Annotated in this window: 55 protein-coding genes, 4 pseudogenes and 1 riboswitch (2 of these 60 only partly in view); of the genes and pseudogenes, 21 read left to right on the top strand and 38 right to left on the bottom strand. The window is 70.3% G+C overall.

The window, feature by feature from the left end; genetic code table 11:
• The 11 genes from ACIA1L_RS04410 to ACIA1L_RS04360 form a co-directional block, all read right to left on the bottom strand.
• A protein-coding gene (locus ACIA1L_RS04410; RefSeq protein ID WP_396071096.1) for an ATP-binding cassette domain-containing protein crosses the window boundary here: on the bottom strand, positions 1–726 show its 5' end (the start). It extends 1,008 nt beyond the left edge of the window; only the first 726 of its 1,734 coding nucleotides appear in the window; the start codon lies at positions 724–726; the stop codon falls past the left edge of the window.
• Positions 723–1,901, bottom strand: a complete 1,179-nt coding sequence (locus ACIA1L_RS04405; RefSeq protein WP_396071095.1) for an ROK family protein — start codon at positions 1,899–1,901, stop codon at positions 723–725. Before ACIA1L_RS04405 ends, ACIA1L_RS04410 begins: the two co-directional genes overlap by 4 nt.
• A gap of 181 nt (positions 1,902–2,082) precedes the next feature.
• On the bottom strand, positions 2,083–3,228 hold the full coding sequence (locus tag ACIA1L_RS04400; protein ID WP_396071094.1) for a YihY/virulence factor BrkB family protein: 1,146 nt from the start codon (positions 3,226–3,228) through the stop codon (positions 2,083–2,085).
• Positions 3,229–3,316: 88 nt separating this feature from the next.
• On the bottom strand, positions 3,317–4,933 hold the full coding sequence (locus ACIA1L_RS04395) for a diguanylate cyclase (protein ID WP_396071093.1): 1,617 nt from the start codon (positions 4,931–4,933) through the stop codon (positions 3,317–3,319).
• 105 nt (positions 4,934–5,038) lie between these two features.
• Positions 5,039–5,848: an ABC transporter permease gene (locus ACIA1L_RS04390; protein WP_396071759.1), complete on the bottom strand. Its 810-nt coding sequence runs from the start codon at positions 5,846–5,848 to the stop codon at positions 5,039–5,041.
• Between the two features lie 7 nt (positions 5,849–5,855).
• Positions 5,856–6,608: an ABC transporter permease gene (locus tag ACIA1L_RS04385; protein WP_396071092.1), complete on the bottom strand. Its 753-nt coding sequence runs from the start codon at positions 6,606–6,608 to the stop codon at positions 5,856–5,858.
• Between the two features lie 3 nt (positions 6,609–6,611).
• Positions 6,612–7,532, bottom strand: coding sequence for an ABC transporter ATP-binding protein (locus ACIA1L_RS04380; protein ID WP_396071091.1), 921 nt, complete (start codon positions 7,530–7,532; stop codon positions 6,612–6,614).
• A 32-nt stretch (positions 7,533–7,564) separates the two neighbouring features.
• Positions 7,565–8,095: a hypothetical protein gene (locus tag ACIA1L_RS04375; protein WP_396071090.1), complete on the bottom strand. Its 531-nt coding sequence runs from the start codon at positions 8,093–8,095 to the stop codon at positions 7,565–7,567.
• On the bottom strand, positions 8,092–9,936 hold the full coding sequence (gene dnaG / locus ACIA1L_RS04370) for a DNA primase (RefSeq protein ID WP_396071089.1): 1,845 nt from the start codon (positions 9,934–9,936) through the stop codon (positions 8,092–8,094). Before dnaG ends, ACIA1L_RS04375 begins: the two co-directional genes overlap by 4 nt.
• Before the next feature lie 19 nt (positions 9,937–9,955).
• Entirely contained in the window at positions 9,956–11,173 is a 1,218-nt protein-coding gene (locus ACIA1L_RS04365; RefSeq protein ID WP_396071088.1) for a deoxyguanosinetriphosphate triphosphohydrolase, read from the bottom strand.
• Positions 11,174–11,198: 25 nt separating this feature from the next.
• The gene (locus ACIA1L_RS04360) at positions 11,199–11,555 is read right to left on the bottom strand and encodes a VOC family protein (protein WP_396071087.1); all 357 of its coding nucleotides are present in this window, start codon (positions 11,553–11,555) and stop codon (positions 11,199–11,201) included.
• A gap of 146 nt (positions 11,556–11,701) precedes the next feature.
• On the opposite strand from ACIA1L_RS04360, the gene ACIA1L_RS04355 reads away from it, so the two are divergent.
• The 5 genes from ACIA1L_RS04355 to ACIA1L_RS04335 all read left to right on the top strand — a co-directional run bounded on the left by ACIA1L_RS04355 (position 11,702) and on the right by ACIA1L_RS04335 (position 14,703).
• Positions 11,702–12,196: a DUF4388 domain-containing protein gene (locus ACIA1L_RS04355; RefSeq protein ID WP_396071086.1), complete on the top strand. Its 495-nt coding sequence runs from the start codon at positions 11,702–11,704 to the stop codon at positions 12,194–12,196.
• 154 nt (positions 12,197–12,350) lie between these two features.
• The gene (locus tag ACIA1L_RS04350; protein ID WP_396071085.1) at positions 12,351–12,731 is read left to right on the top strand and encodes a hypothetical protein; all 381 of its coding nucleotides are present in this window, start codon (positions 12,351–12,353) and stop codon (positions 12,729–12,731) included.
• A gap of 11 nt (positions 12,732–12,742) precedes the next feature.
• A complete protein-coding gene (locus ACIA1L_RS04345; RefSeq protein WP_396071084.1) occupies positions 12,743–13,744 on the top strand; it encodes a MarR family transcriptional regulator in 1,002 nt (333 codons plus the stop codon).
• Between the two features lie 63 nt (positions 13,745–13,807).
• Entirely contained in the window at positions 13,808–14,281 is a 474-nt protein-coding gene (locus ACIA1L_RS04340; protein ID WP_396071083.1) for a roadblock/LC7 domain-containing protein, read from the top strand.
• A gap of 50 nt (positions 14,282–14,331) precedes the next feature.
• Positions 14,332–14,703, top strand: coding sequence for a hypothetical protein (locus tag ACIA1L_RS04335; RefSeq protein WP_396071082.1), 372 nt, complete (start codon positions 14,332–14,334; stop codon positions 14,701–14,703).
• Between the two features lie 187 nt (positions 14,704–14,890).
• Here the strand turns inward: ACIA1L_RS04335 and ACIA1L_RS04330 are convergent, their stop codons facing one another.
• Together ACIA1L_RS04330 and dusB are read right to left on the bottom strand one after the other, a co-directional pair.
• Positions 14,891–15,370: an SRPBCC family protein gene (locus ACIA1L_RS04330; protein WP_396071081.1), complete on the bottom strand. Its 480-nt coding sequence runs from the start codon at positions 15,368–15,370 to the stop codon at positions 14,891–14,893.
• A gap of 1 nt (position 15,371) precedes the next feature.
• Positions 15,372–16,526: a tRNA dihydrouridine synthase DusB gene (gene dusB, locus ACIA1L_RS04325; protein ID WP_396071080.1), complete on the bottom strand. Its 1,155-nt coding sequence runs from the start codon at positions 16,524–16,526 to the stop codon at positions 15,372–15,374.
• A gap of 65 nt (positions 16,527–16,591) precedes the next feature.
• Between dusB and ACIA1L_RS04320 the strand changes: the two genes are divergently transcribed.
• Positions 16,592–18,169 carry a hypothetical protein gene (locus ACIA1L_RS04320; RefSeq protein WP_396071079.1) on the top strand — a complete coding sequence of 526 codons (1,578 nt, stop codon included), beginning with the start codon at positions 16,592–16,594 and terminating at the stop codon, positions 18,167–18,169.
• Between the two features lie 121 nt (positions 18,170–18,290).
• Here ACIA1L_RS04320 and ACIA1L_RS04315 read toward each other — a convergent pair whose 3' ends face one another.
• From ACIA1L_RS04315 to ACIA1L_RS04305, 3 genes are read right to left on the bottom strand one after another with little or no spacing between them, the layout of a single operon-like run.
• The gene (locus ACIA1L_RS04315) at positions 18,291–19,670 is read right to left on the bottom strand and encodes a glycine--tRNA ligase (RefSeq protein ID WP_396071078.1); all 1,380 of its coding nucleotides are present in this window, start codon (positions 19,668–19,670) and stop codon (positions 18,291–18,293) included.
• Positions 19,671–19,725: 55 nt separating this feature from the next.
• The gene (locus tag ACIA1L_RS04310; protein WP_396071077.1) at positions 19,726–20,223 is read right to left on the bottom strand and encodes a hypothetical protein; all 498 of its coding nucleotides are present in this window, start codon (positions 20,221–20,223) and stop codon (positions 19,726–19,728) included.
• Between the two features lie 17 nt (positions 20,224–20,240).
• Positions 20,241–20,582, bottom strand: a complete 342-nt coding sequence (locus ACIA1L_RS04305) for an antibiotic biosynthesis monooxygenase family protein (protein WP_396071076.1) — start codon at positions 20,580–20,582, stop codon at positions 20,241–20,243.
• Positions 20,583–20,615: 33 nt separating this feature from the next.
• Between ACIA1L_RS04305 and ACIA1L_RS04300 the strand changes: the two genes are divergently transcribed.
• Genes ACIA1L_RS04300 through ACIA1L_RS04270 form a run of 7 tightly spaced genes read left to right on the top strand, consistent with a single transcriptional unit; the run spans position 20,616 to position 24,862 of the window.
• The gene (locus ACIA1L_RS04300) at positions 20,616–20,873 is read left to right on the top strand and encodes a DUF6703 family protein (protein ID WP_396071075.1); all 258 of its coding nucleotides are present in this window, start codon (positions 20,616–20,618) and stop codon (positions 20,871–20,873) included.
• Positions 20,874–20,921: 48 nt separating this feature from the next.
• Positions 20,922–21,854 carry a metal ABC transporter substrate-binding protein gene (locus ACIA1L_RS04295; RefSeq protein WP_396071074.1) on the top strand — a complete coding sequence of 311 codons (933 nt, stop codon included), beginning with the start codon at positions 20,922–20,924 and terminating at the stop codon, positions 21,852–21,854.
• Positions 21,842–22,630, top strand: a complete 789-nt coding sequence (locus ACIA1L_RS04290; RefSeq protein WP_396071073.1) for a metal ABC transporter ATP-binding protein — start codon at positions 21,842–21,844, stop codon at positions 22,628–22,630. The genes ACIA1L_RS04295 and ACIA1L_RS04290 overlap by 13 nt, the downstream gene beginning before the upstream one ends.
• The gene (locus ACIA1L_RS04285; protein WP_396071758.1) at positions 22,630–23,505 is read left to right on the top strand and encodes a metal ABC transporter permease; all 876 of its coding nucleotides are present in this window, start codon (positions 22,630–22,632) and stop codon (positions 23,503–23,505) included. The genes ACIA1L_RS04290 and ACIA1L_RS04285 overlap by 1 nt, the downstream gene beginning before the upstream one ends.
• A complete protein-coding gene (locus ACIA1L_RS04280) occupies positions 23,502–23,819 on the top strand; it encodes an ArsR/SmtB family transcription factor (RefSeq protein WP_396071072.1) in 318 nt (105 codons plus the stop codon). Before ACIA1L_RS04285 ends, ACIA1L_RS04280 begins: the two co-directional genes overlap by 4 nt.
• Positions 23,816–24,223, top strand: a complete 408-nt coding sequence (locus ACIA1L_RS04275; protein WP_396071071.1) for a Fur family transcriptional regulator — start codon at positions 23,816–23,818, stop codon at positions 24,221–24,223. The genes ACIA1L_RS04280 and ACIA1L_RS04275 overlap by 4 nt, the downstream gene beginning before the upstream one ends.
• Positions 24,224–24,253: 30 nt before the next feature.
• Positions 24,254–24,862, top strand: a complete 609-nt coding sequence (locus tag ACIA1L_RS04270) for a hypothetical protein (RefSeq protein WP_396071757.1) — start codon at positions 24,254–24,256, stop codon at positions 24,860–24,862.
• On the opposite strand, the gene ACIA1L_RS04265 is transcribed toward ACIA1L_RS04270, so the two are convergent.
• Both ACIA1L_RS04265 and ACIA1L_RS04260 read right to left on the bottom strand, forming a co-directional pair.
• A complete protein-coding gene (locus ACIA1L_RS04265) occupies positions 24,837–25,364 on the bottom strand; it encodes a DUF6328 family protein (RefSeq protein ID WP_396071756.1) in 528 nt (175 codons plus the stop codon). The genes ACIA1L_RS04270 and ACIA1L_RS04265 overlap by 26 nt on opposite strands.
• A 73-nt stretch (positions 25,365–25,437) precedes the next feature.
• Positions 25,438–26,253, bottom strand: coding sequence for an alpha/beta fold hydrolase (locus ACIA1L_RS04260; protein WP_396071070.1), 816 nt, complete (start codon positions 26,251–26,253; stop codon positions 25,438–25,440).
• A gap of 94 nt (positions 26,254–26,347) precedes the next feature.
• Positions 26,348–26,454, top strand: a riboswitch (TPP riboswitch).
• A 75-nt stretch (positions 26,455–26,529) separates the two neighbouring features.
• Here ACIA1L_RS04260 and ACIA1L_RS04255 point away from each other — a divergent pair.
• The 3 genes from ACIA1L_RS04255 (at position 26,530) to ACIA1L_RS04245 (ending at position 29,467) form a co-directional block, all read left to right on the top strand.
• The gene (locus ACIA1L_RS04255) at positions 26,530–27,123 is read left to right on the top strand and encodes an ECF transporter S component (protein WP_396071069.1); all 594 of its coding nucleotides are present in this window, start codon (positions 26,530–26,532) and stop codon (positions 27,121–27,123) included.
• Between the two features lie 4 nt (positions 27,124–27,127).
• A complete protein-coding gene (locus tag ACIA1L_RS04250) occupies positions 27,128–28,567 on the top strand; it encodes an ABC transporter ATP-binding protein (RefSeq protein WP_396071068.1) in 1,440 nt (479 codons plus the stop codon).
• A 96-nt stretch (positions 28,568–28,663) separates the two neighbouring features.
• Positions 28,664–29,467: an energy-coupling factor transporter transmembrane component T family protein gene (locus ACIA1L_RS04245; RefSeq protein ID WP_396071067.1), complete on the top strand. Its 804-nt coding sequence runs from the start codon at positions 28,664–28,666 to the stop codon at positions 29,465–29,467.
• Positions 29,468–29,526: 59 nt separating this feature from the next.
• On the opposite strand, the gene ACIA1L_RS04240 is transcribed toward ACIA1L_RS04245, so the two are convergent.
• The 3 genes from ACIA1L_RS04240 to ACIA1L_RS04230 form a co-directional block, all read right to left on the bottom strand.
• Positions 29,527–31,110, bottom strand: coding sequence for an MDR family MFS transporter (locus ACIA1L_RS04240; RefSeq protein ID WP_396071066.1), 1,584 nt, complete (start codon positions 31,108–31,110; stop codon positions 29,527–29,529).
• Positions 31,107–33,227, bottom strand: a complete 2,121-nt coding sequence (gene helR, locus ACIA1L_RS04235) for an RNA polymerase recycling motor ATPase HelR (protein ID WP_396071065.1) — start codon at positions 33,225–33,227, stop codon at positions 31,107–31,109. Before helR ends, ACIA1L_RS04240 begins: the two co-directional genes overlap by 4 nt.
• 228 nt (positions 33,228–33,455) lie before the next feature.
• Complete coding sequence (locus tag ACIA1L_RS04230) at positions 33,456–34,880, bottom strand: MFS transporter (RefSeq protein ID WP_396071064.1); 1,425 nt, start codon at positions 34,878–34,880, stop codon at positions 33,456–33,458.
• Between the two features lie 125 nt (positions 34,881–35,005).
• Here ACIA1L_RS04230 and ACIA1L_RS04225 point away from each other — a divergent pair, with 125 nt between their 5' ends.
• From ACIA1L_RS04225 to ACIA1L_RS04215, 3 genes are read left to right on the top strand one after another with little or no spacing between them, the layout of a single operon-like run.
• Positions 35,006–35,605: a TetR/AcrR family transcriptional regulator gene (locus ACIA1L_RS04225; RefSeq protein ID WP_396071063.1), complete on the top strand. Its 600-nt coding sequence runs from the start codon at positions 35,006–35,008 to the stop codon at positions 35,603–35,605.
• A 4-nt stretch (positions 35,606–35,609) separates the two neighbouring features.
• The gene (locus ACIA1L_RS04220) at positions 35,610–35,906 is read left to right on the top strand and encodes an MTH1187 family thiamine-binding protein (RefSeq protein ID WP_396071062.1); all 297 of its coding nucleotides are present in this window, start codon (positions 35,610–35,612) and stop codon (positions 35,904–35,906) included.
• On the top strand, positions 35,903–36,619 hold the full coding sequence (locus tag ACIA1L_RS04215) for a haloacid dehalogenase-like hydrolase (protein ID WP_396071061.1): 717 nt from the start codon (positions 35,903–35,905) through the stop codon (positions 36,617–36,619). The genes ACIA1L_RS04220 and ACIA1L_RS04215 overlap by 4 nt, the downstream gene beginning before the upstream one ends.
• A 146-nt stretch (positions 36,620–36,765) precedes the next feature.
• On the opposite strand, the gene ACIA1L_RS04210 is transcribed toward ACIA1L_RS04215, so the two are convergent.
• Both ACIA1L_RS04210 and recO read right to left on the bottom strand, forming a co-directional pair.
• Positions 36,766–37,545, bottom strand: a complete 780-nt coding sequence (locus ACIA1L_RS04210) for an isoprenyl transferase (RefSeq protein WP_396071060.1) — start codon at positions 37,543–37,545, stop codon at positions 36,766–36,768.
• Between the two features lie 197 nt (positions 37,546–37,742).
• Positions 37,743–38,567 (bottom strand): annotated as a pseudogene (recO, locus tag ACIA1L_RS04205) (DNA repair protein RecO); the annotation flags it as partial.
• A 65-nt stretch (positions 38,568–38,632) separates the two neighbouring features.
• On the opposite strand from recO, the gene ACIA1L_RS04200 reads away from it, so the two are divergent.
• Positions 38,633–39,418 carry a DUF4097 family beta strand repeat-containing protein gene (locus tag ACIA1L_RS04200; protein ID WP_396071059.1) on the top strand — a complete coding sequence of 262 codons (786 nt, stop codon included), beginning with the start codon at positions 38,633–38,635 and terminating at the stop codon, positions 39,416–39,418.
• A gap of 2 nt (positions 39,419–39,420) precedes the next feature.
• Here ACIA1L_RS04200 and era read toward each other — a convergent pair whose 3' ends face one another.
• The 15 genes and pseudogenes from era to hrcA all read right to left on the bottom strand — a co-directional run bounded on the left by era (position 39,421) and on the right by hrcA (position 55,450).
• Positions 39,421–40,296: a GTPase Era gene (era, locus tag ACIA1L_RS04195; RefSeq protein WP_396071755.1), complete on the bottom strand. Its 876-nt coding sequence runs from the start codon at positions 40,294–40,296 to the stop codon at positions 39,421–39,423.
• A gap of 905 nt (positions 40,297–41,201) precedes the next feature.
• Positions 41,202–41,573, bottom strand: a complete 372-nt coding sequence (locus ACIA1L_RS04190) for a cytidine deaminase (RefSeq protein WP_396071058.1) — start codon at positions 41,571–41,573, stop codon at positions 41,202–41,204.
• Entirely contained in the window at positions 41,566–42,939 is a 1,374-nt protein-coding gene (locus tag ACIA1L_RS04185; RefSeq protein WP_396071057.1) for a hemolysin family protein, read from the bottom strand. Before ACIA1L_RS04185 ends, ACIA1L_RS04190 begins: the two co-directional genes overlap by 8 nt.
• A gap of 5 nt (positions 42,940–42,944) precedes the next feature.
• Positions 42,945–43,415, bottom strand: coding sequence for an rRNA maturation RNase YbeY (gene ybeY, locus ACIA1L_RS04180; protein WP_396071056.1), 471 nt, complete (start codon positions 43,413–43,415; stop codon positions 42,945–42,947).
• 50 nt (positions 43,416–43,465) lie between these two features.
• Positions 43,466–43,879: pseudogene (locus tag ACIA1L_RS04175) on the bottom strand (PhoH family protein); the annotation flags it as partial.
• 234 nt (positions 43,880–44,113) lie between these two features.
• Positions 44,114–44,548, bottom strand: a pseudogene (locus tag ACIA1L_RS04170) (LAGLIDADG family homing endonuclease); the annotation flags it as partial.
• A gap of 348 nt (positions 44,549–44,896) precedes the next feature.
• Positions 44,897–45,621, bottom strand: a pseudogene (locus ACIA1L_RS04165) (PhoH family protein); the annotation flags it as partial.
• An 89-nt stretch (positions 45,622–45,710) separates the two neighbouring features.
• On the bottom strand, positions 45,711–47,117 hold the full coding sequence (locus ACIA1L_RS04160; RefSeq protein WP_396071055.1) for a serine hydrolase domain-containing protein: 1,407 nt from the start codon (positions 47,115–47,117) through the stop codon (positions 45,711–45,713).
• 16 nt (positions 47,118–47,133) lie between these two features.
• Positions 47,134–47,601: a hypothetical protein gene (locus ACIA1L_RS04155; RefSeq protein ID WP_396071054.1), complete on the bottom strand. Its 468-nt coding sequence runs from the start codon at positions 47,599–47,601 to the stop codon at positions 47,134–47,136.
• 179 nt (positions 47,602–47,780) lie between these two features.
• A complete protein-coding gene (locus tag ACIA1L_RS04150) occupies positions 47,781–48,707 on the bottom strand; it encodes a hypothetical protein (RefSeq protein WP_396071053.1) in 927 nt (308 codons plus the stop codon).
• An 82-nt stretch (positions 48,708–48,789) separates the two neighbouring features.
• Positions 48,790–50,544, bottom strand: coding sequence for an ABC transporter ATP-binding protein (locus tag ACIA1L_RS04145; RefSeq protein ID WP_396071052.1), 1,755 nt, complete (start codon positions 50,542–50,544; stop codon positions 48,790–48,792).
• Complete coding sequence (locus tag ACIA1L_RS04140) at positions 50,541–52,223, bottom strand: ABC transporter ATP-binding protein (protein ID WP_396071051.1); 1,683 nt, start codon at positions 52,221–52,223, stop codon at positions 50,541–50,543. Before ACIA1L_RS04140 ends, ACIA1L_RS04145 begins: the two co-directional genes overlap by 4 nt.
• A 255-nt stretch (positions 52,224–52,478) precedes the next feature.
• Positions 52,479–53,213, bottom strand: a complete 735-nt coding sequence (locus tag ACIA1L_RS04135) for a 16S rRNA (uracil(1498)-N(3))-methyltransferase (RefSeq protein WP_396071050.1) — start codon at positions 53,211–53,213, stop codon at positions 52,479–52,481.
• Positions 53,214–53,215: 2 nt separating this feature from the next.
• Positions 53,216–54,367 carry a molecular chaperone DnaJ gene (gene dnaJ, locus ACIA1L_RS04130; protein ID WP_396071049.1) on the bottom strand — a complete coding sequence of 384 codons (1,152 nt, stop codon included), beginning with the start codon at positions 54,365–54,367 and terminating at the stop codon, positions 53,216–53,218.
• A 60-nt stretch (positions 54,368–54,427) separates the two neighbouring features.
• On the bottom strand, positions 54,428–55,450 hold the full coding sequence (hrcA, locus tag ACIA1L_RS04125) for a heat-inducible transcriptional repressor HrcA (RefSeq protein ID WP_396071048.1): 1,023 nt from the start codon (positions 55,448–55,450) through the stop codon (positions 54,428–54,430).
• A 187-nt stretch (positions 55,451–55,637) separates the two neighbouring features.
• On the opposite strand from hrcA, the gene ACIA1L_RS04120 reads away from it, so the two are divergent.
• A protein-coding gene (locus ACIA1L_RS04120; protein WP_396071047.1) for a DUF4870 domain-containing protein crosses the window boundary here: on the top strand, positions 55,638–56,038 show its 5' portion. 265 nt of this gene lie beyond the right edge of the window; only the first 401 of its 666 coding nucleotides appear in the window; the start codon lies at positions 55,638–55,640; its stop codon lies off the right edge, out of view.

The raw sequence follows: 56,038 nt of genomic DNA, 5'->3' as shown, positions 1-56,038 counted from the left end.
GGTCATGCGGCTGACCAGCTCGCGGGTGGGGGTGTCGCGGGCGGCGAGGTTCGCGGCGGTGGTGCGGCCGTCTTTGAGGACGGTGACCCGGTCGCCGATGTCGCGGATTTCCTCGAGCCGGTGCGAGATGTAGATGACGGCAATGCCGTGCGAGGTCAGCTCCCGGATGATCCGGAACAGGTTGGCGACTTCGTCGTGGGCGAGCACGGCGCTGGGCTCGTCCATGACGATCAGCTTGGCGTCGTGCGACAGGGCGCGGGCCATGCTGACGATCTGCTTGCCCGCTGCGGGCAGCGACCGGACCAGGCGGCGCGGCGGGATCTGCGCGTGACCGAGCCGGGCCAGAATTTCTCGGGTACGCGCCGCGGTGGAGCGCCGCCGCAGGAAGCCACCGCGGCTCTCTTCGTGGCCCAGGAAGGCGTTCTCGGCCACGGAAAGGTCGTCGACGAGGTCGAGCTCCTGATAGATCGTGGCAATCCCGGCGCGCATCGCGGCCTGGGGCGTTGCGGGGGCGAAGGGCTCGCCCAGCCAGTCGATGTCGCCCGCGTCGGCGTGGTGCACACCGGCGAGGATTTTGATGAGTGTGGACTTACCGGCGCCGTTCTGGCCCAGCAGGCAGTGCACCTCACCTGCCCGGACCTCCAGCTCCACGCCGTCCAGGGCGCGTACGCCGGGGAAGGTCTTGACGACGCCCCGGAGTGCGAGCAGGACCTCGGGGCTGGTCATGACGCCTGCTCGAAGGCGGTGTCACTGGCTAGGACGGCGGCACCGGTAACGCCTGCGCGGGCACCCAGTTCACTGAGGACGACGGGGAGGTTGCCGGTTGCCAAGGGCAGTGAGCGCCGATAGACCACGCTGCGGATTTCGGCGAGCAGAATGTGGCCGAGCTGCGCCAGGCCGCCGCCGATGACGATCATGGATGGGTTGGCGAAGCTGACCAGTGTCGCGAGGGTGGCGCCCAGTCGGCGGCCGCCGTCGCGGATGAGTCGGATGCAGGTCACGTCGCCTTCGGCGGCACCGTCGGCGACGTCGCGCGCGCCCAGCTCGCCCCGGCTGTCCAGCCGTTCGGCTAGCGCCGGGGATTCGCCGGTGCGGGCGGCGGTCAGGGCGTCGCGGGTCAATGCCGCGCCGCTGAACAGCGCTTCGAGGCAGCCGGTGTTGCCGCATGAGCACACCGGACCGTGCGAGTCGACCTGGATGTGGCCGATGTCGCCGGCACAGCCGTCGACGCCGCGGTAGACGCCGCCGCCGAGGTGGATGCCGCAGCCGATGCCCGTGCCGATCTTGACGAAGAGGAAGTCGTCGACCGAGTGGGCGACGCCGCCGTGCCGTTCGCCGATTGCCATGATATTGACGTCGTTGTCCACTACGGCCGGGCAGCCGTGTTCGCGGGTCAGCACTTCCCGCACCGGGTAGCGGTCCCAGCCCGGCATTATCGGCGGTGACACGGGCACGCCGTCGCGGAAGCTGACCGGCCCGGGAACGCCGATCCCCACCCCGTCCAGCCGCTCGAAGGCGCCGTCTGTCCGGGCCTTTGCCAGCAGCTCGTTGATCCGGTGCAGGATCGCCTTCGGCCCGCTGCGGATGTCCGCACTTTCCTGGTACGCGGCGACGGGTTCGAGCCGCCCGTTTGTCACCTCGACGTCGATGGAGCTGGCGCCCAGGTCGACGGCGGCGAACCGCAGCTTCGGATGCAGCTCCACCAGGGTGGACCGGCGGCCGCCGCGGGAGGCTGCCATCCCGGCCTCGGCGATGTAGCCGGCGGCAACCAGCCGTTCGACTTCGGCGAGGAGTCGGGGCCGGGTCAGGTCGAGCCGGTCACCGAGTTCGGCCCGGGAGACGGGTCCTTCGTCGCGTAACAGGCGAAGCAGGCGCAGATGGGGAGCGTCGACGACATGCACGGGCAACCTCCGGACCCTCGCGCCGCCGGACTACCGACGGTGTCACGCCCGTCACACTAGGACCCTTCCTGCGCGCACGTCCATACCTTCTCGTCGATTCCGGCAAACTTTTGTCGCGAGATGCAAAAGTGACGGCCGCGCCCCCGAGCGGAGGCACGGCCGTCGATAGTTCGCCGCGGCGTCAGGACGTACTCAAGCCCTTCTCGCTGCCCTTCTTCAGCTTGCGATCGTCGCGCAGCTGCAGGAACGGCTCGTCGTCCGGCGAGTGCCCGGCCGCGATGGCCCGACCCCGTTCCAGCTCGGCATCCAGCTCGGCCCCGAGCATGATCGCGATGTTCGAGATCCACAGCCAGACCAGGAAGGCGATGACACCACCCAGCGTTCCGTACGTCTTGTTATACGACGCGAAGTTCGCCAGATAGACCGCGAACCCGGCAGAGGCAGCCACCCACACCAGCACCGCGAAGATGCCGCCCGGGCTCACCCAGCGGAAGCCGCCGGTTTTCGCGTTCGGCGAGGCCCAGTACAGAATCGCGAACATCAGGCTGACGATCACGATCAGGACCGGCCACTTGGCGATGTTCCAGGTGGTCACCGCGGCGTCGCCGAGGCCGATCTTGTCGCCGACCACCTGGGCCAGCTCACCGGTGAACACCACGATGACCGCCGACAACACCAGCATCACGCCGATGACCGCGGTGACCCCGAGCCGGATCGGCAGGGTCTTCCAGATCGGCCGGCCCTCCGGCACGTCGTAGATCGAGTTCGAGGCGCGCATGAACGCCCCGATGTAGCCCGAGGCGGACCAGAAGGCGGCGACCAGACCGATGATCGCGGCCAGTCCGGCCGTACCCGGGTCCTGCACCTGGGTAAGCACCTGGTTGACCAGGTCCTGGATCTGCTGGTTCGGCGCGACCTGCTGCACGGTCTCCTGGACCGTCTGCTGACCGTCGTCGCTGAGCATGCCCAGGATCGACACCAGCACCAGCGCGCCCGGGAAGATCGACAGCACCCCGTAGTAGGTCAGTGCGGCCGCCCAGTCGGTGACGTTGTCCTGGGAGAACTGCTTCACGGTCCGCTTCAGCGCGGCCATGAGGCCCTTGCCCTTGAGCCCCATCGGGCTGTCCGGGCCCGCGTCCGGGCTGGGCGCCGACAGATCCGGGTCCCGATCGTCACCGGTCCGCGTCGACGCGGCAGCGTCGAGGTTCCGCTTTGCCTCGTCCGCGTCCCGCGCGCCGGCCGCGTGCGCGTGGTCCGCCTCGGGGCCGGCGGTCTTGTCATGGCCGGCCTCGCGGCCGGCGTCGTCGGCCTTACGAAGGAGTCTCATCGCCGGGTACCTCCAGGACGGCGTCACACGTTTGCTGTGACTGGAGATGCCCGCCCCGTCCCGGCTTTAACCCACTTCTCAGCAGGCCTTACGGCCGACCGTCGCGGAACCGGCGACGCTCGGTGACCGTGATCTCGGGGTCGAGGCAGAGCCGGTCCCGGCCGCTGCCCTTCGCCTCATAGAGGGCCTCGTCCGCGCGGGCCAGCACCCCGGCCTGGGTGCTCCCCACTGTGGCCGCCGTGACGCCGATGCTCACCGTGACCGGCAGGTCGCCGGTGATCGGCAGCCAGGTGTGCCCGGCGATCGCCTGACGCAGGTCCTCCAACCGCATGACCGCACCCGGCAGGTCCACGCCGGTCACCACGAGCAGGAACTCCTCACCGCCGAGCCGGGCGGCAAACCCGGCTCTGCCCACATCGGTGCGGCCCAGCATCGCCGCCACCGCGGTGAGAACCTGGTCGCCGGTCTCGTGCGAGAACGTGTCGTTCACCCGCTTGAAGTGGTCCAGGTCCAGCAGGGCCACGGTCACCGGCGAGCCGTCGGTGGCCGCCTTCTCCAGCAGGACCGGAAGGCGCTCATCCACGTACCGCCGGTTGTGCAGGCCGGTCAGCGGGTCGCGGCGCGCCTGGTCGCGGAACCACTCGGCCTGGCGGCGCGCCTCATCCACCTCGAACAAGGCCTGCCGGTTGCGGGCCTGTGCCTCCCGCTGCGCCGACTGCAACCGCTTCTCCGCGGTGTGGAACAGATGCATGGAGGCGTACGCGCGAGCGAAGTCCCCCGCCGCTGCCTGCAACTCCGCCTGTTCCAGCAACGCTTGCACGTCGTTGAAGCGCAGCGAGTGTCGGCCGCAGAGGGCGCGTACCTGGTCGAGGGTCTGTTGGGCGGCGTCGAGCTCCCCGCGGAGCCGCTGCACGAAGGCCCGGGTCAGCAGCAGATCCGCCTCGGCGTCCGCCTCCTCCGCGTTCTCCTCCTGGTACGCCCGCAGCGCCTCCGCGGCCGCCACGTCCGCGGCGTCCAGGTCACCCAGCAGCGCCTCGACCCGCGCCACGGTGTCCAGAGCGGAAAAGTCCAGCGGTTGCCCGTGCTGCTCGCCGGCCACCCGCAGCCGGTGCAGGACGCGTCGGGCGCGCGGCAGCTCACCGCGGTCGTACTCGGCGTACGCGTAGTTGTTGAGGGCCATCAGCAGCCGCCGGGCGTTGCCGTGTTCGGCAGCGATCTGGATGGCCTGCTCGTAACGGTCGCGGGCGGACGACATCGAGCCGGTTTCCGCGTACGCGTCAGCGAGCTTGATCAGGCACGCGATCCGACCGGAGACCGGCGTGGTGGCGTCCAGCGCGTCCACGCACTGAATCATGTGCTCAAGGTTCGCCGCCAGGTCGCCCATCGCCCGGTAGAGCCGGGCCAGCACCCGGTGCGCCCGGGAGATCACCCGCCGGCAGTCGCCCACCTGCGCCCATTCCAGCACTTCGACGATCATTTTGGCCGCGGTGGCAAGTTCGCCCCGCCGATCGACCATGTCGGCCTGCAACAGCCGCGCCCGCCAGTGCAGCTCGGTCTCGCCCGCTTTCCCTGCCGCGAAAGCGATCCGCAGGGCGATGGCCTCAGCCTCAGCGATGTCGAAGTCGGCCAGATCCTCGTAGTCGTCCACCACCAGGGCCATCCGCGCCGGGTCGAGCGACAGCACCGTGTCGGCCCGCGTGCTCATGACCATGGCGACTCCCGGCGTCCGTGTCACACCGTGGGCCGGAGCCCGCAGCGCGGGAGACCTTCCTCCCGATCCTCCGATCGGCGCGGGCGGGGCAAACCTGTGCTATTTACAGAGCAGCTTCTCCATCCGGCGGCCGGCCACGACCAGGCCGAGGGCGAGCACGCCCAGCAGGTACGCCACGTCGACGAGCTGAAGCCAGCCCACTGCGCCGGTGGTGATCGCGCGGATCAGGTCGACCGAGCGGTACAGCGGGGTGACCTCGACCAGCCAGCGCAGCACCGCGGGATAGGCCTCGGCCGGCACGAAGGTCCCGGAGAAGAGGAAGAGCGCGAACTGGGCCGAGGCCACCAGGTCGAAGTCCTGCCAGCTCCGCATGAACGTGGACAGCGCCATGCCCAGCGCACCGAACGCGAAGCCGACCAGCACCGCACCGGCAAACGCGGTCAGCGCGCGAACCGGCGTGGTCAGCTCCATGACCACCATGACCACGAGAAACGCCGCGGCGTAGATGTTGCCCCGCAGCATGGCCCAGGCCAGCTCGCCCAGCGCGATTTCGATCGGCCGCACCGGGGTGGCGAGCATCCCGTCGTACAGCTTCATGAACTTCATCTTCCCGAAGAAGTTGAAGGTCGTTTCCGCCAGCGCCCCGGTCATCGCCGACGAGGCCAGCATCGCGGGAGCCACAAACGCGGCATACTCGACGACTCGACCGTCGCTGAGCGTGAGGTCCCCGACGAGCGTGCCCACCCCCACGCCGATGGAGAACAGATACAACACCGGCTCGAGAAACCCCGAAGCCATGACCAGCCAGTACGCGCTGCGCAACGTGGCCGCGTTGCGTTCGACGACGGACGCCGACCGCCGGCCCGCTCCCTCGAAGGAAACGAGTCGTGGAAGGACGAGGGTGAGCATCGGCACCTCAGATCACCAGCCGGCGGCGGAACTGGCGCAGGGCGAGCCACCAGCCGGCCGCGGCCCACAGCGCCAGGTAGAGCAGGTGACCGGGCACCGACCAGGCGGGTGCGACACCCAGGGTCGCCGCCCGGCTCAGATCCACACCGTGCCAGAGTGGCAACGCCCACGCGATCCAGCGCAACGGGTCCGGCAACGACTCGACGGGGAAGAACACTCCGGAGAACAACGACATCGGAATGACCCCGAGCCGGAACAGGATAGCCAGATAGCCGTCGCTGCGAATGGTTGCCGAATAGGCAAAGGTCGGCGTCGACACGGCCAGCCCGACCAGCGCGGCAATCGGCAACGTCGCCAATGCCCACCACGAATGCATGGTCCCGAACGCCGTCGCGATCAGCAGGAAGGCCGCACAGCTCGTCACCGTCCGGAAGACCACGAACAGCAGATGCCCGTCAAGAATGTCGGCCACCCGCACCGGCGCCGCGGCCTGCCCGAAGTAGATCCGCTGCCACTCGAACCCGCCGAACACCGGCCAGGTCGAGTCGCCGATCGCGATCTGCATCGCCGTCGACGCGATCAGCCCGGGCACCATCCAGTCCAGATAGGGCACCCCTTCGACGCCGCCCGTCACATACGCCCCGACGCCCAGCCCGAAGCCCAGCATGGTGAGCAGCGGCAACACGAACGACGACAGCACACTCGAGCGCCAGATCCGGCGATAGCTGACGAGGTGGTACTCCAGCACATACCAGGTCATCGATCAGTCCACCAGGGTCCGGCCGGTGAGGTGCAGGAAGACGTCTTCGAGGCTGCTGCGTCGCACCAGAACACTGGCCGGGTGCAGGGCTCGGCCCTGGACCTCGGCGACCGCGGCGCCGCCATCGGAGACGTAGAGCAGGATGCGGTCCGGAAGAATCTCGAGGCGCTCGCCGATGCCGTCGAGTTTGCCGGCGAAGTCGTCCTGAGACTCGGCGTTGAAGCGAAGCTCGACCACCTCTCGAGTCGAATACTCCTCGATGAGGGCGCGGGGTGAACCTTCCGCGACGATGCGGCCGCCGTCCATCACCACGAGGCGGTCGCAGAGCTGCTCGGCCTCGTCCATGTAGTGGGTGGTCAGAACCAGCGTCACGCCCTGCTGTTTGAGCCGGAACAAGCGCTCCCAGACCAGGTGGCGGGCCTGCGGGTCGAGGCCGGTGGTGGGCTCGTCGAGCAGGACGATGTCGGGCTCGTTGACCAGCGCCCGGGCGATGGTGAGGCGGCGCTTCATGCCGCCGGACAGCGGCTCCACCTTGCTGTCGGCGCGCTCGGCGAGCTGGACGAAGTCGAGGAGCTCGTCGGCGCGACGGCGGGCCACCTTGCGGGAGATTCCGAAAAAACGGGCGTAGGTGGTCAGGTTTTCCCGGACGGTCAGCTCGAGGTCGAGATTGTCCAGCTGAGGGCAGACGCCGAGGCGGGCGCGGATGGCTGGCCCCTCGCGCAGCGGGTCCTTGTCGAGGATGCGCAGGACGCCGTCGGTCGGCGGGGAGACGCAGCCGATCATGCGCATGGTGGAGCTCTTGCCCGCACCGTTGGGGCCGAGGAAACCGAACGCCTCGCCGCTCGCCACGTCGACGTCGATGCCGGCGACGGCGGTGAAGTCGCCGAAGCGTTTGACCAGCCCGCGGGCGTGAATGAGGCTCACCCGAGGGACCTTAGTGAAGGGGTCCGACAAAATCAGGCCGGTGGCGCGGTCGCTTCCTGCGCCGAGGCCACCACCTGATCGGTGGCCTCGATGATCGGGTCCGCGTCCACCGCCGTGTTGGCGTCGTAGCGGACCGACCAGGTCAGGCCGTTCACGCCGCTGACCCGGCGGCCGACGACCCGGACCCCGCCGTTCGGCGGCAGCGGGTGGTGCGAGGTGTAGGCGACCGAACGGGTCACCCGGGTACGTACCTGATCGGGCAGCTCACGCGGGTCGAGCAGGAGGAAACCGAGAATCGGCGCGTCGATCAGCACGGTGTAGCCGGGCCGTTCCACCGCCACCTCGGCGGGCGTGATCCGCAGCTCCCGGCCCGACCAGGCCGCCTTGTGAATCTCGTGCCAGCCGAGCAGCCGGCCGTCCGGCAGCCACAGGCCGCGGTTGGTGGCGACCAGCACCGCGTCGCCGGCTTCGCCGACATACGCCCAGGCCAGGATGCGCTCGTCGGGCTCCAGCGCCGGCCGCAACGGGGCCGGAAGTTTCGGTACGCGGCGGAAGAGTTTCACAATGCTCCTGCTGCCTGGTCACGGAGGGCACGGGCGTGCTGTTCGAGCGAGAAGAGCTCCCCGACGAGGGCGTTGAACTCTTCCTTGTGCGCGACGGGGTTGAGCCGCTGCACCTTGGACTTCAGCTCTTTGATCCGGGCGGTGACCGCGCCGGCCTGAAGGCGGGCCAGATGCACCTGGACGTAGCGCAGATCGGCCTCGCCGTCGACGCGCAACGGCTCGACCGCCAGTTCGCCGATGAGGGCCTTGCCGCCCAGGTCCTGGCAGGCGTCCCGGACCGCTTCGATCCACACGACGCCGCCCGTGGCCGAGGCGGTGCCGCCGGCAGCTTCGATGGCCGCGCGGACCTCGCGCAGCACCGGGTCGCCGTAGGCGTCGGCCTCCAGCGCGTCGAACATCGGCCCGGCGAGGACGGGTTGTTGCAGCGCCAGCTTCAGCATTTCCCGTTCGACGTGGCGCTGGGGGCTGTCGGCGGTGCGCTGCGGAGCCGCCACCGGGGCGTCCGGGGTGAAGGCGGCGGCGACCGCGCGCTGCACCGGTTCGAGGTCCATGCCGAGGTCGGCGGCGAGCTTGCGGGCGTACTCGGGGCGCTTCTCGCGGTCCTTGATCTTGGCGACGAGCGGCGCGGCGCGGCGCATGGCCTCGACCCGGCCTTCGACGGTGTCCAGGTCGAACTTGCCGATGGTGTGCCGCAGAGCGAAGTCCACCAGCGGCTCCCGTCCGGCGATCATGTCGCGCACGGCCAGATCGCCCTTCGCCAGGCGCAGCTCGCACGGATCCATGTTGTTCGGGCTGACCGCGATGAACGTACGCCCGACGAACCGCTGGTCCTCCTCGAAGGCCCGCAGCGCCGCTTTCTGCCCGGCCGCGTCCCCGTCGAAGGTGTAGATGATCTCGCCGGTGAAGCTGTCGCTGTCCATCAGCAGCCGGCGCAGCACCCCGATGTGGTCGACGCCGAAGGCTGTTCCGCAGGTCGCCACGGCGGTCGGCTCACCCGCCTCATGGCAGGCCATCACGTCGGTGTAGCCCTCGACGATGACCGCGCGACCGCGTTTGGCGATCTCCCGCTTGGCGTAGTCGATGCCGTAGAGAACGTGGGACTTCTTGTAGAGCGGGCTCTCCGGGGTGTTCAGGTATTTCGGGCCGTCGTCGTCGTCGAAGAGTTTGCGCGCGCCGAAGCCGATGACCTCGCCGCTCAGGTCGCGGATGGGCCAGAGCAGGCGGCGGCGGAAGCGGTCGATGAGCGAGCCGGAGCGGGCTGGCTTGGCCAGGCCGCCGGTGGCCAGTTCCTCGGCGGTGAAGCCCTTCTGGCGTAGGTGCTTGGTGAGCAGGTCCCAGCCTTCGGGGGCGTACCCGCAGGCGTACTTCTCGGCGGCGTCCCGGCCGAAGCCGCGTTGGGCGAGGAATTCACGGGCCTTGCGGGCGCCGGCCTTGCCGAGTTGGTCGCGGTAGAACTCGGTGGCGGCGGCGTGGGCGGCGATCAGCCGCTGCCGCTGGCCGGGCTGCTGGCGGGGGGCGCCGGGCCGCTCGTCCGGGGTGTCGTAGCGCAGCTGGATGCCGGCCTGGCCGGCCAGCCGTTCCAGCGACTCCACGAAGCTGAGGTGTTCCGCGTCCATCAGGAACTTGATGGCGTCGCCGCCCGCACCACACCCATGGCAGAAATAGACATTTCGGGCGGGAGAGACCGTGAAGGACGGGGTCTTCTCGTCATGGAAGGGGCAGAGGCCCTTGAGGTTGCCGCCGCCCGCCGAGCGCAACGTCACCGTCTCGCTGATCACGTCCGCGATCGAGGTGCGGTCGCGGACCAGCGCGATGTCCTCGTCCTTGACCCTGCCCGCCACCGCTACATACTGCCTCGCGCTACCCGCGGCCCGCCAAGAGGGTCCGGTGCCACGCCACCGCCGCCGGGTCGGTCAGCGAGGCGACCTGGTCGATCACCACGCGCAGGCGAGCAGCGTCGTCGGCAGCGAGCTTCCACTCGTGCGCGAACATCGGGTCGAGTGGGTCGGGCGCGCGGTCGCAGAGCAGCTCCACCAGGGAAGTAAGGATGGCACGCTGCTGCTCGTACCAGTCCTCGGCCGCGCGGGCACGCATCACATAGCGCAAGGCCATGCCCTTGAGGAGCGCGCACTGGTTGCGCACCGTACGCGGAACGATCAGGTCCGCCTCGTAACGCCGCACCCGGTGGTGCCCGTGCTTGCTGCTGGTGGCCCCGACCGCCGACGCGACGAACCGGCCGGTCAGGACGCTGGTCATCCGCTTCAACGCCACCTGCGAGCGGTACGTGCCGTCATAGTCAGCCGCGGCACGGACCACACCGTCGGAAAGCAGCAGGTCAAGGGCCTCACCCAACGCCGCTGGAGTCTCGTCGGAGTAGGCAGCGGCAACGTCGACGCACAATTCGGCCCGCTCGTCGGCGTCGTCGAGCAGCGGCCGCAGCGACAGGTAGCCGCCGTGCACCCCGTCCTCGACGTCGTGCACGGAATAGGCCACATCGTCGGCCCAGTCCATGACCTGGGCCTCCAGGCAGCGGCGCTCACCATCCGGCGCGGTCGCGCGGATCCAGTCGAAGACCGGCATGTCGTCGGCGTACACCCCGAACTTGCGAGTCCCGGGCCGCCGCGGCCAGGGATACTTGCAGCTCGCGTCGAGCGACGCCCGCGTGAGGTTGAGGCCGGCGCCCTCGACCTTCGCCTCCAACCGGGACAGCACGCGCAGGGTCTGCGCATTGCCCTCGAACCCGCCGCAGGAGCGGGCGACCACGTCCAGGGCGGCCTCGCCGTTGTGCCCGAAGGGTGGATGCCCGATGTCGTGGGCCAGCCCGGCCACGTCGACGACGTCCGGGTCGCAGCCGAGCCGGGCGCCCATCTCGCGGGAGATCTGGGCGACCTCCAGCGAGTGCGTCAACCGCGTACGCAAAAAGTCGTCGGACCCCGCCGTGTGCACCTGGGTCTTGGCCGCCAGGCGCCGGAAGCCCGCGGAATGCAACACCCGGGCGCGGTCGCGCTCAAACTGGGTACGGCCGTAGCCGCTGTCCTTGGCCGGCTCGGCCACCCACCGCTCGGCGTCGCCCGTCATGCGTCAACCCTAGGGCCGCGCCCGATCAAGCGGACCGCTTCGCCGAGAGCACGCAGAACTCGTTGCCCTCCGGATCGGCCAGCACCACCCAGCTCACGTCGCGCTGGCCGATGTCGACCGGCCGGGCGCCCATGTCGACCAGCCGCTCGACCTCGGCTTCCTGGTCGTCCGGGCGCAGGTCGAGATGCAGCCGGTTCTTGACCGTCCGGGCGTCGGACGACAGGCCGAAGAGCAGGCCGGGCAGGGTGTCCGGGGTGCGCCGAATCTCCACCTCGTCGGCGGCCTCGTGCACGATCTGGTAGCCGAGCGCCTCGGCCCACCAGCGCGCGAGCCGCGCCGGGTCCGCCGCGTCGACGACGATCTGCTCCCAGGTGCTGGTCATGAAAACACCCTCCAGGTGGACGCCCTCGAAAGTGACGATCATCGTACGCCCGGCGCTCCGGCGCACCCCGGGCGAAAGAACGCACTCGTCGTGCGACATCCCCCGGCCAGGCCACCCCCACACTGGCCGAAAGGAGGAGTGCCATCGTGATTTCGCTGAGCCACCGCCTCGCCGCCCTGGCCGAAGCCGGGCGTACCGGGGCTTTGCACCTCGGGGGCTCCCCCGGCGGCGTCGTCTATCTGGTCGCCGGCCGGATCACCTACGCCGAGTCGCCCGCCTGCCCCGGCATCGGCGAGCGGCTGGTCGGTTCCGGACGGCTGTCGGCGGCGCAGTGGCAAGCCGCGTACGACCGCGGACACGCCACCCGGCAAGTAGCCCGGACATTGTTGCGCGACGGCCACCTCGGTCACCACGAACTCGCCTGTCGGGTCGTGGCGACGATCACCGCCGTCACGCACACCCTGCTGTCGGCCGCGGACGCGCCGATGCTGTTCGTGCCCGGCGAGCGGCACTGGTTCGGCACGATGGCGCAGGTCGACCTCCAGCTCGGGCCCGAGATGGCCCGGCGGCTGCTGGCCCGGCCGGTGCCGCGCGGCGCCCGCCCGACTCGGTGCCGCCGCGGCGCTCCGGCCCTGCGGTGATATCGACCACGGTGAGATCGACGACCATGACGCACACCGGGTGCGACTCACGCTCACAGCGTGGCCGCAGGATGGCCCATTGTGACGGCGGCCGAGCTGTCAACCCGGCCGAATCGTCAGCCTGGCGGCGGCGTCAGCCCGGTGGAGGAGAGAAGTGCCCGGGGTCGATAACTGTTTGCAGGAGGCCATGGCGATACCCGGCGCGATCGGCGCCAGCATCGTCGACTACACCACCGGCTTCCCGGTCGCCACGACCGGAGCCGCACCCAACGAGGACCACGAGGCCGCGGCGGCCGGCACTGCGGACGTCGTCCAGGCCGCGCAAAGCCGGTCGCTGTTCGTCTCGGCCGTGCCGCACGACCTCCTCGAGGACCTCATCATCACGACCGCGGGGGGCTACCACCTGTTGCGGCTCGTCCAGACCGACTTCGACAGCCGGCTCGTGCTCTATGTGTGGCTCGACCGGAACCACGGCAACCTCGCCGTGGCCCGGCGGCGCATGCAGACCCTGGCCGACGAATTGATCGCGACGTGAGGGGAGTTGCGGTGAGAGCCCCGAAGTCCGCACCTCCCGGGCGCCTGCTCACGCAGGTCGCCGGCGAGCGACGGACCGGCGCCCTGATCGTCGGGGGCACGCCCGGCGGCACGGTCCACCTCTGCGAAGGATTCGTCACGTACGCCGAATCGGCAGCCGCGCCCGGCGTCGGCGAACTGCTCACCGCGTCCGGCCGGCTGGCGCCCCGGACCTGGCAGGCAGCGCTGGACGCCGGCACGCCCCGCGCCACCGTGGGACGGCTGCTGCTGGATCAAGGTCATATCACCCAGGGAGAGCTGGAGCTGTGTGTGCTGGGCGCCACCTACGACGCCGCGTACTTCGCGCTCTCCCCCGCCGCAGCGCCGGTCGACTTCCTGGACGGCGCCACCCACTGGCTCGGCGACCTGGTCCGCGTGGATCCGGCCGCCCTGGTCCGGGAGTCACGCCGCCGCGGCCGGCTGCTGGACGACATCTTCCCGCACCCCCAGCTCGACACCGAAGCTGTCATCCCGGTGACCCGACCGCCCCGCGAACGCATCACCCTGACCGCACCGCAATGGGAACTGCTGGTGCACGCGGACGGCCAACGCACCCCGGCCGACCTGGCCCAGCTGCTCGGCCGCGCCGGTTACGCCACCATCCAGGAACTGCGCCGGCTCGCCGCGGCCGGCCTTATCGAGCTACCCACGCCCCGCGACACACCACCTTCGACTTTCGTACGCCTCCCGCGCGCCCGCGGCACCGCGGTGGACGTCCACCGGCCGGAGCCACCACCCGCCGCGGCCGTGGCGGCGACCGCCCGTACGGGTCCGCCGCCCAGCCCGCCCCAACAGCGCGAGCCCGCCGACCCGGCCACCGCGAGCGGTACGGCGTACCGACCGCCCAAGCTGGCCCGGCGCAAACCGGGCGCCAAGCTGCCCAAGGAAATCGCCGACGATCCGACGGCGATCCACCCCGGCACGGACGAGGTGTTGCTCAAACGCATCCGCACCGCGTTGCGAGCCCTGCGATGACCCGCGCCCCGCCCGCCATCGAGCAGCCGAACCAGGGCAGGTATCAGGAAGGAGTAACCGCGGATGACGGTGGACCCGGCAGTGCTGACGGAACTCGGCAACCTTCGCAGGAGGCTGCCGGAGCTGTGTGGCAGCGTGCTCGCCACCGCGGACGGCATGGTGGTCGCCCACGACGCCCACAACATCGAACCCGACAGCCTCGCCGCCCTGGCCGCCGCTCATCTCGCCCTCGCCCGACGCTTCGCGCACGCCGTCAACCACGGCAACCTGCGCGAGTCCGTCGTCGAGTGCGACGGCGGATACATCACCTCCTACACCGCGGGCCCGAACGCCCTGCTCACCCTGGTCACGACCGGCGGCGCAAACCTCGCCCTGGTCCACCTCGAGGCGCGCCGGGCCGTACGCAAAATCGTGCGGCTGTTGACCCTCGAGCCACCGGCCGCCCGGCCGGAGATCCCGACGCAACCGGGCCCATCCACCCCGCTCGCCCGGCGGACCCCGATGGCGACGTTGCAGCACACGTTTCTCGGGCAGTGACGCCCGCACCACCCCTACCCACCAATGTGTATGAACCCGGAGGACCACCCATGGCCGACATGGACACCGCGCTCAAAGAGATCATGAACATCGACGGCGCCGTCGGCGTCGCCCTGGTCGACCACACCAGCGGCATGGCGCTGGGCACCGCCGGCGGCGGCAAGGACCTCGACCTGACGGTCGCGGCAGCGGGCAACACCGACGTCGTCCGCGCCAAGCTCCGCGCGATGGAGATGCTCAACCTCACCGAAAAGATCGAGGACATCCTCATCACGCTGGACTCCCAGTACCACATGATCCGGCCCCTCACGAGCCGCTCCGGCAAGGGCCTCTTCCTGTACGTGGCGCTGCGCCGCGACCGCTCCAACCTCGCCATGGCCCGCCACCAACTCAAGCGCATCGAAGCCGACCTCGACGTCTGAGCAGCCACGAGCTAGACCGAACGGGGCGGGCGCTCTAGTGCCCCGCCCCGTTTGTCGCTCCCTGACACGGCGGAACCGCGCGGGTCTAGTCGCCGCGCGCCGTCTTTGGTTCCGACTCGTCGGCGATTGACACGAGACTCGAAGTGTTCCCTTCCGGACACTGACCGCCGTTTCGGCCGACGACAGGTCAGTTCTGCGCCTCGCGGACGTCCGTTCCGTGCTCGGCGAATGCCTTGAAGTCCTGCATGTGCTTGAGCGACTGCTTACGGAAAGCGCCGGGCATCAACAGTCCCACCAGCCGCATACCAAGGCCGCTGAACCGGTACTCGTTCTCGCTCGTCCAAAGCGTCGTTTCTGGACCGCTCTCGGTGAGGCGTTCGCGGGCGGCGCTCCACATGCCCTTGCCGACGATCTCACGCTCATAGTGGAAGACGCTTGCAGGCAGGTCTTCCGGATCCCGGCGCGTGATGGTCTCGGTGCATTCCATCTGCTGCTGCCCCATCTGCAGCACGACCCGCGACACGGTGCCGACCTCGCCGTGCACCCCATTCAGCGGCTCATGCACCACCAGGCCGCGCAGCCACTTCGGTAGGTGTGCCGGATCGGCGAGCAACGAGATCACCTGCGACCGTGGCAGGGCGATCTCCAGGGAGACGGTGTATTTCATGTCAGCCGCCGCTGTTTTCCATCTCGGCGCCTTCGGGGACGGTGTCGTCGTCGCGGCTGTCGAGCCACCCGTACGGCAGGGACACCTTGCCGGGGGCGTTGATGCGACCTCGGGGCTGGCCGAGGGATTCGCGCGGGAACGGCTGGTCGGCGTCGAGTTTGCCGAGCAGGTCGTCGAGCTGGGCGAGCGAGGACACCATGGACAGTGCGCGGCGCAGGTCTCCGCCGACGGGGAAGCCCTTGAGATACCAGGCGATGTGTTTGCGGAAGTCGGCGCAGCCGTGGCGTTCGTCTTCGAGGGCTTCGACGAGGAGGTGCGCGTGTCGGGACATGATGGCGGCGACTTGGCCGAGATTGGGCAGTTCCAGGGATTCGACCCCGTCGTACGCCGCGTGCAGGTCTTTGAAGAGCCAGGGCCGGCCGAGGCAGCCGCGGCCGACGACGACGCCGTCGACGCCGGTGTGGGCGACCATGCGCATGGCGTCGGCGCCTTCCCAGATGTCGCCGTTGCCGAGGACGGGGACGTCGAGGGCCTGCTTGAGGGAGGCGATGGCGTCCCAGTCGGCGGTGCCGGAGTAGCGCTGTTCGGCGGTGCGCGCGTGCAGGGCCACCGCGGCGACGCCGGCTTCCTGGGCGATCAGGCCCGCTTCCACGTACGTGAGGTGGTCGTCGTCGATGCCTTTGCGCATTTTGACGGTGACGGGGATGCCGAACGGGGCGGCGGCCTGGACGGCCTGGCTGACGATGCGGCCGAAGAGTTTGCGGCGCCAGGGCAGGGCGCTGCCGCCGCCGCGGCGGGTGACCTTGGGGACGGGGCAGCCGAAGTTGAGGTCGATGTGGTCGGCGAGGTTTTCTTCGGCGACCATCCGGGCGGCGGCGGCCGTGACGTCGGGATCGACGCCGTAGAGCTGGAGGCTGCGGAAGCCTTCATCCTCGGCGAACCTGATCATTTTGAGCGTTTTGGGGATCCGTTCGACCAGCGCCCGGGTGGTGATCATCTCGCAGACGTAGACGCCGCCGCCCTGTTCCCGGCAGAGGCGCCGGAAAGCGACATTGGTGATGCCAGCCATCGGGGCTAGCACGACGGGCGGCCAGACCTGGTGCTTTCCGAGCGTCAGGGGTTTGGCGGAGGTTGCGAGAGTCACGCCGTCGAGCATGGCACAGCGGTTTCCGCGTACGGAAATCCATAAGTCCTCCGCGGCAGAGCCGATCGGGAGACGTGATGAAGATTGCCTCGCTGGTGGCCGCCGCAGTGGCGGCGGCGCTATCCCCCGCTGTTCCCGCCCACGCGGCTGGCCCGGTCGCCGCCACCCCGGTGAAGTGGGTTTTGCCCAGCACCGACGTGGTCACCGACGTCCTGGGCGTGGGCACGAAGGCCTGGGTGGCCGCGGGTGACCGGGTGCTGATCGTCTCGCCAACGTCGGGTGCCGCGGATGCGCCGGTGCTCGGGCTGCCCGGGGCGAAGGCGTTGACTTTGGCCCCGGATGGGCAGAGCGTCTACGTCTCGACCGATACGAAGATCGTCCAGCTCGACACGTCCGGCGCGGTCCTCGGTTCGTGGACCTCGCAGGCTTGTCCCGGCACGTCGGCGATTGCCGGCGGTTCGCTCTTCTACGTGTACGGGTGCGGCGCGCAGCCCACCGGCATCGCCCGGCTCGACCTGTCGACCCACGAGGACCGGCCGGAGCTGAACGGTGCCGCCGTCGGTGTGACGGGCGGTGGTGCCACGCTGGTGGTCCTCTGGTCGACCGACGGCGAGATGACGTCCTACACCGTCGATGGCGACGGCGAGCTCATCCCCACGGCTGACGGGTATGCCGGTGCCACGACCGGCGCGGCGCTCTCGCCGGACGGCACCGAGCTGCTCACCACGTTCCGCGGTCTCGGCTACGCACTGACCCGCTTCGACGCCGAGACGCTGGAGGAGACCGGCAGTTACGGGCTCGAGCCGGATCCGGTCGCCGTGGCCTGGTCACCGGACGGCAGCAGGTTCGCCGGGGTCGGGAAGGCAGCATCGGCGGCGTCGCCGCTGCAGGTCTTCGATGCGCAGAGCGGTAATCTGGTGACTCGGGCGGCCAGCGCGGGCACCACGTCGTACCGCAGTCTTGCACCCGAGGCGTCCTGGTCCACCGACGGCAGGTTCGTCTATTCGCTGGCGCAGGAGTCCGCCTCGGCCGCGCCGTACCTGGTGGTGACGCCGGTCGCCGGGCAGGCCCCCGGTCCGGTCACGGTACGCGTCACGCCAGCTTCCGCCTACGGCAAGAACATGACCGTCACCGTACGGGCGCCGAGCCGTGCCGGCGCCCGTGTGCACGTGACTGTCACCCAGAACGACACCGCCACCCGGCGCATGCTGCGGCTCGACGCCAAGGGCACGGCGACCTGGTCCCTGCCCGCGACGGCCAGTGGCACCGTCTCCGCCACGACCTTCATCGACACGGTCCATCTCGCAGGCTACGGCTCGGCACGCTTCGACACACCGGCCCGGGTGACCGCCACACTGGGCGCCAAGAAGGGCAGGCCCCGCCTGCATGTCCAGGTCCTGCCGAAGCACGCCGCGACGGTGACGGTCGCTCTCCAGCGCCGCACCGGCAGCTCGTGGAAGACCGTGCAGAAAAGCGTCCTGAGGACCGAGGACGACGGCCGGGTGTCGGTCATCCTGCGCAAGGCCATGAAGAAGGGGACCTACCGCTTCGCGGTCCGGGCCGATGACGACGAGGTCACCGGCCCGTCCCCGACAGTGCTTGTGACATGGCCTCCGCTGCGCTGCGGCGGGCACTGCGCCCCTAAGAGCCGATGACGAGGACACCGAAACGGACCACGGCAAAGGGCGCCTAGTCCGTTTCGGCGCCCTCGTCATCGGCGGGCGCGGTGCGACTTGGGTTGCGCGATGTGACTTGCGACTTGGGTTGCTTAGCTGACTAACAACCGGGCAGGCGCTTGATGAGGTAGTCCTCGATGTTGTCGAGGGAGACGCGCTCCTGCTTCATGGTGTCGCGGTCGCGGACGGTGACCGCGTTGTCCTGGAGGGTGTCGAAGTCGACGGTGACGCAGAACGGGGTGCCGATCTCGTCCTGGCGGCGGTAGCGGCGGCCGATGGCCTGCGAGTCGTCGAATTCGACCACCCAGCGCTTGCGGAGCATCGCGGACAGTTCCTTCGCCTTCGGCGAGAGCTCCGGGTTGCGCGAGAGCGGGAGCACCGCCACCTTGATCGGGGCGAGGCGGGGATCGAAGCGCATCACCGTACGCTTGTCGACGCCACCCTTGGTGTTGGGCGCCTCGTCCTCGTCGTACGCCTCGAGCAGGAACGCCAGCACCGCGCGGGTGAGACCGGCCGCCGGCTCGATGACGTACGGCACCCAGCGTTCCTGCTTCTCCTGGTCGAAGAAGGACAGGTCGACGCCGGAGTGCTTGGAGTGCGTGGAAAGGTCGAAGTCGGTGCGGTTGGCGATGCCTTCGAGCTCCGCGAACTCGGTGCCGCCGAACTGGAAGCGGTACTCGATGTCGACCGTGCGCTTCGAGTAGTGCGAGAGCTTCTCTTTGGCGTGCTCGTAGAAGCGCAGGTTGGTCTCGCTGAGGCCGAGGTCGCGGTACCAGTTCCAGCGCTGCTCGAGCCAGTACTCGTGCCACTTCTCGTCGGTGCCGGGCTCGACGAAGAACTCCATCTCCATCTGCTCGAATTCGCGCGTACGGAAGATGAAGTTGCCCGGGGTGATCTCGTTGCGGAACGACTTGCCGACCTGCGCGATGCCGAACGGCGGCTTCTTGCGCGCGGCGGTGGCGACGTTGTTGTAGTTGACGAAGATGCCCTGCGCGGTCTCGGGGCGCAGGTAGTGCATGCCCTCGGTGCTCTCGGTCGGGCCGAGGTAGGTCTTCATCAGGCCGTTGAACATCTTCGGTTCGGTGAAGGTGCCCTTGTTGCCGCAGTTCGGGCAGTTCAGGTCGCTCAGCGCGCCGGGCGCCTTGCCGTGCTTCGCCTCGTACGCCTCTTCGAGGTGGTCGGCACGGAACCGCTTGTGGCAGGACTGGCACTCGGTCAGCGGGTCGACGAAGGCGTCGAGGTGCCCGGAGGCGGCCCACACGTCGCGGGACAGGATGACGGCGGAGTCCAGGCCGACGATGTCGTCACGCTGCTGGACCATCGTGCGCCACCACTGCCGGCGGACGTTCTCCTTGAGCTCCACGCCGAGCGGACCGTAGTCCCATGCCGAGCGGGTGCCTCCGTAGATCTCGCTGGAGGGGAAGACGAAGCCGCGGCGCTTGGCGAGGCTGACTACGGCGTCGATACGGTCGGCAGGCATGGATCCTCCTACGCCGGCTGGTTGTCGGCGGGGACGTGGGGACAAAATCAGGAGATTACCCCTCGATCCTGCACACCTCGAAACCGCCTGTCCGGCGGTTCTGCTCCAGGTACACCCGGTGCCGGTCGGACGAGCCGTCGGTGTAGCGGACGTCGACGGGCGCTGCCAGTTCGAGCATGTCGGCGTCGCCCACGTCGAAGCCGGCGACGGCGCCGCGGGCGGTGGTCTCTCTCGTGAACTCGTCCTGGGTCTGGCGGTCCCGGGCCTCCTGGCACTGCATTTCGTACGCGTCGGCATACGCCTTGTCCCGCAGGGCGTCGTAGTAGTCGCTGACCACGACGTCGATCTGCTCGTTGAAGGCGCGGGTAGCCACCGAGCCGAAGCCGATGATGGCGGCGAACCCGCCGACCAGGACGAGCACGAGCGCCCCGACGCCGAGGCCGATCCCGAGGCCGACCCGGCGTCCCCGGCCCTCCACCGGCGGCGCCGGGAAGGGTGGGATCACGCCAGGACCCGGCGGCGGAGGCGGCGCGGGGTCTACGGGGGCGGTCATGGCAGCAAGCCTACGGCTCAGCGCCAGGGTTCGGCGGCGCGGTCGCTGGCGCTGGCGACGACGTCGCCGCCGGGTTCGGCTGCCGCGAGTGTCTCGAACGCGGACGGCTCGTCCAGCGATTCGGACAGCAGGGGCGTGGCGTGCATTTTGACGTCGAATCGGCCGAGGGCGCGGCGGTAGGCTCCGACGGATTCCCATTCGGTGACCAGCGTCCAGTACGTGGGGTCGTCGAGTGCGCGGGTGAGCCGCCCCGAGGCGTACCCCGTGCTCGCCGCGAGGGCGGTGAGGGCGGCGTGCGCGCGTTCGGTAAAGGATTCCTGCGTGTCGTCTGGAACGACGAAGCGGTTCAGCACCAGCATGTCGTGAGCGTACGCATTCGATGAGGAGCCGCCGTGACTCAGTCACCTACCAACCTGCTGCGCCGGCTGGCCGGGGTGAACCCGACGACGGCCCTCCTGGTGGCGTTGGCGGTGTTCCTGGCCGGCCTGTTCCTGCCCGGGATCATCGGCGCGGCGTTGTTGTTCGCGCTGGGTGCGGCGCTGGCGGCCCTGACGTTCACGACGTGGCCGGTGCAGCCGCCCGCGCTGCGCACGGTGCGGGTGCTGCTGCTGGCGCTGCTGTTTCTGGCGGCGGTGGCGAAGGTCTTCTGACCTATGCGCTTTTGACAATCATTACCAATATCGCGCATGGTTGATGCTATGCCGCTTCGCCGTACCCTCGCCGTGACCGCCGCCGCCACCCTGCTGCTGGGCGCCACCAGCGCCTGCGGAGACACCGCGAACGGCGCCGCCGGCGGCAAGGTCGACGTGGTGGCCGCCTTCTATCCGCTGCGCTACCTGGCCGAGCGGGTCGGCGGCGACAACGTTCAGGTCACCCAGCTCACCAAGCCCGGCGCCGAGCCGCACGACGTGGAGCTCACCATCAAGCAGGTGGCCGAGATCAGCGACGCCAAGCTGGTCGTGCACCTCAAGGGCTTCCAGCCGGCGGTGGACCAGGCCGTCGAGCAGCAGGCGAACGGGCGCGGGTTCGACGCGGCCGCGGCGGTCGACCTGCTCCCCGCGGGCGAGCACGACCACGAGCACGGCGAAGAAGAGCACGCTGAGGAGAGCGGCGGCACCGACCCGCACCTCTGGCTCGATCCGCAGCGTTATACGACCGTGGCAGACGCGCTCGCCGGAAAGCTCGGCTCGATCGACCCGGAGCACGCCACGGCGTACACCGAGCGGGCCCGTGCCCTGCATGCCGAGCTGGACACGCTGCACGGCGAGTACGCCGCCAAGCTGAAGACCTGCCAGCGCCGCGAGTTCGTGACCAGCCACACCGCCTTCCACTACTTGGCCGACCGGTACGACCTGAAGGAAATCGGCATCACCGGCATCTCGCCCGAGACGGAGCCCTCCGCGCAGCGGCTCGCCGAGGTCGCCGCCCAGGCCAAGACCGCCGGCACCACCACGATCTTCTTCGAGAAGCTGGTCAGCCCGAAGGTCGCCGAGACCGTGGCCCGCGAGGTGGGCGTCGGCACCGCCGTCCTCGACCCGATCGAGGGTGTCGACGGCGCCGGCGCGGACTACTTTTCCGTCATGCGCGCCAACCTGACCGCCCTCACCACGGCCCTGGGATGTTCCTTGTGAGCGTCGTCGCCGTCCGCCACGCCGCCGTCTCCTACACCGGCCGTACGGTGCTGCGCGATGTCACGCTCGACGTCACCGACGGCCAGTTCGTGGCGATCCTGGGCGCCAACGGCTCCGGCAAGTCGACGCTGATCAAGACCATCCTGGGTCTGGTCCCGCTGGCCGGCGGAGAGATCGACCTGTTCGGCACCCCGCAGCGCCGGTTCAAGTCCTGGGCGCGCATCGGGTACGTCCCGCAGCGCATGGGCGCCGGCAGCGGCGTACCCGCCACGGTGGGCGAGGTCGTGGCGTCCGGGCGGCTGTCCCGACGCGGCATCTTCCGGCCGCCCGGCGGCGCCGACCGGGCCGCGGTCCGCGCCGCGCTCACCGACGTGGGGCTGCTGGACCGGATCGGCGACCCGGTCACCACCCTGTCCGGCGGTCAGCAGCAGCGCACGCTCATCGCCCGCGCCCTGGCCGGGCAGCCCGACCTCCTGGTCCTCGACGAGCCGACGGCCGGTGTCGATGCGGCGAGCCAGGAGGCGTTCGCCGCCGCGCTGGGCCGGTTCGGGCAACGCGGCGGCACCGTCCTGCTCGTCGCGCACGAGCTGGGCCCCCTGGAACCGCTGATCGACAAGGCCGTCGTCGTGCACGACGGGCGGATCGCGTACGAGGGGCAGGTCCCCGAACCCGCCGGGCACCACGCCGATCCCGGTCACGACCACGTCCACCCGCATGCAGCGCCCGAACGGCCGGGCATCTGCGTGGCCCCCACGGATCGGATGCCGGCGAATTGATCGAGCTCCTCAGTCATGACTTCGTGCTCCGCGCGCTGGCCGGCGCGCTGATCATCGGCCTCACCGCACCTGCGCTCGGCATCTACCTGGTGCAGCGCCGACTGTCGCTGATCGGCGACGGGATCGGCCACGTCGCGTTGACCGGCGTCGGCGTCGGGCTCCTGCTGCAGCAGTCCCCCGTCTACACCGCGGTCGTGGTGTCCGTGCTCGGAGCCGTCGCCGTGGAGCTGGTCCGTGAGCGTGGGCGTACGTCCGGCGACCTGGCTCTGGCCCTGCTCTTCTACGGCGGCATCGCGGGCGGCGTGGTGTTGGTCGGGCTCTCCCCGGACAGCACCAACGCCAGCCTCATGCAGTACCTGTTCGGGTCGCTGAGCACCACGTCGGCGTCCGAGCTCGTCGCGATCGCCGTCCTCGGCGCGGCCGTGTTGGTCGCGACGCTGGGGCTGCGGCCGGCGCTGTTCGCGGTGTGCAACGACGAGGAGTACGCGCGGGTGTCCGGCCTGCCCGTCCGTACGCTCAACCTGATTTTGGCCGTCACCACCGCCGTCACCGTCACGATCGCCATGCGCACTGTCGGGTTGTTGCTGGTCAGCGCGCTCATGGTGGTGCCGGTGGCGGCTGCGCAGCAGATCACCCGTGGGTTCCTCGGCACGATGGCAACGGCCATGTCGATCGGGGTGGCCGCCGCCGCGGGCGGTGTGGTGCTGTCCGCCGAAGCTGCCACCGCGCCGGGCGCCACCATCGTCCTCGTCGCCATCGCGGCGTTCCTCGTGCTCGCCGTCGGTGGCGGTGTGTGGCGGACGCTCCGCACCCGCACCACCGCGGCAGCCGCCGAGAACGCCGAACCGCCGGACGTCGTGCTGAGCGTCCGGTGAGCGACGCCGTCGCCACGGGCCAAGCGGCCGCCTACGAAAGCTACGAGGCGGCCGCCGAACTGCTGCGCGCCCTGTCGGCGCCGATCCGGGTGGCGATCGTCGCGGAGCTGGGTGGCGGCGAGCGGTGCGTGCACGAGATCGTCGAGAAGCTGGGCGTTTCGCAGCCTCTTGTCTCGCAGCATCTGCGGGTTCTCCGGGGCGCCGGGGTGGTCCGGGGTGCCCGCCGTGGACGGGAGATCGCATACTCACTCGTGGACGAACACGTCGCGCACATCGTCGCCGACGCGGTGAGCCATGCGAGGGAGGGAACATGACGGACGACGGGACCATTGTTCGCAACACGCGGCAGCGCGCCGCGGTGCGTGAACTCCTCGCCGACTGCGAAGGTTTTCACAGCGCCCAGGACCTGCACGCCATCCTGCGTGACCGGGGCGAACGGGTGGGTCTGACCACCGTGTACCGCACGCTGCAAGGCTTGGCCGATTCGGGCGAGATCGACGTCATGCGCCCGCCCGGCGGCGAGCACCTCTACCGCCGGTGCAGCGAGGGTCACCACCATCACCTGGTGTGCCGGTCCTGCGGGCGTACAGTCGAGGTCGAGGGCCCGGCGGTGGAGACATGGGCCGACAAGGTAGCCGGTCAACACGGTTTCGTCGACGTCTCCCACACGATGGAGATCTTCGGGATGTGCCCGGAGTGCGCAGCCAAGCGGTCCTAGCGCAATCGTGCGAGTCTGACCGGCGTGAAGATGTACGCCGACCGGCTGCCCACCGCCGTCCGCCAGCTGCTCACCGACCTTCTCGTGGTGTTCTGGGTCTACGCCTGGATCCGGGCAGCGCTGTGGGCGCAGGACATGGTGCAGAAGCTCGGTGTTCCCGGCCAGAAGATGCAGGAGGCCGGGGCGGGCATCGCGGGCAACCTCGCCGACGCCGGCGGCAAGGTGGGCAAGGTGCCGCTGGTCGGTGACGAGCTGACCGCGCCGTTCACCCGGGCGGCCGAGGCGGCCAACGGTCTTGCCGAAGCCGGCCGTCAGCAGCAGGAGGTCGTCGGCAATGTGGCGCTGATCGTGGCGCTGCTGATCGTGGCGGTGCCGCTGGCGTTGGTCCTGTTCGGTTGGTTGCCGCGGCGATTGCAGTGGATGCGCCGGGCCGGGGTCGCCGCCCGGGTCCGGGACCTCCCGGCCGGGCGGGACCTGCTGGCGTTGCGGGCGCTCGCCGGGCGGCCGCTGAATCAACTCGCGAAACTGGGTCCGGACATCGCGCAGTCGTGGCGCAATGGCGATGCTTCCGCGGTGGACGCGCTCGCCGCACTGGAGCTGCGCGAGCTCGGCCTCAAGACCGCTGGGCGGGGACGTTAGGCTCCGCCGCGTTCTTGGCGAAGTCCTCGTCCTCCTCCTCGACGTCCTCGTCCATCCAGTTGCGCTTGGCGAACGGGATCGCGGCCCAGAAGGTCAGGAACCAGGCGCCGGCAATCGCGGTGAGCACCAGCGCTACCCAGAAGTTCAGCAGGTAGTCGGTGATGAGCAGGATGCTGCTGACCATCGCGATCAGCATGAAGGCCAGCCCACCGGTCGCCATCCGGTGCGCATAGCGGACCAGCTCCGGCTTGCGGCCTTGGCGAAACAGCGCCCGGTGGAAAGCCACCGGCGAGATGATCATCGCGGTGGCGAACGCGGCCGCGATGAGCGCGACGACGTAGGTGTCCTTCTGGAAGGCGGTCACGTTCGGGAAGCCACTGCTGAACGGCAAGGTCAGCAGGAACGCGAACAGGATCTGCACGCCGGTCTGCGCGACCCGCAACTCCTGCAACAGGTCCGAGAAGTTACGGTCCCAGCGCTGCTTCTCCGACTCGTTCTTCATGCGGGGCTTCTCGGCGGACATCCGGGGGGCTCCTCTCGTTGAGCGCGACCCGGATGCCCGCAGACGCGAAACGTCAAACGCCGATGCGCGCGAGCGCCACCTCAGCCAACGCGTTCGGCGCTTCTTCCGGCACCCAGTGCCCGATGCCGCGCAGCACGACCAGGCGATAGTCCGCCTCCACCCAAGTCTCGGTGCCCAGCGCGGCGGACCGGCCGACGACCGGATCACCGTCGCTCCACACGTACGTCGTGGGCACGGTGATCTTGCCCATGCCGGCGAGCTCGCCGCGGGACAGCGCCCGATACCAGTTCAGCGCCCCGGTGAGGCGGCCCGGCTCGGCCATCGCGCGGGCGTACAGCGCGGCGCGGGGACCGATGTCGCGCATCATGCTGCGCAGAACCGCACCGCCGCGGGCCAGCAACAGCCGCTCAGCCACCCGGGACCGGAAAACGCCCATGTAGGCGAACCGCATCCGCTGCGACGGCTGGTTGCGCAAGGCGACAGACATGGCGCGCGGGTGCGGGACGGAGACGGCGGTCAGCGTACGGATCCGATCCGGATGGTCAGCCGCAAGCATCCACGCCACCTGCGCGCCCCAGTCGTGGCCGATCACGTGCACCCGGGCCACGCCGAGCGCGTCGAGCACCGCCACCGCGTCAGCCGCCGCCTCACGCAGCCGATAGTCGGCGACCGCCTCGGGCCGCGCCCCCGGTGAGTAGCCGCGCTGATCCAGGGCGTACGTCCGCAGCCCCGCCGCGTGCAGCCGCGGCAGCAGGAGATCGAACTCGCGGTGGTCCTGAGGGAAGCCGTGCAGCAAGAGAACCGGAGTGCCGTCCTCCGGCCCGGACACTGCCACGTCGAACGTGAACCCTCGGGCCTTGATCTCCATGTGACGCCTCCTACGCTGACGGGTACGCCGGTCCGGTGCTAGCGTCATCGAAACACATGCCATGAAGATTGTTCGCGACGAGAGTCGCGGGCAACTTCACCGACAGGGGAGCGCACAGCGCTGAGAGTGCGGGCCGACGCCCGCAGACCCTCGAACCTGATCTGGGTAATGCCAGCGCAGGGAGCTCGGTCTGCTCCAGCTGCGCCATGTCCGGAAACCCGCCGGATGTGGCGTGCGTCTCCTCCCGGTGAACCGCTGCTGGGAGGCACGGAACATATGAACAGTCACACTCCGTCACACCGTTGGCGCACGATCGACATCGTGATCGCCTCGATCATCGCCGTCACGTTCAGTGTCGTCTTCTGGGCCTGGGGCCACCTGTGGAACGCCACGGACGCCGCGTTCGCCTTCTTCCCGCCCGCGAAGACCCTGATCTACGGCGTCTGGCTGGTGCCCGCCGTCCTCGCAGGTCTGATCATCCGCAAGCCGGGCGCCGCACTCTTCACCGAAGCCGTCGCCGCGGTCATCTCGGTGCTGCTCGGCACCGGCTGGGGCGCCCTGGTCATCCCGCAGGGCCTGGTCCAGGGCCTCGGCGCGGAGATCGCCTTCGCGATCCTGCTCTACCGCAACTGGAAACTGCCGGCCGCCCTGTTCGCGGGCGCGCTGACCGGCCTGAGTGCCGCGCTGTTCGACTTCTTCGCCTGGAACGGCGGCACCGACCTCTGGGAGTACCGCATCCCGTACGCGCTGCTCACCATCGTCAGCAGCACGATCATCGCGGGCGCGGGCGGCTGGGCGCTGACCCGGGCGCTGGCCCCCACCGGCGTGCTCGACCGCTTCGCGGCGGGCCGGGACCGGACGCTGGTCTAAACCCATGGCAGAGGTCGTCCTACAGGGCTTCGGCTGGCGCCACGCGGGGCGCCGGGCGTGGGCCGTACGCGGCCTCGACCTGCACATTCAGCGCGGTGAGCGGGTGCTGCTGCTCGGCCCTTCGGGGGCTGGCAAGAGCACCCTGCTCGCCGCGCTGGCCGGGCTCCTGCCGGAGGACTCCGGCGAGTCCGAGGGCACGGTCACCGTCGACGGGCGGGATCCACGCGACCGGGACCGGGCCGGGCTGCTCTTCCAGGATCCGCAGACCCAGCTCGTGATGGCCCGCAGCGGCGATGACGTCGCGTTCGGCTTGGAGAATCGGGGCGTACCGGCTGGGGAGATCTGGCCGCGGGTCAGCGACGCCCTGGACCGGGTCGGCTTCCCGTACCCGATCACCCGGCAGACCCACGCGCTTTCCGGCGGCGAAGCGCAGCGCCTCGCGCTGGCCGGCATCCTCGCCCTGCAGCCGGGACTGTTGCTCCTCGACGAGCCCACCGCCAACCTTGATCCGGCGGGCGGCGACCTGATCCGCGCGGCCGTCGCCCGGTCCTGCGACCGCGACACCACGCTGATCGTCGTCGAACATCGGGTCGAGCAGGCGTCGCCGCTGGTCGACCGGGTGGTGGTGCTCGCGCCGGGCGGCGGGGTCGCCGCCGACGGCGCCCCCGAGGTGGTCTTCGCCGGGCACGGCCCGGCCCTGGCCGAGCAGGGGGTCTGGGTGCCGGGCTATCCACTGCCCCCACACCGGGCCGTCGCCCCACCAGCAGATCCTTTGGTACGCACGGAGCACGTCTCCGTCGGGCACCGCCTCCCACCCACCGACCTGGACGTCCGGGCCGGCGAGGTCCTCGCGGTGACCGGCCCGAACGGCGCCGGAAAGTCCACATTGGCGCTTGTTCTCGGTGGCCTGCTGGCGCCGACGTCGGGCCGCATGAGCGCCTTCGGCGACCCGAAACCGCCGCACCGCTGGCGAGCCGCGACACTGACGCAGCGCATCGGTTCGGTCTTCCAGTCGCCGGAACACCAGTTCGTCACCGGTCGGGTCGCCGACGAGCTCGCCGTGGGTCCGCGCCGCCTGGGCCGCCCGGCTGCCGAGGTGACAGCGATCGTGGCGGAGCTGCTGGAGCGGTTGCGGTTGACGGCGCTGGCCCGCGCCAACCCGTACACATTGTCCGGGGGTGAGGCTCGGCGGCTGAGCGTGGCGACGGCGCTCGCCACCCGGCCCCGCTTGCTGGTGTTGGACGAGCCGACCTTCGGCCAGGACCGCAGGACCTGGATCGGCCTGGTCGAGCTGCTCGCCCAGCTCCGCGACGACGGCCACGGCATCGTGGCCGTCACCCATGACGACGCGTTTGTCACCGCGCTGGCCGACCGCGTCCACGACCTGGCCCCGACCTCTGCCGAGCCGCTTCCGCGCCGCCGCCCCGATCGGCGCCCGGCATGACCCCGACCCCGGTCAAGCCGCTTCCCCGCCCCGATCGGCGCGCGGCATGACCCCGACCCCGGTCAAGCCGCTTCCCCGCCCCGATCGGCGCGCGGCATGACTCTTTCCCTGGCACCGGTCGCTGACCCGGCGGCGCCGCTGGCCCGCCGCAACCCGGTGGCGAAGCTCGGCGCGGCGCTGCTGTTTTCGCTGCCGTTGGTCGCCACTCTGGATCCGCTCACGCCCGCCCTGGCGCTGGCCGTCGAGCTCGCCGTCCTGCCGTTCTTCGGCATCCACCTGCGCGTGGTGGCCCGCCGTGCCTGGCCGCTGAGCATCGCGGCGCTGGGCATTCTCCTGACCATGGTGCTGTTCGCCGCCGACCGGTCCGGCGAGCTGCTGTTCGCGCTCGGCCCGTTCGCCGTCACCACCGGCGTGGCTTCCACCGCAATGGGGATGTTCCTGCGAGTTTTCGCGGTGGCCCTGCCCGGCATCATCGTCTTCGCCACCACCGACCCGACCGACCTGGCTGATGCGCTGGTGCAGAACGCCAAGGCGCCGGCCCGCTTCGCGATCGGCGCGCTCGCCGCTTTCCGCCTGCTTCCCCTACTCGGCCAGGAATGGCAGATGCTGACCCTGGCACGCCGGGCGCGCGGCATCGACGCGGGCCGCAACCCGGTCGCGAAGCTCCGCATCTTTGCTTCCACGACTTTTGCCCTGCTGGTGGGCGCGCTGCGGCGCGGCGGCCGGCTCGCCACCGCGATGGATGCCCGCGGTTTCGACGCCACCACACCGCGCACCCACGCCCGCATTCAGCGCTTCAGCCGCGCCGACGCGATGCTGCTCCTCGGCGCGGCCGTGCTTTCCGGTGCGGCGCTGGCGACCAGCATCGTGACCGGCTTCTTCCGCCCGATCCTGGGCTGATAGTTACGGGACCACGGTCGCGGCGCCCGCGGCTTCTTCCGCCCGATCCTGGCTGATAGTTACGGGACCACGGTCGCGGCGCCCGCGGCTTCTTCCTGGGCGCGGCGCTCGTCGCCGCTCAGCGTGTGCAGCGGTTTCTCTTTGATGAACAGGACTGCAATGACGGCGAGCAACGCGATCGGGGTGCCGACCAGGAACAGGTCGGCGGTGGCCGCGCCGTAAACGTCCCGGATGACGGACAGCACCCCCGGCGGCAGCGTAGCGAGGTCGGGCACCTTCGCGGTGCCGCCATCGGTCCCGGCCGTGCCGAACCGCTCAGCCAGCAGCGACGTCACCCGGTTTGCCAGGACAGCGCCCAGGGCGCTGACGCCGATCGCCCCACCCATGCTGCGAAAGAAGGTCAGCGACGACGTGGTGGCACCTAGCTCCTGAGCGGGCACGTCGTTCTGGGCGGCCAGGACGAGGTTCTGCATGAGCATGCCGACACCGATGCCGAGCACTGCCATGAAGAGCGACAGCTTCAGCACGCTGGTGTGCGCGTCGATCGTGCTCAGCAACAGCATCCCGGCCGTCATGATCACCGAGCCGGCGACCAGGTACGCCTTCCAGCGGCCGTACTTGGTGATGAGCTGGCCGGCGAGTGTCGAGGACACCAGCAGGCCGAAAATCAGCGGCAGGCTCATCAGCCCGGCGACGGTCGGCGACTTGCCCAGCGAGATCTGAAAGTACTGCGACAGGAACACCGTGCCACCGAACATGGCGAGACCGACCAGCACGCTGGCGACGATGGTCAGGGCGACCGTGCGGTTGCGGAAGATGCTCAGCGGAATGATCGGCTCTTTGGCCCTCGACTCCTGCCACACCGCGAGGGTGAGCAGCAGCACCCCGCCGGCCACGAAGACCGCGGTCTGCCAGGAGCCCCAGGCGAACTGGTGTCCGGCCAGGGTCGACCAGATCAGCAGGTCACAGACGCCCGCCACAATGAGGAAAGCGCCGAGCCAGTCGATCGACACCCGCTTGCGCGGGGCGGGCGGCAGGTGCATCGTCTTCTGCAGCAACGCGATCGTGCCCACCGAGAACGGTACGCCGATCAGGAAGCACCACCGCCACCCCAGCCACGACGTGTCCACCAGCACCCCGCCGATGAGCGGCCCGGCGATGGTGGCGACGCCGAACACCGCACCGAACATGCCGGAGTACCGGCCCAGTTCCCGCGGCGGAATCATCGCCGCCATCGCGATCAGTGCCAGCGAGCCCACCCCGCCGGCACCGATGCCCTGCACCACCCGGCTCAGGATGAGAATGCCGACGTTCGGGGTGAGCCCGGCGAGGAGCGAGCCCACCACGAACAGGCTGAGCGAGACTTGGATGAGCAGCTTCTTGCTGAACAGGTCGGCCAGCTTGCCCCACAGCGGCACGGTCGCGGTCATCGCCAGCAGTTCCGTGGTGACGATCCAGGTGTAGACGGACTGGCTGCCGTCCAACTCGGCGATGATCCGCGGCAGCGCGTTCGACACGACCGTCGAGGCCAGGATCGTCACGAACATGCCGACCATCAGGCCGGAGAGCGCCTGAACGACCTCGCGATGGGACATCCGCGCGGAGGACTCCGGCTGGTCGGTGGAGCTGGTGACTGACGTCATCGATCTTCCTCGGTGGTGAGAATGACGAGCTGGCGGGTAGCTCGGGTCATGGCTACGTAGCGGTCGACGGCGCCCTCGACGCCGGCGCCGAACCGCTCTGGGTCGACGAGGACGACCAGGTCGAACTCGAGTCCCTTCGCGAGTTCCGGGGTCAGCGACCGCACCCGACTGGTGGGCCGGAATGCGGGATCGCCGATGACGCATGCGGTTCCTTCGGCGTGCTCTGCAGACCAGGCAGCCAGGATCGCCGGCAACTCCGCGACGGACCCGTACGTCACTGCGATGCCACTGTCGCGGATCGAGGTGGGCACGTTGGCGTCGGGGAGCACGGCTCGGATCACCGGCTCGGCCTGCGCCATGATCTCCGCGGGCGTGCGGTAGTTGACGGTCAACGTGGCCGGCCGCACCTGGTCCAGGCCGATGCGGGCCAGTCGCTCCTGCCACGACTCGGTGAAGCCGTGCCGGGCCTGGGCGCGGTCACCGACGATGGTGAAGCTTTTCGACGGGCAACGCCGCACCAGCAGCTGCCATTGGGCATCGGTGAGCTCCTGCGCCTCGTCCACGACGATGTGCGCGTACGGGCCGGCGAGTCGGTCCGGGGTGGCGGCGGGCAGCGCGGCCTCGTCGACGAGGGCGTCCACAAAGTCCTCGCCGCGCAGCATGGTCACCAGGCCGACGCCGTACTCGTCGTCGACGCTGGCGATGAGGTCGTCCACGACCCGGTTCATCCGGGACCGTTCGGTGGCAACCGCGGCGGCACGATGCTGGCGGCGCCGGGGCTCACCGGGGTCGCCGAGCCGTTGCCGTGCCGCGTCCAGCAGTGGCAGGTCGGCCGTCGTCCACGCCTTGGCGTCGGCGCGCTGCAACGTGCGCACCTCGTCGGCGCTGAGCCACGGCGCGCACTTGCGCAGGTACGCCGGCACCGACCACAGGTCCGCAACGACATCCGCCGCATCGAGCAGGGGCCAGGCTCGCTGGAGTGCAGCCCACAGATCCTTGTCGCGTACGGAGGAACCCAGGATTGTCTGCAGTTCCGCCCACACCTGGTCGCGCGCCTCGTTGTGCGGGGTGCCGGGTTCCACGGCCGCGAACGCCTCGGCCCAGTCGTCCGGGCTGAGCCACACGTCGGCTTCGTCGGTGGTGACCGTTGTCCCCTGAGCGGGCGGTTCCTCATAGAAGCGCACCGCCGCCTCGATGGCCCCGACCAGGTCCGCGGAGGCCTTGAGCCGGGCTACCTCCGGATCTTTCTCGGGAAGCGCCACGGCTCCCTCGGTTACGAGGTCGCGCAGCGTGCACGTCTGCACGTCTTCTTCGCCCAGACTCGGCAGCACATCGGCCACATAGGACAGATAGGGTTGATGCGGCCCGACGAACAGCACTCCCCCACGGCGGTGCCCCAGGCGCGGATCCGCATAGAGCAGGTATGCAGTGCGGTGCAGCGCGACGACGGTCTTGCCGGTGCCGGGTCCGCCGTCCACGACCAGCGCGCCGCGCGAACTTGCCCGAATGATGGCGTCTTGGTCCGCCTGGATAGTGCCGAGCACGTCGCGCATACGGGCCGAGCGACTGCTCCCCAGACTCGCGATGAACGCGGAGTCGTCGTCCAGCGCCACGTCCCCCGCCCAACCGTCCGGCGCGAACACCTCGTCCCAGTAGTCAGTGATGCGGCCCCGGGTCCAGCGGAAGCGGCGGCGGCTGATGAGGCCCATCGGCTCGGCGGGCGTGGCAGCGAAGAAGGGCGCCGCAGCGGGCGAGCGCCAGTCGACCAGCAAGCGGCGTCCCGTGTCGTCAGCGAGGCCGAGCCGTCCGATGTAGACCGACTCGGCGCCGTCCGCGCCGACCATGCGACCCAGGCACAGGTCCATGCTGAAGCGGCGCAACGTCCGCAGCCGGGTGGTGAGCCGGTGGATCTCCTGGTCGCGGTTCAGGGCCTGTTCGCCGATGCCGCCGCGGGTCCGGCGCTCGGCGTTGAGGCGGTCGGTCTGGTCGGTGGTCGTCTGGGCGAGGCTGTCGGCGATAGCCCTGAGGTGCCGCTCGTCGGCGGCGATCAGGGCCGGGCCGGCCTTGTGGGCGAGCCGGTCGGGAAGGTCGAACACGCTGGTGGTCTGCGAACGCACGCTCAGCTCCGATCTGAGGCCGTTCCGGTGGCGCTTTTGTCCGGCAATTCGACCTCGGCCAGCGATTCTGCTGCAGGAACGGGGTCTTGCCGCAAGCCCCCCTCTGTGTTATAGGTTAGAAGTGACGTAAGAGCGTCTTCGCCTTCGCACATCCTCGACTCTCGGCTATGACACTCGGGCCGTGCTCCAATTTTCCTGGAGCACGGCCCGAGTGTCATTCGCTGTTTGCTATTGCTGGCGCTTACGCGCCGGCACAGCCAGCGAGGCAACGACTGCGAGTGCGGCTACGCCGGCGCAGACCCAGAAGCCGGTGGTGAAGGCGCTGTCGGTGGGCAGTCCGCGCGGCGTGCTGTGCGACGAGATCACCGCGGCGATGACGGCCGTGCCGATGCTGCTGCCGATGGTCCGCGCAATGGTGTTGACACTGGTGGCCTCGCCGGTCTGGGCGGCCGGAACGCTCTCGATGACCGCGTTCGACATGGCCGCGAAGGCGAGGCCGATGCCCGCACCGGTGAGCAGCCCGGAGACCAGGATCTGCCAGATCTCGCCGTGGCCGATGGCGGGGAGCACGAACGCGGCGGTGACGAGGACAGCACCGAGGAACATGGGCGGCTTCGGGCCGACCTTGCGCACCAGCATGCCGGCGAGCGGGCCGAACACCACCATCATCACGGTGGTGGGCAGCAGGAACAGGCCGGCCTGCGACACCGACTTGCCGAAGCCGTACCCGGTGACGGCGGGCAACTGGAGCAGGGTCGGGACGAGGACGAAGGTGCCGAACATCGCGAAGCCGAAGATCAGCGCGACGAGGTTGGCGGTCCACACTCCGCGTACGGTCAGCAGTCGCATGTCGACCAGCGGATCCTGCACCCGGCGCTCGACCACCACAAAGGCGACCAGGGTGATGACGCCGAGCGCGAGCAGCACGAGGGTCTTGGCGTCGGCCCAGCCCCAGGCCTGACCCTTGCTGATCGCCAGCAGCAGCGCGACCAGGGACACCGACAGGATGGAAGCGCCGAGCACGTCCAGGCGGCCGGGCTTGCGCACCGGCGACTCCGGCATGCCGAAGATGACGCCGAGCAGGGCGACGACGACCAGGCCCAGCGGGAGCCAGAACAGCCAGTGCCAGGACAGGTGCTCGACGATCGGCCCGGCGGCCACGATGCCGACACCGGCGCCGATGCCGAAGATCGCGGAGAGCAGGCCGATGGTGACGCCGACCTTCTCGCGGGGCAGTTCGTCGCGCACGATGCCGATGGACAGCGGCATGACCGCGCCGGCGGCACCCTGCAGCGCCCGGGCGACGATCAGCACGCCCAGGTTCGGCGCCAGCGCCGCCAACAGGGTGCCGATGCCCAGCACGGCCAGCACGCCGATCAGGACCCGGCGCTTGCCGACCATGTCACCGAGGCGGCCGAGGATCGGCGTCAGCACCGAGGCGGCCAGCAGATAGGCGGTGAGGATCCAGCTGATGTCGCTGGTGGAGGCGTTGAGGTCCTGCCCGATGGTGGACAGCGCGGGCGCCACCAGCGACTGGAGCACCGCGAACGCGAGACCGCCCAGCGACAGGTAGAGCACGATGAGGCGGCCACGGCCGGGGGCCACGGGCGCGGCGGGCTCCTCGGCCCTGGTGGCTTCGATCGTCTGGGTCACGGCTCCCCCGGAGCTACTAGTAAACAGTTGCTGACTTACCTAGTATCGGCAGCCGAGACGGCAAGTCAACGGTTGTTTACCTCACACGGGTGGGCCGTTACCCTGGGCAACGAGGAGAGGACGCCATGACGACAGACACCCCGCCGCGCCGCCGGGACGCCACCGGCACCCAGCGCCTCTTGCTCGACGCCGCGCGGCAGCGCTTCGCGGCCCACGGCTATGCCGCGACGACCGTACGGGAGATCGCCGACGACGCCGGAGTGAACGTCGCGCTGATCAACCGCTACTTCGACTCCAAGGAAGGCCTGTTCAAGGCGTGCCTGGTCGGGGCGGCCGACGAGATCGACCGCAGCGTGCGCGACCAGGTCACCGTCGACCAGATCCCGGCCGCCATCGCCGCACAGATCACCGGCAACCGCGACGGCCTGCCGCCAACCCGGCTGTTGCTGCTGCTGCGCTCCTCCGGCAACGAGCGCGCCGACCAGATCCGCCGGGACGTCCTGCACACCTTCGCCGTACGGCTGGCGACAGTGGCAGGCTGGCAGCCCGGCGACGACCAGCTTCTCCTTCGCGCCGAAATGCTGCTCTCGGCCGTGCTGGGCATCACCCTGCTGCGCTACTCCACCGGTTTGGAACCGCTGACCGCCGCCACCGAACAGGACCTCATCGCGCCGCTGCGCGACCTCACCGAAGCACTCCTGCGGAATCCGCCCATGCCACGATGAGGCCATGCTGATCGCCTTCTCCGTCACCCCACTCGGCGGCTCCGAGTCCGTCGGCGACCTGGTTGCCGAAGCCGTCCGGGTGGTGCGCGCCTCCGGGCTGCCGAACCGCACAGACGCCATGTTCACCACCATCGAAGGCGAGTGGGACGAGGTCATGGCCGTCGTCAAGCAGGCGGTCGACGTCGTGGCCGCCGGGGCACCGCGGGTCAGCCTGTCCCTCAAGGCCGACATCCGACCCGGCGTCACGAACGCGCTGGAAGCCAAGGTGGCACACATCGAACAGCGGCTGGCCGAACAATGAGACGCCTCGTGATGTGGGACATCGACTACACGCTGCTGCGGGGCGGGGACGTTGCCGCGCAGGCGTGGATGGCCGCGTTCACCGAGGTGACCGGGCTGCCCTGGCAGGCGACGCCGAGCTTCGGTGGGCGTACCGACCTGGACATCTGCGCCGAGGTGTTCGCCACACACGGCGTCACCGACTGCACCCCGGAACGGTTCTTCGCCCGGTACGTCGAGCAGGTGCACGCCGCCCGGCACCTCTTCGCCGAACGCGGCACGCTGCTGCCCGGCGTGCGGTCCGTGCTCGACGCACTGGGCGCCCGCACTAACGTGGTACAGACCCTGGTCACCGGCAACGTGCCCCAGGTCGCCGCCGCCAAGATCGCCGCCTTCGGCCTCACCGCCGACTTCGACGCGGAAGTCGGCGGCTACGGCACCGACGACAGCGTCCGCGCGACACTGGTGCGCCGCTGCCGGGAACGGGCCGAAGCAAAGTACGGCGAACAGTTCCAGCCTGTCGTGATCGGCGACACCGCCCACGACATCACCGCGGCGCTGGCTAACGATGCCGTAGCCATCGGAGTAGCCACCGGCGCACCGACTGCGGCCGACCTGGCCCGAGCCGGCGCCCACGTCGTCCTCCCCGACCTGACCGACGTGCGCGCAGCCGTCACCGCCATAGCGGAAGCAACTCCCGACCTGACGAACGGGCGCGGCCCGTCCAGGCCGTAGCGGAAGCAACCGCGACCTGGCCGACAAGACGCGGCCCGTCACAGTCGCGGCCCGTCACAGTCGCGGCCCGTCACAGTCGCGGCCCGTCACAGTCGCGGCGGAAGCAACCGCGACCTGGCCGACTGGCGCGGCCGCCGCCGGCGAGCCTACTGCGGGGCGATCGGGTTCGGGATAGCGCCGCCGAAGCGACGGTCGCGTTGGGCGTAGAGCTCGCAGGCGTACCAGAGGTGGCGGCGGTCGAAGTCGGGCCAGAGCGTGTCGAGGAAGACCAGCTCCGCATAGGCCGACTGCCACAGCAGGAAGTTGGACGTGCGCTGCTCCCCCGACGGGCGCAGGAACAGGTCCACCTCCGGCACCTCGGGGTGGTAGAGATACTTCTGGATGGTCTTCTCGTTGACCTTGTCGGCCTTGAGCTTCCCGGCTGCCACATCGCGGGCGATCGCCGCCGCCGCATCCGCGATCTCCGCCTGGCCGCCGTAGTTGACGCAGAACTGCAGGGTCAGCGTCTTGTTGCCACGCGACATCTCCTCGGCGGTCTGCAGCTCCGAGATGACGCTCTTCCACAGCCGCCCGGCCCGGCCCGACCAGACCACCCGGACGCCCAGCTCGACCAGCTGATCGCGGCGGCGCCGGATCACGTCCCGGTTGAAGCCCATCAGGAACTTGACTTCCTCCGGCGACCGCCGCCAGTTCTCGGTGGAGAACGCGTACGCCGAGAGATAGGGAATGCCCAACTCGATCGCGCCCTCGACGGCGTCGAACAGCGAGTACTCGCCCTGCTCGTGGCCCTTGGTGCGGGACAGGCCGCGGTCCTTGGCCCAGCGACCGTTGCCGTCCATCACCAGCGCGACGTGCTTGGGGATCGCGTCCTTGGGCAGCGCCGGCGGCCGCGCGCCGGAGATGTGCGGGGTGGGCGGACGTGTCACAGGGTCTCCCGTTGCTCACTGATGATCGGGTGGCGCTGGGCCGGGGTAGCCTCCCGGCAGTCGGTGTCAGGCTGGCCCAGCTCCCGGCGGCCTGTGTCAGGCCGGTCCGGCTCCCGGCGGCCTGTGTCAAGCCGGTCCAGCTCCCGGCGGCCTGTGTCAAGCCGGTCCAGCTCCCGGCGGCCTGTGTCAAGCCGGTCCGGCTCCCGGCGGTCGACCAGGGGCAGGGCTCGCAGGTTGCGTTCCATGTGCCATTGCAGGTGGGCGGCGACCAGGCCGCTGCACTCCCGGCGCACCGGCGGCTCGGCGACATCGGCGACGCCCCAGTCACCGTGAGTCAACGCATGCATCAGCCCGAGCGTCGCCGGGGCAGGATGGGCAGCGCCGGGCGGGCGGCAGTCCGGGCAGACCGACCCGCCGGCCGGCACGGAGAACGCACCGTGGGGCCCCTCGGTGCCACAGACCGCGCACTCGGCCAGCGCCGGCGCCCACCCCGCGAATGCCATCCCGCGCAGCAGGTAGGCGTCCAAGACCAGGCACGTGGCATGCTCGCCCGCGGCCAGCGCTTTGAAGGCACCGAGAGTGAGCTGGAACAGGCGCAACGACGGCTCCCGCTCCACCGGCGTCAGGCGCTCGGCGGTCTCCGCGATGGCGCTGGCGGCCGTGTAACGCGGATAGTCCTCGAGGAACCGCTTGGCGAACAGGTTGACGCCCTCCACCTGGCTGATCGAGTGCAGGCTGCTGCCCACCCCCTCCGGCGAGCCGGCGAGCTGCACGTCGATGTGGCCGAACGGCTCCAACCGGGCACCGAAGCGGGACATGGTGCGCCGCACGCCTCGGGCAACCGCGCGTAACCGGCCGTGTCGGCGGGTCAGCAACGTGATAATCCGGTCGCTCTCGCCGAGCTTCTGCACGCGCAGCACCACCGCGTCGTCGCGGTAGAGCTGGCGGCGGTATCCGGCTGCGGGCACCCCTGCATTCTGCCCGGTGGGTACGACAGACCCTGACCCGGATCTCAGGGTCATCTCCGGGGTCGCTGGGTGGAGGGACGGATGGCGCTGGGCGTACCCGGGCTCATAGGTTTCTCAGCATGACAGCGAGGCTGGCCCGGCGTACCGCCGGCGCACTCATCCTGATCGCCGCCGCGGCGACCCTCACCGGTTGCAACGGGGCAGTCGGCGCGAAGCTCACCTTCGACGACACCGAGAAGGTGAAGGTCACCGAGATCGTCGTGGCCGGTGGTGCGGGCGACATCCGGGTGACCACCTCGGCGATCACCGAGACGCGCATCAAACGCGTCGTCCGGGGCGGCGGCGACCCCGGCCCCTCCTACCGTCTCGCCGGCACCGTGCTGTCCGTGGACACGACATGCGGCTCCGACTGCTGGTCGTCGTACGAGATCGAGGCGCCCACCGGCGTGACCGTCCGCGGCGGCCTGAACTCCGGCAACCTGGGATTGCTCGACGTGGCATCGGCCGACGTGAGCGTGAAGTCCGGCGACATCCACATCGAGCGGGCCACCGGACCGGTCAAGGCCACCGCCACCTCGGGCAACATCGACGTCGCCGGCAGCACCGGCCCGGTCACGCTGGGCGCCACCTCGGGCAACATTTCGGCCCTGGACCTGACCGGCGGCAACGCGGTCAAAGCCGAGGTCAGCTCGGGCAACATCGACCTGCTCCTGCAGCAGAGCGCCGACGTCAGCGCCCGGGCCTCCAGCGGCAACATCGACGTGGCCGTGCCGGCCGGCGCCTACCGCATCGACGAGCGGGTCGGCTCCGGCACCTTCGAGTCGGACTTTACCGCCGACCCGAAGGGCACCCAGCTGCTCAGCGTCCGCACCAGCAGCGGCAACGTCACCATCCGCAGCTCGTAAGGCTAGAAGCCGAGCCTGCGGAGCTGCTTCGGGTCGCGCTGCCACTCCTTCGCGACCCGCACATGCAGGTCGAGGTAGACCTTGCGACCCAGCAGCGCCTCGATCTCCGCCCGAGCACGCGTGCCCACCTCTTTGAGGCGGGCGCCCTTGGTCCCGATCACGATCGACTTCTGGCTGTCCCGCTCGACGTACACATTCGCATAGATCTTGGTGGTCTTGCCCTCGACGAGGAACTCCTCGACCAGGACCGCAATCGAGTGCGGCAGCTCGTCACGCACACCCTCCAGCGCCGCCTCGCGAATGAGCTCGCCGATCAGCACCTGCTCGGGCTCCTCGGTCAGCACGTCGTCCGGATACAGCGGCGGCGACTCCGGCAGCTGCCTGACGATCACGTCGACCAAGGTGTCCACCTGATGCCCGGAAACCGCGCTGACCGGCACGATCTCCGCGAAGTCGTAAAGCTTGCTGACCTCCAGCAGGCGCTGCGCCAGCACGGTCGGCGACACCAGGTCGACCTTGGTCACCAACGCGATGACCTTGGCCTTGAGCTCGGCGATCTCCGCCGAGATGAACCGGTCTCCGGCGCCCACCGGCTCGTCCGCCGGGAAGCACACCCCGATCACGTCGACCTCGCTCCAGGTCTCCCGGACGAGATCGTTCAGCCGTTCGCCGAGCAGCGTCTTGGGCCGGTGCAACCCCGGCGTATCCACCAGCACCAGCTGGGCGTCGTCGCGGTGCAGGACGCCGCGAATGACGTGCCGGGTGGTCTGCGGCTTGTTCGAGGTGATCGCGATCTTCTGCCCGATGATCGCGTTCGTCAGCGTCGACTTGCCGGCGTTCGGTCGCCCCACAAAACAGGCAAAACCCGCGCGATACACGTCGTCGACCGGCCGTGTGGGGCGCGCAGCCTTGTGCCGGTGCTTCTTGACCCCGGCAACGGTACGGGCGTCCCCCGCCCCAACCTCAGCCCGTGGCCCCGAGCTCACGGCTCCGACCGGCGCGCCGCCGCTCGCCCCCGCCGCACCGGACTTCCGCGTTCCCACAGTCCCGCTGGACTTCCGCGTCTCCGCAGCAGACCCAGCAACACTCGGCTTCGCAATCCGCCTTCTCGTCGGCGCGCTCTTGGGATAGAAGTCGTTCTTGCCGGCACTGCGCTTCGCAGAGCCGTCCCCGACCACACCCCGACCCCACGCACCGGTCGTCGTCTTACCTGCGGCCGCACCGCCCGCACCGCCCGCACCGCCCGCGCTACCGGACCCCGCGCGCCGACTTCCCGCGCCGCCATCCCGGCCCGCGCCGCCCGCCGTCGCACGACCGCCACGCAGTCCGGCGCGCTCACTGCCGCCGGCCGCACGACCGCTACCCGATGATCCAACCCGGTCATCGCCCGCTGCAGCACGGCCACCAGCCGATCCAGCGCGGCCATCGCCGGCGGCCGCACGACCACCGGCCGATCCAGCCCAATCGCCGCCCGCGGCTCCACGGTCACCGACCGATCTAACCCGGTCATCGCCCGCTCCGCGGCCACCAGCCGTTCCGGCGCGGGTGCCCGCGCCAGAGCCGCCGGCCTTGCCTACGCCGCCGCTGCCCGGTTTGCCGCCCTTGCCCGCACGGCCGCCGGCTCCGGCGCGGCCAGCCGCCGCGGCATCCTGCTCGCGGCGAGCGGCCCGGCGCTCCTGGCGGCGCTGCTCATTACGTTCTCCCGCAGTGAGCTTGCGCTCTCCCGCGGTGAGCTTGCGGTCGCCGGTCGGGGGCTTGCGGTCTCCGCCGCCGGGCTGCTGCGTCACTCGGTCACCGTGCCGCGGAGAGTGCCGTCCGGCGCCGCCACGTGGATGGGGGCCGCGACGGCTAGGTCGCGCACGGCGATGTGGCCCAGGCCGTCGAGCGATTCGGCCGCCGTTGCCACCGCTGCGGCCTCGATCGTGCTCGCGCCCGCTGCCACCGCCGACGCCACCGCGAGCTGCAAGGCGGTGACCTTGAGGCTGGGCAGGGACACCGTGGCGGCGGCGTAGGTGCGGCCGTCCTGGTCGCGTACCGATGCGCCTTCGGCGGCGCCCACCCGGGCGCGGGCGCTGCGGGCCAGGGTGACCAGCTTGGCGTCCTCGGGCTTGAGTTCGGCGGCGGCGAGGCCGGCGGGAATGGTCTGGTCAGGCATCGGCGTGCTGTCTTTCCTCGGGTTCGGGGGCGTTCTCGTCGCCGGAGCGTTCGGCCGGGGGGTCGGCCCGGCGCACCAGCACCGAGTCGATGCGGTTGCGGCGTCCGGTGGTGCCCTCGGCGATCAAGTGCAGGCCGCCGACGTCGACGGTGGCACCCGGAATGGGCACTCGGCCGAGCGTTTGGGCGAGCAGGCCGCCGACCGTTTCGACCTCGTCGGCGGGCAGTTCCACGCCGTAGATCTCGCCCAGGTCCTCGATCGGCAGGCGGGCGGTCACCCGCACAGCGCCGTCGTCCAGGTGCTCGATCGGCGGGCGTTCCACGTCGTATTCGTCGGTGATCTCGCCGACGATTTCCTCGAGGATGTCCTCGATGGTCACCAGCCCGGCCGTGCCGCCGTACTCGTCGACGACGATGACCAGGTGCATGCGGGCCGCCTGCATCTCGGACAGCAGGTCGTCCACCGGCTTCGACTCGGGCACGAACGTGGCGGGGCGCATCAGCTCCGCGACCGGTACGGCGGCGGAGGCCGGGTCCCCGTTCTGAGTCCGCCGGACCACGTCTTTCAGATAGAGCACGCCCAGCACGTCGTCGACGCTGTCGCCGATGACCGGGATGCGGGAGAAGCCGGAGCGCAGGAACAGGAACAGCGCCTGCTGCAATGTCTTCGGCGCCTCGATCCACACCATTTCGGTGCGTGGCACCATCACTTCCCGGGCGATGGTGTCACCCAGCGCGAACACCGAGTGGATCATCTCGCGCTCGCCGTGCTCCACCACGCCGCGCTGCTCTGCCAGGTCGACCAGCTCCCGCAGTTCCACCTGACTGCCGAACGGCCCCTCCGGGAAGCCCTTGCCCGGTGTCACAGCGTTACCGATCAAGATCAGCAGCGACGCCAGCGGGTTGAACACCCGGCCGATCCAACGGACCAGCGGGGCGGTCGCCTTACCCACCGCGTACGCGTGCTGCCGTCCCACCGTGCGCGGGCCGACACCCACCACCACGAAACTGACCAGCGTCATCGCCCCGGCGGTGACCAGCGCCGACCGCCAACCCGCACCCCACGTGTCCACCGCGACCAGCGCGACCAGGGTGGTCGCGGTCAGCTCGCACAGCAGCCGCAGGAGCAGCAGCAGGTTGAGGTGCCGCACGACGTCCCCGGCGACGGCGGCCAGGGCAGCCGCCCCGCGCTGGCCCTCCCGTTCCATCTCCGCGGCCCGCGCCGGGGAGACAGAACCGAGGGCGGCGTCGGTCATCGACGCGAGCCCGGCGAGAAACACCAGCAGCACCGCGTAGACGATCAGCTGCAGATCAGGCAATCCGGCCGCGGCGGCATCGGCCGCGGCGAGAACAGAGGGAGGCTCCATCAGGCTCAGCCGGCCCGCCGGCTGGAACGCCAACTCTGCAACAGCCGAGCCTGCAGCGCGAACATCTCGCGCTCCTCTTCAGGCTCGGCGTGGTCGTAGCCGAGCAGGTGCAGCACGCCGTGCACGGTGAGCAGATGCAGCTCGTCAGCGGCGGTGTGCCCGGCGGTGACGGCCTGCTTCGCCGCCACCTCCGGGGCCAGCACGATGTCGCCCAGCAGGGCCGGCTCGCCGGTGCCCGCCTCACCGGGACCGTGGTCGACACTGCCCTCATCCATCGGGAAAGCGAGGACGTCGGTCGGGCCGTCACTGCCCATCCAGCGGTGATTCAGCTCGGTCATGTAGTCGATGTCGACGAGCAGGATCGACAGCTCGGCGAGCGGGTTGACCCCCATCTCCTCGAGCGCGTGCCGGGCTACCGCGAGAATCGCGTCGGTGTCGACCTCGACTCCCGACTCGTTGGCGATCTCGATGGACATGTGGTGCGTTACCCCTGGTCTCGTATCGGAAGGTCCTGGCACGGAAAAACTCAGCGTCGCCGGCGCGCACCGGCGGCCGGCTGCTGCACCGAGCGTACGGACTGCTGACTCGCCTGCTGCTCCTGGTCGGCGTCATACCGGGCGTACGCGTCGACGATCTCCGCGACGAGCCGGTGCCGCACCACGTCGGAGCTGGACAGCTCGGCGAAGTGCACATCCTCGACGCCCTGCAGAATCTCCCGCACGATCCGCAGCCCACTGGTGGTGCCCCCGGGCAGGTCGACCTGCGTCACATCGCCGGTGACCACGATCTTCGCCCCGAACCCCAGCCGGGTCAGGAACATCTTCATCTGCTCCGGCGTCGTGTTCTGCGCCTCGTCGAGGATGATAAATGCATCGTTGAGCGTGTTGTGGGTGACGATGAGATCGTCTGTTACGTAGAGCGAATCGGCGGCGGCGACCTGAATGCAGACCGTCTCGGCCTGCCCCATCGGCTCGATGTCATGGATGAACCGCATCGGCCGTCCACCACCCGCGGCATCGTACGCGGCCCGCTTGCGCTCCAGCCGGAAGGGCTGCAACCCGGCGGGCAGCCGGATGTCGAGAACGAAGGCATCGTGGCGGTATTCGACGGGCCGGCCCTTGGCCAGCCCCGGCTTCCGGCCGAGCGCCGGACGGCAACGCCAGTACGCGACTCCGCCCAGCGAACGCACCAGGAACACCACGTCGTCCCGCAGCTGCGGGGAACAGGTCGTGTACTGGATGCGGCAGGTCCGGCCGCGCTGGGTGACCGGACCGCCGTCGCTGTCGAGCAAACCTTGGAGCACGGCGAGACGGACAGCCGCGCTGTTGAAGCGGTAGCTCTCGGGCACGAACTTGGTGTGCGATCGGCTGCCCGCCAGACCGAGCTCGCGCAGGACGGCTGTCACCGGGTTCGCCACGATGACCCCGCCGCGTCCACCGCCGGGCTTGCGCAGCACGTAGTCGACTTCGTTCTTGCGGGTCACCGCGATGTTCGGCAGCTCGGCTTGCAAAGCGACCGCGAGCTCCGGGTCGGCGGTAGCGAAGGCCGGAGTCGTACTGGTGGTCAGGCAGCCGTCGCCGAGCAGCAGTCCGAGCGCGTACGCCGACATCGGCACGTCGCGCGGCACGAACTCAACTGGGTCCACGAGCGGCAGCTCGTACCGGTGGACGGGTCCGCGGCGCAGATTGCCAATCATGTCCTGGGTCTCGAGAACCCGCGACGGGCGGCCGTGGCTGCGGTCGTCGGGTGTGCGGACGGTCCACAGATGTTCGCTGCAGGCCACGGTCGAGGCGCCGTCCTGGGTAGTGACCCGGTAGACGTCCTTGGTGCCCTGCGGGTACACGCCCAGGACGGGGGTGGGCAGGCCGTTCGAGCCGACAACGAGGTCACCGACCGCGAGCTCGCCGATCGGCCGCCAGCCGTCCGGGGTCAGCACCTTCGCCGTCAGCGGTTGCGCCCGGCCTCGCATGTAGGCCAGGGGTGCGACTTCGATCGTGCCGGCCTGCATGAGGCGGGGGATGGTTTCGGGGTCGAGCATGTCGTGCAGGGCGTCGTAGAGCGGCCGCAGGTACGGGTCGATCTTCTCGTTGAGGGTGCCGGGCAGGAAGCCGAGGCGCTCGCCGGCTTCGACGGCCGGGCGGGTGAGGATGATCCGGTTGATCTGCTTGGCCTGGAGCGCCTGCACGGCTTTCGCCATGGCGAGGTACGTCTTGCCGGTGCCGGCGGGGCCGATGCCGAACACGATCGTGTTGTCGTCGATGGCGTCGACGTAGCGCTTCTGGCCGAGGGTCTTGGGGCGGATGGTCTTGCCGCGCCGGGAGAGGATGTTGAGGGTCAGCACCTCGGCGGGCCGCTCGGCGGTGTTCTGCTCGAGCATGGTGACCGTGCGCCGGACCGCGTCGACGGTCAGCGTCTCGCCTTTCTCGGTGAGCTCGATGAGCTCGGAGAACAGCCGTTCGGCGGTGGCGTTGTCGGCCGGGGCGCCGGTGATGGTGATTTCGTTGCCGCGGACGTGCACGTCGCTGGCGAGGGTGCGCTCGATGAGCCGCAGGATCTCGTCCTTGGGGCCGAGCAGGTTCACCATGATCTTCGGGTCGGCGACCGAGATCTTGGTCTGCACCCGAGCGGCAGCGCTGCTGTGTTCGGTGCCGGTCATAGGGGCGGCCGTACGGCCTACGCCACCTGCTCTCGTTCTCGTCCCCGCCGGTGCTCGGCGGCGTGCGTAAGGATCGTGCCATCGTATCCGCTCGGGTGGCGGCCCGCCGAGGCCATTATCGGGCGTCGTCGGTGCCCTGAGTGACCGGTACACCGGCGAAGGTCTCCTGCTGCCGGGTGAGGCGGTAGGTGGCCCAGTGCATCTGGGCGACTGTGCCGTCGTCGGTGCGGGTGAGGCGGAGCAGTTCGCCGACTTCGCGTCCGGAGACCGTACGCAAAATGTCTGGTTGATCGGGAATCGGGCGGAACACGGACGGCGGACGGTCGGCGGGGGCGTCTGCCGCGCGGGCTTGCAGGGTGCCGTTGTGCCAGGAGAAGACGTGCGGGAAGCCTTCGCTCCACCAGGGTCCGAGGATGCTGCGGTACTGCGGCGGGGCGGGCGGGCCGGGTGACCAGGGGCGGATGTCGGCCGGGTCGGCGTCGACGGCGATGGTGAGCAGCTCGTGGACAAGGTCGTTGATCTCGGTGGCCGTACCCGAGGAGGCCAGGACCGCCGCGCCCAGGGCGCCGGGGTTGCCTTCGCCGCCGCGGCGGCCGTAGACGCCGGCGAGGAAGCCGGGCATGGCGCCGTCGTGCCCGACGTGCAGGACGCGTCCGCCTTGCGGGGCGAGGATCAGGCCGAGGCCGAATCCGCCGGTCCAGAGAGTTTCGTCGGTCGTGGTACGCGGCCAGCGCATCTCGTCGAGGGTGGCCGGTGCGAGCACGCGCGCGTCGGGGTCGACGAGTTCCGGGGAGGCGAGGAAGGCCGCCCAGCGGGCCATGTCGGTGGCGGTGCTCCAGAGCTGGGCGGCCGGGCCGACGCCACCGAGGTCGAGGCGCGGTTCTTCTCGGGCGGCGTCGGAGTACGCGTCGACGAGGTAGCCGACGGCGGCCTCGGCGGTCGGCTGGACCGTGGTGGCGTGCAGGCCGAGCGGGTCGAGCAGGCGTTCCTGCAGGACGGATGCCCAGGTGCCGCCGCGGAGGCGGGCCACGAGTTGGCCGAGCACCGCGAGTCCGAGGTTGGAGTAGTGGTAGCGGCGGTGGTTGGGCAGGACGCGTTCGGCGCGGGCCACCTCGTCGAGGAGCTGCTGGTCGCCGGGCGGGGTCGGCAGATACCAGACGTCGCCGTACGGTTCGCGCTGGTAGCCGGCGGTGTGCGAGAGCAGGCCGCGGATGGTGGCGGAGCCGTGGGCTTCGAGGTCGAGGTGCGCGGCGACCGGGTCGTCGAGGTCGAGCAGGCCGTCGTCGCGGGCTTGCAGGACCAGGACGGCGGTGAGCGTCTTGGTGACGGAGCCGATGCGGAACCGGGTGTCCGCGTCGAGGAGCCGGTTCGGGTCGCCGGAATTGCCGACGGTGCAGGTCCACAGTTCGCGGTCGGCGCGGTGCAGCGCGACGGAGAGGGCGGGCACCCGCGCGTCGGCTTGCACCTTGCGGACGGCCCGTTCGAGGCGCTGGTGGACGGTCGTCGGGGAGCTGAGTGCCACGACGAGATCCTAAGGCTCAGTCGGCGCGGGTCACCGTCAGGTCGAGGCCGCGATCCTCGTCGTGGGTCCAGACGACGGTGTAGCCGGGCCAGTCGCCCTGCTGGCGGCCGTCCGCGGCGACGGTGTCGCTCATCCGGGAACTGAGGGCGCCGGGCACGCGCAGGGTGTCGAACACGCAGGCCAGTTCCCGTTGATCGAGTCCGTCCAGGTAGACCTTGCCGGAGCCGTTGACGGTGAGCTTGCGGTTGTCGCTGGAGAGCTTGAGACCTTCCTTGACCGGGTCGCAGGCGCCGATCACGGTCAGCATCGGCTCGGCCGTGGCGGCGGCGACCGGCGCGGGGCCGTTCGCGGCTGCCTCGTCACCTGCGGTGAGGGCGGGCAGGACGAGCCGGGGGACGGTGACGACGCCCAGCGCGACGACGAAGACGCCGACGAGCGCCCAGGGCAGGGGATTGCGTTTTCGCGCGTGGCGGTGCTGGTGCATGACACGTCCTTGGCGTCGAGAGGGTGGGGTCAACGCGAGGACGAAGTCTCCTCCGCGTTCGGGAACCGGACAATGATCATGCCCTGAACCCGTACGAAGGGACTAGTCGACAGTGGAAGATCGGCCTACCCAAGCGCGAAGGGGCGGCCCCCCAGCCGCCCCTTCGCCCGTCCTTGACGTCAGAGCTTGATCGACCCGATCGCGTCGTCGAAGCCGATCTCGCGAAGGTCGGCGATGCCGCCGATGTTCTCGGCGTCGACCGCGCCGAGCTCCTTCGACTTTCCGGTGCAGCCCGGACCGGTCCAGATCTTGACCACGCCGTCGAACACAATGGACGACGCCGTGCCCGGCTCGGTGGCGTCCACGCAGCCGGACTGACCCTCGATGCGCTGCGAGCTCTCGCTCTCGTCGAAGACGTTGAAGGACCGGCCGCCGAACAGCACGACGCGCTTCGCCGGTGCGCCGTCGCCCTTGCTCGGCGGGGTGGTGCCGGTGTCGCCGTTGCCCTGCTCCACCGCGCCGGCCTTCTTACCGTCGGGCCGGATGCCGAACCAGGTGCCGCCCACGCCCTGGCCCAGGGTGTCGCCCTTCCGCGTGTCCTTGGCGAAGCGGTAGACCGGCCAGCCGCCGACGGTCACCTGGAGGCGTCCGTCGTCGCGCTTCACGACGCCGACCTTGCTCTTGGGTACGCCCGCCACGAAGATCTTGCCGCCCGGCTTCACCACCACCGGCGGCCACTTCGCCGCACAGTCACCGTTGCACGTGGACTTCGACGGCTTCGCGGTGTCGTTGTCGAACCGGTAGAGCGTCAGACCGGCGCCGTTGACCAGGACCGGGTTGAGGTTGCCCGCTTTGGCCGCGGTCAGCTGCACCCACTTCTGTGCCACCTCGGCGGTCTCACCCTTCGGCGTACCGCCCTGGGGAGCGGCCCAGTCGCCGGTGCCGCGCAGGGCCTGGGAGGTCTTCGCCGTACCGGAGACCAGGTCGGCGGCCAAAGCGGCGACCGGTGCGGGGTCCACCAGCTGCGCGCCGCTGCCGCAGGCGGAGAGGACGAGCGCGCCACTCACGGCTACTGCGGCAAAAATCAGCTTTCGCGGGGAATGCATGATGAGGACCTTTCTTAGGGCCTTTGCGATACGAACGCCCTCCACACGTACGGGTCCCGCGAACCGGTTCAGGTGGTCTGGATCACGCCTCGCGGCCGGCCGGCGAGCGCGACTCCCACGCGGCCCACAGGCGTGCGTACCGGCCGTCAGCGGCGACCAGTTCGGCGTGGGAGCCGGACTCCACGATGGACCCCTGCTCCAACACCACGATCCGGTCGGCAGCGGCGGCTTGGGTCAGCCGGTGCGCGACGACCAACGCCGTACGGCCGCGCAGCGCCGCCACCGCAGACTCTTCCAGTGCCCGGGCGCCCGCGCTGCCCGCTTCAGCGGTGGCCTCGTCGAGCACCGCCACGGCCGGGTCCAGCAGGACGATCCGCGCCAGTGCGAGCTGCTGGGCCTGCGCGGCAGTGAGCTCGTGGCCGCCGTCTCCGACGACCGTGTCGAGGCCGTCCGGCAGATTCCTGGCCCAGTCGAGGGCGCCGACGGTGTCCAGTGCGGCCGCCACCTCGGTGCTATCGGCGCCCGGCCTAGCCAGGCGCAGATCCTCGATCAGCGGTCCGGCGAAGACGTGCGTCTCCTGGCTGACCACGGCCACGGTGTGCGAGGGCAGTTCGGCGATCGGCACCCCGCCGATGAGGGCGGCGCCGGCGTTCGGCCGCAGAATCCCCGCCGCGATCGAGGCGACGGTGGTCTTGCCCGCGCCCGTCGAGCCGACCAGGGCGACCCGCTCCCCCGGCGCCACCCGCAGCGACACGTCCCGCAGCACCGGCCTGCCGCCGTCGTAGCTGAACGTGACGCCGTCCAGGTGCAGCGACGCAGCGCCGGGCTGCCGACCGACCGACCGTTCTTCGACCGGCATCCCCAACACCCCCACCAACCGGGCCAGGCCAGCACCGGCGGCCTGCACCTCGTTGAAGGTGAAGACCAGCATCGCGATGGGGTTGAAGAGCCGGTGAAAGAGGAGCGCTGCCGCCGATGTCTCGCCGACGGTGACCGCGCCCTGGCGCACCAGCAGGAAGCCCACAGCCAAGATGGCGGCGAGCCCGCAGAACTCGGCCCGGTTGATCCGGCCAGCGAACCGGGTGAACAGCGCGAACACGTTCACCGTCAGATCCCGGGCTCTACCGGAAGCCACGTCGATGTCCCGCAGGTGCCGATCCTCCAACCGGTACGCGTGCACCGTCCGCAGCCCCTGCATGCTCTCGACGAGCAGCTGGGATCGTTCGGCCACGGCGGCGCGCTCCTGGGCGTACCGGGGTGCTGACCGGGGCAGGTACCAGCGCAGGGCAAGCACGTAGAACGGCAGGGCGACAGCACCGGCCAGGCCGAGCCGCCAGTCGATGCCTGCCATCGCCGCCAGGCTCAGCACCGTGAGCAGGGCAGCCGAGATCACTGTGGGCAGCACATCCGAGACGGCCTTGCCGATCGCGGCGATGTCGGCGCCCACCCGGGACAGCAGGTCGCCCCGGCCGATCCGGTCCAGCACGGTGGCGGGCAGCCGCAACGCCGTCGCCACGGTGTTCTCCCGAAGGTCGGCGAGCACCCGGGCGCCCAGCCGCCCCGACACATAGGACGACAGTCCCGCTGCTGCGCCACCCACCAGAGCAGCGAGCACGATGACGATGGAAATGCCGACGATCGCCGACGTGCCGGCGCCGGCCCGTACCCGGTCGACGAGGAGGCCGAGCGCGTACACGGGAACGATCGAGGCCGCGGCGGCGAGCACTCCGGTAGCCAGCGTGCCGAAGACTTCTCCGCGTCGCTCGCCCAGCGCCGCCCGCAGCCACTGCCAGCTCTGCCGCGCGGTCGCGATCGGCAGCTTCTCGGGCGTCCTCATCGCAGCACCAACTGCCGGTAGGCATCGATGTCGCCCAGGTCGGCATGGGTCCCCTCGGCGGTGACCACACCGTCGTCGAGCACGACGACCCGGTCGGTGGCGGCGAGCAGGGCCGGGCTGCTGGTCAGGACGACCGTGGCGAAGTCCGACCCGGGGCCGTGCCGCAGCGCGCGGATGCCCTGGGCGATGGTGTGCTCGGTGACCGCGTCGACGGCGGTGGTCGGGTCGTGCAGCACCAGGATCGGCGGCCGGGCGAGCAGTGCACGGGCCAGAGCGAGCCGCTGCCGCTGACCGCCGGAGAGGGTGGCGCCCCGCTCGGCCACCAGCTCGTCGAGACCGGCGGGGCGGGTGTTCACCACCTCGTCGGCGGCGGCCGCGGACAGTGCCTCGGGCAGCCCGCCCCGGTCGTCGTGCACGGCCACATTGGCGGCGATCGTGCCGGTGAACAGGTCGGTGTGGTGCGGCTCGACCAGCAACAGCCGGCGGGCCTTTGACCGGTCGATCTCCGCGACGGGTACGCCGCCCACCAGGATCGTCCCCTCGTGATCTGCGGGCAGGCCGAGCAGCTTGACCAGGGTTTCCGCGTCGGCCGGTCGGCGCGCGACGATGCCCACGAACTCGCCCGGGCGTACGTGCAGATCGAGCCCCGCCAACGAACCGTGCCGGACGCCGCTGAGCCGCAGCTCACCGCCCGGGCCGTCCGGGGTGGTCACGCCCGCGGGCAACACCAGGCCGGCGTCGGTGACCTGGGCGACCCGGTCCGCGGACGCGCGCGCCTCGGCGATCCAGCCCGGGACGATCGCCAGCAGCCCGAACGGTTCGATGAGAAACTGCGCGGAGCCGATCACGGTGATGAACTGGCCGACGCTGATCCGGCCGGTGAGCGCGAACCAGCCGGCCAGGATCGCGATGCCGCAGGCCAGCAGCGTGCTCAGGATGGTGGAGGCCGCCAGATAGCCGCTTTGGGTACGGGTGGCCCGCAGCGTAGCCGCCAGCGACTGGCGACTCACCCCGCGGTACCGCTCGGCGGCCGCCTCCTGCGCTCCCACGCCACGCAGCGGCCGCAGGCCGGTCACCAGGTCGGCGGCGAGCGACGTGGCCCGCCCAGCCTGAGCCTGCTGCTCAGCGACCTGCTTGGTGATCCGCGGGGCGCCGACATGCAGCACGAGCAGCACCAGCGGCGTGGCGACCAGCACCGCAATCCCCAGCGGCACGGAAATCAGCAGCAGCGTGGTGGCGCTGACCCCGGTGGCTACCAGCGCCCCGACGATCCGCGGCACATAGTCCAGCAGGTAGGCGGTGTTGTCCGCATCGCTCGTCGACACGGTCAGCAGGTCCCCGGCCCGCATGTCGGTCTGCACGCCGCGCGGATGCAATATCCGGGCGGCCACCTCGACCCGCAGCCGGTGCGCCTCCGCCGCGATGGCCCCCATCAGCCGACGCGCACCGAACCGCCACGCCGAGGTCAGTACGGCGAACAGCAGGCCGAGCGCCCCGGTCCAGAGCACCAGTGCGGTGGCATCGCCCGGGGCGACGGCGGTGTCGACGATGACGCCGATCAGGATCGGGATGGCCGCCTCGCAGGCCTGGTGCACGCCGATGAGCGAGGTGCCGGCCAGCAGCGACCGACCGTTGCGGGTGATCGTCCGGCGCAGGATGCGCCTGCCGGACCGGCTCACCGGCGGACGGGGAGGTTGCTGGGCACGCGGACTCCTGAGAAGGCGGCGGATTCAGCAGGTCAGGCTAGCCTAAGCTCGCATCCTGGGGTCGGCCGCGGCCTTGCTCCACCGAGTGGTCGGCGGCGATGAGGGCGACCGCAGCAACAGACCGCGGCGATGAGGGCGACCGCAGCAGCAGACCGCGGCGGTGCGGACGAGGGCAGCAGCGGCGAGCAACCGGCTTCATGCGGGGCGAGGATGGGTCTGAGCGGCCGCTCACCAACGGTCGAGCGCCGCCGACAGGACGGCCAAGGCGGCCACCCCGGCGGTTGAGGTGCGCAGCACGGAGTCGCCGAGCCGGACCGGCTGGGCACCCGCCGCGACGAAGGCGCCCAACTCCTGGTCGCTGATGCCGCCCTCGGGGCCGACGACCAGCACGATCTCGCCCGCCTCCGGCAGCTTGGCCCGGGTGAGCCGATCGGTGGCCTCTTCGTGCAGCACGAAGGCGACCGCGGCGGCCGTCAGCCGGGCGGCGGCCTGTTTGGTCGACACGTCCGGGTCACCCGACACCACCGGCAGCCAGGGGCGGCGCGCCTGCTTCGCGGCCTCCCGAGCGGTCGACACCCACTTCTCGCGGGCGCGGACGCCGCGATCACCCCGCCATTGCGCCACCGACCGGGAGGCGGCCCACGGCACGATCTCGTCGACGCCGATCTCGGTCATGGCCTGGACGGCCAGCTCACCCCGATCACCCTTGGCGATGCCCTGGACGACGACCAGGCGGGGGTTCGGCTCGGGGGCTACCGTCCGCTCGCCGACCTCGACGTCGATGCTGCCCCGGCCGACCGCGGTGACCTCGGCCTGGACTGCGCCGCCGCGGCCGTCGGCCAGGATCAGCACCTCACCGATCCGTAGCCGCTGCACGTCGGCAGCGTGATGGCCCTCCCGCCCGGCCAGGGTGAAACGCCGGGCGGTCGGCAGGTCATCGACCAGGAACAGGGGTGCGGACACGGTCAGTGGCCGTTGAAGGCGTCCCGCATGCGCGAGAAGAACCCGCCCTGCTTGCTCAGCTCGGCCACGTCCTCGCCGCGCGTCTTGGCAAAGTCGCGCAGCATCCGCTCCTGGTCGGCGGTGAGCTTCGTCGGAGTCTTCACGTCGAGGTGCACAAACAGCTCACCGCGGCCCTGCCCGCGCAGGTGCGGCACGCCCTTGCCGCGTACGCGCAGGGTCGAGGAAGGCTGCGTGCCCGGCTTGACCTCGATGTTTTCCTCGGAGTCGAGGGTTTTGATGGTCAGCCGGGTGCCGAGCGCCGCCGCCGTCATCGGCAGGGTGACCCGGCAGTGCAGGTCGTCGCCCTTGCGCGAATAGACATCGTGCGGGCGCTCGTGGATCTCCACGTACAGGTCGCCGGCCGTGCCGCCGCCGGGCCCGACCTCGCCCTGCTGGGCCAGCCGGATCCGCATGCCGTCCTCGACCCCGGCCGGGATCTTGACGGTCAGCGACCGCCGGGTCCGGATCCGGCCGTCACCCGCGCAGGTCGGGCAGGGCTGCGGGATGACCGTGCCGTGCCCCTGGCAGGCCTGGCAGGGGCGCGACGAGACGACCTGACCGAGGAATGTGCGCTGCACAGACTGCACTTCACCGCGGCCGCCGCACGTCTCGCAGGTAGCCAGGTGGGTGCCGGGTGCGGTGCCGGCGCCGGTGCACTGGGTGCAGAGCACCGCGGTGTCGACGGTGATCGGCGCCTCGACGCCGAAGGCGGTCTCGACCAGGTCCAGCTCGAGCCGCAGGATCGCGTCTGCCCCGGGCCGGGTGCGCGGTCGGGGTCCCCGGCCACCGCCAGCGCCGCCGGCAGCCGTGCCGAAGAACGCGTCCATGATGTCCTGGAAGCCCACGAACGGGCCGGCGCCACCGGGACCGCCGGGGCCGGCACCTCCGCCGCCGCCGGGCGCGAGCGGGTCGCCACCCAGGTCGACTATCTGCCGCTTCTGGTCGTCGGACAGCACCTCGTACGCGGCGTTGATGTCCTTGAACTTCTCGTGCGCCTCAGGGTCCGGATTGACGTCCGGGTGGTACTGACGGGCCAGCTTGCGGTAGGCACGCTTGATCTCGTCGTCGGTGGCTTCCCGGCTGATGCCCAGAATTCCGTAGTAGTCCTTGGCCACAGGTTTCGAGTCCTCATGTCTGCCCCGCGCGGTGCGCCGGAGACCGTCGTCGCTTGTCCGTCAGTTCTGTGCCAGCAAATCGCCAACGTAGCGTGCCACGGCACGCACGGTGGCGATCGTTCCGGGGTAGTCCATCCGGGTCGGCCCCAGCACGCCGAGGCCCCCCACGATCGTCGCGCCCGGTCCGTATCCGGTGCTCACCACGGACGCCGCCCGCAGGTTGTCGATCTCGTTCTCGTCGCCGATCCGGACCCGGGTGGTGCTCGGCTCCACCTCGCCGATGAGTTTGAGCAGGATGACCTCTTCCTCGAGCGCTTCCAGCACCGGGCGCAACGAGCCTTGGAAGTCCAGGACACCGCCGCGGGTCAGGTTGGCGGTGCCCGCGAGTGCGAGACGTTCGTCACTGCGCTCGACGAGGGTCTCCAGCAGCACCGAGGCGACGCACGCCATGGTGGTGCGTTTCTCCGGGTCGGACTCGTCGACCAGCGCCTGGACCAGCGGCGGCGTGTCGGCCAGCTTCACGCCGGACAGTTTCGTGTTGACCTTGCGCCGCATGTCGAGCACGTCGTCGGGCGTGGCCGGCAGGGGCAGCTCGACGAGTCGCTGCTCCACCCGACCGGTGTCCGCGATCATCACGAGCATGACCCGCGTGGTGGAGATCGGCACCAGTTCCAGATGGCGCACGGCCGAGCGGGACAGGCTCGGATATTGCACGACGGCGACCTGCCGGGTGAGCTGAGCAAGCAGGCGCACCGTGCGGTGCACCACGTCGTCCAGGTCGACCGCCCCGGCCAGGAACCGCTCGATCGCCCGCCGCTCGGCCGGGCTCAGCGCTTTGACCCGCGACAACCGGTCCACGAAGAGCCGGTAACCGGCATCGGTGGGCACCCGACCTGCACTGGTGTGCGGCTGGCGGATGTAGCCCTCCTCCTCCAGCACGGCCATGTCGTTGCGGACGGTGGCCGGCGAGACGCCGAGCTGGTGCCGCTCGACGAGGGCTTTGCTGCCGACGGGCTCCTGGGTGGCGACGTAGTCCTCGACGATGGCGCGGAGCACCTCGAGCTTGCGGTCATCCAGACTCATGACCCCTCCCCCGCTCCGCAACCCGGTCTCTGGCACTCCGACGACTTGAGTGCCAGTCTACGACGCCGCCGACTCGGACGCGATGATCGTCCGCCGATGCCGGTGCTACTTAGCCGACTGTCTATTGTTCGACCTGTCCCGGGTGTTGCTCTCGCCACGATCGACCTGCGCACCTACCGTGTCTGCCATGACTGAACCGCCGCGCCCGCCCGGTGAGGGAAACCCCTCGGACCCCACCAGGCCGATCAACCCATATGGCAACGACCCCTCGGCACCTCCGCCGCCCCCGGCGTACGGCGCTCCCCAGCCCCCGACCTATGGCACCCCGCCGCCCACCTCGGGTGCGGGCGGCTACCCGCCGCCGAGCTCCGGCGCTGGTGGCTACGGCCCACCGCCCGGCTCCGGCGCCCCATACGGCGGTCCCCCGCCCGGCAAGCAGCCCTACGGCCCGCCCGGCGCGTACGGCCAGCAGCCCGGCTACCCGCCGCAGGGCTACGGCCAGCCCGTCGGTGGCGGCGATGACAAGACCTGGATCCTGGTCGCGCACTTCGGTGGTGCGGCCGGCGCCTTCCTCGGCGGCGGCTGCTC

The sequence above is a fragment of the Actinoplanes sp. NPDC051859 genome (assembly GCF_044452725.1).
Taxonomy (GTDB): domain Bacteria; phylum Actinomycetota; class Actinomycetes; order Mycobacteriales; family Micromonosporaceae; genus Actinoplanes.
This window is presented reverse-complemented; position numbering and strand designations above follow the sequence as displayed.

Coding starts and splice junctions, on each gene's coding strand:
- ACIA1L_RS04390 (WP_396071759.1), bottom strand. CDS start 5,848: ATGCTCACCCTCGTCCTTCCACGACTCGTTTCCTTCGAGGGAGCGGGC.
- ACIA1L_RS04360 (WP_396071087.1), bottom strand. CDS start 11,555: ATGACCAGCACCTGGGAGCAGATCGTCGTCGACGCGGCGGACCCGGCG.
- ACIA1L_RS04155 (WP_396071054.1), bottom strand. CDS start 47,601: ATGCACCAGCACCGCCACGCGCGAAAACGCAATCCCCTGCCCTGGGCG.
- ACIA1L_RS04250 (WP_396071068.1), top strand. CDS start 27,128: ATGGCAGAGGTCGTCCTACAGGGCTTCGGCTGGCGCCACGCGGGGCGC.
- ACIA1L_RS04220 (WP_396071062.1), top strand. CDS start 35,610: ATGCTGATCGCCTTCTCCGTCACCCCACTCGGCGGCTCCGAGTCCGTC.
- ybeY (WP_396071056.1), bottom strand. CDS start 43,415: ATGTCCATCGAGATCGCCAACGAGTCGGGAGTCGAGGTCGACACCGAC.
- ACIA1L_RS04275 (WP_396071071.1), top strand. CDS start 23,816: ATGACGGACGACGGGACCATTGTTCGCAACACGCGGCAGCGCGCCGCG.
- ACIA1L_RS04150 (WP_396071053.1), bottom strand. CDS start 48,707: ATGCATTCCCCGCGAAAGCTGATTTTTGCCGCAGTAGCCGTGAGTGGC.
- ACIA1L_RS04145 (WP_396071052.1), bottom strand. CDS start 50,544: ATGAGGACGCCCGAGAAGCTGCCGATCGCGACCGCGCGGCAGAGCTGG.
- ACIA1L_RS04270 (WP_396071757.1), top strand. CDS start 24,254: ATGTACGCCGACCGGCTGCCCACCGCCGTCCGCCAGCTGCTCACCGAC.
- ACIA1L_RS04255 (WP_396071069.1), top strand. CDS start 26,530: ATGAACAGTCACACTCCGTCACACCGTTGGCGCACGATCGACATCGTG.
- ACIA1L_RS04185 (WP_396071057.1), bottom strand. CDS start 42,939: ATGGAGCCTCCCTCTGTTCTCGCCGCGGCCGATGCCGCCGCGGCCGGA.
- ACIA1L_RS04335 (WP_396071082.1), top strand. CDS start 14,332: ATGGCCGACATGGACACCGCGCTCAAAGAGATCATGAACATCGACGGC.
- ACIA1L_RS04260 (WP_396071070.1), bottom strand. CDS start 26,253: ATGGAGATCAAGGCCCGAGGGTTCACGTTCGACGTGGCAGTGTCCGGG.
- ACIA1L_RS04265 (WP_396071756.1), bottom strand. CDS start 25,364: ATGAAGAACGAGTCGGAGAAGCAGCGCTGGGACCGTAACTTCTCGGAC.
- ACIA1L_RS04190 (WP_396071058.1), bottom strand. CDS start 41,573: ATGCCTGACCAGACCATTCCCGCCGGCCTCGCCGCCGCCGAACTCAAG.
- ACIA1L_RS04215 (WP_396071061.1), top strand. CDS start 35,903: ATGAGACGCCTCGTGATGTGGGACATCGACTACACGCTGCTGCGGGGC.
- ACIA1L_RS04225 (WP_396071063.1), top strand. CDS start 35,006: ATGACGACAGACACCCCGCCGCGCCGCCGGGACGCCACCGGCACCCAG.
- ACIA1L_RS04240 (WP_396071066.1), bottom strand. CDS start 31,110: ATGACGTCAGTCACCAGCTCCACCGACCAGCCGGAGTCCTCCGCGCGG.
- hrcA (WP_396071048.1), bottom strand. CDS start 55,450: ATGAGTCTGGATGACCGCAAGCTCGAGGTGCTCCGCGCCATCGTCGAG.
- ACIA1L_RS04200 (WP_396071059.1), top strand. CDS start 38,633: ATGACAGCGAGGCTGGCCCGGCGTACCGCCGGCGCACTCATCCTGATC.
- ACIA1L_RS04295 (WP_396071074.1), top strand. CDS start 20,922: ATGCCGCTTCGCCGTACCCTCGCCGTGACCGCCGCCGCCACCCTGCTG.
- dusB (WP_396071080.1), bottom strand. CDS start 16,526: ATGCTCGACGGCGTGACTCTCGCAACCTCCGCCAAACCCCTGACGCTC.
- ACIA1L_RS04310 (WP_396071077.1), bottom strand. CDS start 20,223: ATGACCGCCCCCGTAGACCCCGCGCCGCCTCCGCCGCCGGGTCCTGGC.
- ACIA1L_RS04385 (WP_396071092.1), bottom strand. CDS start 6,608: ATGACCTGGTATGTGCTGGAGTACCACCTCGTCAGCTATCGCCGGATC.
- ACIA1L_RS04365 (WP_396071088.1), bottom strand. CDS start 11,173: ATGACGGGCGACGCCGAGCGGTGGGTGGCCGAGCCGGCCAAGGACAGC.
- ACIA1L_RS04320 (WP_396071079.1), top strand. CDS start 16,592: ATGAAGATTGCCTCGCTGGTGGCCGCCGCAGTGGCGGCGGCGCTATCC.
- ACIA1L_RS04305 (WP_396071076.1), bottom strand. CDS start 20,582: ATGCTGGTGCTGAACCGCTTCGTCGTTCCAGACGACACGCAGGAATCC.
- ACIA1L_RS04330 (WP_396071081.1), bottom strand. CDS start 15,370: ATGAAATACACCGTCTCCCTGGAGATCGCCCTGCCACGGTCGCAGGTG.
- ACIA1L_RS04400 (WP_396071094.1), bottom strand. CDS start 3,228: ATGAGACTCCTTCGTAAGGCCGACGACGCCGGCCGCGAGGCCGGCCAT.
- ACIA1L_RS04340 (WP_396071083.1), top strand. CDS start 13,808: ATGACGGTGGACCCGGCAGTGCTGACGGAACTCGGCAACCTTCGCAGG.
- ACIA1L_RS04290 (WP_396071073.1), top strand. CDS start 21,842: ATGTTCCTTGTGAGCGTCGTCGCCGTCCGCCACGCCGCCGTCTCCTAC.
- ACIA1L_RS04315 (WP_396071078.1), bottom strand. CDS start 19,670: ATGCCTGCCGACCGTATCGACGCCGTAGTCAGCCTCGCCAAGCGCCGC.
- ACIA1L_RS04245 (WP_396071067.1), top strand. CDS start 28,664: ATGACTCTTTCCCTGGCACCGGTCGCTGACCCGGCGGCGCCGCTGGCC.
- ACIA1L_RS04395 (WP_396071093.1), bottom strand. CDS start 4,933: ATGAGCACGCGGGCCGACACGGTGCTGTCGCTCGACCCGGCGCGGATG.